The sequence below is a fragment of the Streptomyces chattanoogensis genome, from assembly GCF_001294335.1.
GTDB classification, from domain to species: Bacteria; Actinomycetota; Actinomycetes; order Streptomycetales; family Streptomycetaceae; genus Streptomyces; species Streptomyces chattanoogensis.
On record NZ_LGKG01000158.1, the window covers coordinates 1 to 57,671 of the forward strand.

Genomic DNA, 57,671 nt, shown 5'->3' on the forward strand with positions numbered 1-57,671 from the left:
AACTCCCCCTCACCCCCAACGGCAAACTCGACCCCCACCAACTCCCCCCACCACAAACAACACCGGAGCGAGGGGAAGCACCACATGGAGGTACCGAGTCGACGCCCGGGACGGAGCGGGCGGACGGCGGCGGGGAGGCCGAGGGTGATCACGCGGTGATGCGGATGAGCCGTATATGGCAGCAGGCGATCGGGCTGCCGGTCGGCCCCGACGACAACTTCTTCGAGGTCGGCGGCAACTCCCTGCTGGCCGTGCGGCTCAATGCCGCCCTCCGGCAGGACGGATTCGTCGGCGTACAACTGCGGGACATCTTCCGTCACCCGACGCCACGGCGCCTGGTCGCGGTCGCCGAGTCCCGTACTCCCACCACATCAGGCTGACCAGCGCCCTTCCACCGGCGTTCGGTCACACGTAAGAGACACAAACGAGGAGAAGACATGGGGGAGTTCGACAACGCGGTAGCAGTGGTGGGCCTCGCCGTCCGGGTACCGGGAGCCGCCGACGCGGAAGCGTTCTGGCAGATGATCAACGACGGTACGGTGGGTCTGCCGGCGGCGCGGACGGACGGCGAAAGCGCGGAACACCGCTTGCGCGCCGGGCAGATCGACCGCTTCGCCGAGTTCGACGCGGAGCTGTTCGGCGTGCTGCCGGCCCACGCCGCCGCCACCGACCCGCAGCACCGCGTCCTGACCGAGCTGGCCTGGCAGGCCCTGGAGGACGCCGGGCTCGACACCCAGCGGTCCGACAGCCGCGTCGGTGTCTTCGCCGGCTGCGGCCCGGACACCTATCTCCACACGAACGTACTCAGCGACGAGCAGGTCACTCGGTCGCTGGGGCCGGAGCAGATCCAGCTCGGCAACTCCCGGGACTTCCTGGCGACCGCGCTCTCCTACCGGATGGGCTTCACCGGCCCGAGCATCACCGTCCAGACGGCCTGCTCGACCTCACTCGTCGCGGTCCACCAGGCGGTGCGCAGCCTGCTCACCTACGAGTGCGACATCGCCATCGCCGGTGGTGTGACGATTCACCCCACTGCGGACCCCGAGTACGTGTACACCGAGGGCGGCATCACCTCGCCGGACGGGCGGTGCCGCGCCTTCACCGAGGGCAGCCGGGGCACGGTTCCCTCGAGCGGGGCCGGCGTCGTGGTCCTGCGGCGTGCCGCCGACCTGGATGACGCCGGCCACAGCACCCGTGCCCTCATCGTCGGCAGCGCCGTCAACAACGACGGCGCCGAACGGATGAGCCTGGTCGCCCCGAGCCCGCGCGGGCAGGCCGAGGTCATCGAGGAAGCCCTCGCTACGGCCGGCCTCTCGGCCGCGGACATCGCCCTCGTCGAGACGCACGGCACCGGAACCGGCCTCGGCGATCAGGTGGAGCTCGCCGCTCTCGCCGAGGTCTACGGATCCGCGGTGGAAGCCGAACCCTGTGCTCTCACCGCGGTCAAAGCGAACATCGGGCACTGCGACACCGCGGCCGGGGTGATCGGCCTGATCAAGACCGTGCTCGCGCTGGACGAGGGGGTCATCGCGCCGACGCCGTCCCAGCCCGGTGACGGCCCCGACGTGGACCTCGGCTCCCGCCGCTTCTTCCTCCCTCGCCGGGCGGCCCCGTGGGCGCCCGGCAGGCCGCGACGGGCAGCCGTCAGCTCCTTCGGCCTGGGCGGCACCAACGCGCATGTGGTGCTGGCCGCGGCGGAGCGTGCGCCGGCGATTCCCGCGCCGGCCGGAAGCGGGGTCGCGGTGCTCTCCGCCGCCGATGGGCGGGCGCTGTCCGAACAGGCGCGACGGCTGGCCGACTGGCTCGACGGCCCGGGCGCCCGGGTCCCGGTCGCCGACGTCCTGGGGACGTTGTGGCACGGCCGGCGGCAGCTTCGTCACCGCTGGGCCACCGCTCTCCCGGCGCAGGAGAGCGCGGCGCGCGCCCTGTTGCGGGCGAAGCTCAAGGAGGCGAGCGGGCCCGGAGCCGGTACGGCAGGCTCCGAGCAGCCGGTCACTGCCGTGCTGCTGCCGGGGCAGGGTGTGGCGTTGGCCGGTGTCGGCGAAAAACTCCGTACCGTGGACGCGGAGTTCGCGGCCGATCTGGCCATGCTGCGCGAGGCGGTGCGCCGGGCCGGCGGGCCCGACCTGCGATCTTCCGGAGCGTGGACCGCAGACGACCCCCGCCTGCTCGACACCTCGGTCGTGCAACCGCTGCTCTTCACGCTCGGCCTCGCGGCACTGCGTCTGCTGGAGCGGCGCGGCGTACGGCCTGGGGTTCTGTTGGGACACAGCGTCGGTGAGCTGACCGCGGCCGCCCATGCGGGGGTGTTCGCCGTCGAGGACGCGGCGGCCGCCGTGGTCCGCCGCGGCCGGCTGATGGCCGACGCTCCCGCCGGGGCGATGCTGGCGGTGCAGGCCGGGGAGAGCGTGGCCCTCGAGATCGCCGACGGACTGCCGCTCGACGTGTGCGGTCTCAACGCGCCGGACAACACGGTGCTCGGCGGCGAACCCCACGCGGTGGCCACGCTGGAGGCGCGCTGCCGCGAGAAGGGCATCACCGCGACGCGGCTGGCCACTTCGCGCGCATTCCACTCCCGGGCGATGGTGCAGGCCGCCGAATCCTTCACGGAGTTCCTGCGGAACGTTCCGCTGGCGAAGCCGGAGCTGTCCGTGATCTCCAACCTCACCGGCCACGAGCTGGCTCCCGGTCAGGCCACTGATCCGGCCTACTGGGGTGAGCAGTTGCGGAGCACGGTCCGGCTGGACGATGCGATGCGCACCCTGACCGATGCCGCGCCGTCGGTGGTCCTCGGACTGCACCGGGGCCGGACGATGACGAACCTGTTGCGGCAGACAGCGCGCCGGGCCGGCCGGTCACCACTGGTGACGGACCTGTTCGGCACCCAGGAGTCGGGCGAGGCCCTCGCCTGTGAAGACGCGATGGCCCAGCTTTGGACCGCCGGCTGCACAGTCCGGTTCGGCATGGCACGCCCCGCCCGCCCCGCGGCCCTTCCCACCTATCCGTTCGCGCCGGACCGGCACTGGATCGACGCCGTCGAGCGCATCCCACCCACCGACGCGGTACCCCGCCGGAACACCGACAGAAACCCCCGCCCGGGCGCACCGGCAGAGGCCACGGCGGGGGAGCCCGGTGCGGCCCCCGGCGCGGGGGTGGGGGAGACGGTCGCCGAGGTGTGGCAGCACACCTTCGGCGGCGCCCCGCTCCGCCCCGACGACAACTTCTTCACGCTCGGCGGCACCTCGTTGCAGGCGGCGCACCTCGTCACCGTGATCAACGACAAACTCCTCCTGGACACCCGCCTGCAGGACCTCTATCAGTTCTCCTCGCTGGGCGAATTCACCGGACGCATCGAGCAGCTCACCTCCGACCGTGACGACGAGGAGCTGCTGCGACTGCTCGACGAGCTCGAAGCAGAGAACGGAACCCCGGACCATGAGTGACCTCGCAGGACGCCTGTCCGCGCTCAGCCCGGAGCAGCGCCGCCGACTGGCACAGGGCATGCGCCGGCGCGGTGCACACGCCGCTTCGGCGGACTCCGCACCGGGTCCGGCGGGGGCCCCGGCCCGGCAGAGCCTCTACTTCTTCGCCAGCGCCGACGCGATGCCGGCCCGGGAGTACTACTCCCTCGTGCTGGACGCCGCCGCAATGGCCGACGCCGCAGGCCTGCACGCCATCTGGCTGCCCGAACGCCATTTCGTGGACTTCGGCGGATTTTCACCCAATCCCGCTGTGCTGGGTGCCGCCGTGGCCGCGCGCACCGATCAGTTGCGCATCCGAGCCGGAAGTGTCGCCGCGCCGCTCCAGCACCCGGCACGTATCGCGGAGGACTGGGCCCTGGTCGACAACCTGTCCGGTGGCCGGGCGGGCATCTCGTTCGCCAGCGGCTGGCACCCGGACGACTTCGTGCTCGCCCGGGAGGACTACGAGGACCGGCGGGCGGTCACCGCCCGCACGATCGAGCAGGTCAGGAGCCACTGGCGCGGGGACACCCTCGGGTACCCCACGACGGCCGGCGGCGAGGCGCAGGTCCGCACCCAGCCGCGCCCGGTGCAGCCCGACCTTCCGGTGTGGCTCACCGCGGCCGGCAACCCGGCCACCTTCACCCAGGCGGCCCGGGCGGGATACGGCGTCATGACCGCGCTCCTCGGCCAGACGATGCCGGCGCTGCGCGAGAACATCGCCCGATACCGGCAGGCCTGGCAGGGGGCGGGACACCGCGGCAACGGCGATGTGGTGGTCATGGTCCACGCGCATGTCAGCGACCGCCCGGACTGCGAGGACTTCCTGCGTCCGGCCATGCACGGCTACCTGCGGGCCTTCCGCAGCCAGACGGCCGCCTCCACCGCGGACGAAGAAGTCCTGCTGGAGAGCGCCTACCTGGATTTTCTGCACGGCCCGTCCCTTCTGGGCTCCCCGGCCAAGGCCTCCTCCGTCCTTGCCGAGCTGGCCGACGCGGGAGCCGACGAGGTCGGCTTCCTCGTCGACTTCGGCCTGCCGGCCGCCGCCATCCTCGCCGCCTTGCCGGCGCTGCTGGCACTGTCCCCGGCCGACCCTCCGCGCGGCCCGGACGGCGCCCCGGAATCCACTCGCCACGTCGACGAGGAAGAAGCCCCGGCATGACCTTGGACAGGAAAGCCGTCGCGGCCCGGCTGGCGCGGCTCGACCCTGCGCAACGCGCGGCCTTGGCGGCCAAGATGGCGTCCGCGCGTACCGGCCCGCCGCTGCGTGCGCGGTCCGGCCCGCGCGAGCGCTTCCCACTGGGCATGGACCAGGAACGGCTGTGGATCCTGGACCAGCTGGATCCCGGCAGCATCACGTACACCCTCGGCTTCGGCCTGCGTTTCCATGGCGAATTCGACCTGGCGGCGTTCACCGAGGCCGCCCACGCGGTGGTGCGTCGGCATGAACTGCTGCGCTGCGGGGTCGAGACAGAGGACGGCACCCCGTATCTGCGCGTGCACCCGGACCGGACGGCGGACATCACCTTCGCCGATCTCGCGGACGGTCCCAGCGCCGAGAGGGAGGACCGCCGCGCCGCCTTCATCGAACGGCAGGTACAGCGCCCGTTCGACCTCTCGGCCGACCCCGTGCTCCGGCTGGGCATCGCCGATCTGGGCGGCGGCGACTACCAGGTCGTCGAGACGATGCCGCACTCGTTCACCGACCAGTGGTCCTACGTCCGGCTGAACCGCGAACTCCTGGAGCACTACCGGGCGATCAAGGAGAACACCACACCTCACGTACCGGACCTGCCTGTACAGTTCGGGGACTTCGCCCAATGGCAGAGGGAGTACTTCGCCGGGCCCCGAGGCGCCGAGCACCGCACCTTCTGGCGGGAGTATCTGGCGGACGTGCCCGGCAGGCTGCCGCTCCCGTACGACGGCACGCCCAACAGCTCCGACCACGCGGGCCGACAGTACAATTTCATCCTCGACCAAGACGTCGCTGCAGCGTTCCTCGCCAAGGCCCGTGAGGCGAGGACCACTTCCGCCACGGCCATGGTCGCAGCCTATGTCGCGCTGCTGCACGAGGAGACCGGCGAGCGTGACATCGTCGTCGGGGTCCCCAGCGTGACACGGGGGCAGGCGGTCACCGAGGACCTCGTGGGGTTCTTGCTCACCAACGTGCCCATCAGGGTCCGGCTGCCCCGGAACCCGACGCCCGATCAGGTGCTTGCGGCCACCATCGAGGCTTCCACCGCCGTTGCCGAGCACCGCGAAGTGCCCTTCAGCGAAATCGTCGAGGCGGCCGCTCCCGACCGCACCTCCACGCGCTATCCGCTGCTGCAGACCATGCTGGTGCAGCTGACCCTCGACGACACGGTGTTCTTCACCGTGCCCGGTGCCGACATCTACGCCAACGCGGTCCCCGAAGGCATCTCTTCCATGGACCTGACCGTGGCCTGGTGGCAGGTGGGCGAGGTGGTGTACGGACGCATCGAGTACCGCACCGCCGTCTTCCGGGACGCCACCATCGAGCGCATGGCCGGCCGGCTCCTGCAGTTGGTGGCCCGCTTCGTCGACGCGCCCGGAACCCCACTGCGGGTACGCCGGGTCCGAGGCGGCGACGCCCCGCAGTCGGTGTTCGCCCCGGCCGTGCACACCTCCTCTTCGGCCCCAGGCGACCTGGGGAAGGTCGCCGAGGTGTGGCGCGCGGTGCTGGGGCTGCCGCGGGCGGACGCCGGCGACGTCTTTTTCGAAGTGGGCGGCACCTCCCTGCTCGCTGTGCGCCTGGCACACCAGCTCAGGGCGGCCGGCTTCACCGTCACGCTCAAGGACGTCTTCACACACCCCACCCTCGGGCAGCTGGCCGAGGCATTGCTCAGCCGGACGGGTACGGTGCCGGCGGCCCGGACACCGGAGCCCGTCGGGCCTCTCGGCCCCGAGCAGGAACTGCTCTTCGAGGCGGGGCTGGAGAAGGTGGAGCTATGGGCGCACAGCTATGTGCTGGACGCCACCGAGCCGCTGGAGGCCGAACGGCTGCGCGCCGCTGTGGACGCCGTGCTCGCTGCCCACCCGACACTGTCCACGATCTTCACCACCACGGGCACCGCCCGCACGGCACACCCCGGCAACCGATACCGCTGGCGGTTGGAAGAGCCCGACGCGGCGCCTCACGAGGTGGCCGCCGCGCAGCGCGCCGAGCTCGACGCCGCAACGGGCCTGCAGTTCGCGGTGAGCCTGATCCCGGACGGCCCCGGACGGCTGGTGCTCAGCGCCTCCCATCTGGTCATCGACGGCCTCTCGTGGGGCGTGGTGATATCCGATCTGGCGCGTGCGTACCGGGGTCTGCCCCTGGAGGCCGAGCGAACCGGCTACCTGGAGTACGCGGCGGCACTCCGCCGGATCGACCCGGCACCACAAGCCGCTTACTGGCGTGCGCAGCTCGCCGCCGTACGGCCGCTGAGCTGGACATCCGGTCGGCCGAACCTGCATGGCAGCGAGGTGCACTTCGAGGTGACGGTGCCGTGCGGCACCCGTCGCCGCTCCCTGGAGGCGGAGTCCGTCACCGCCGTGGCGCGGGCGCTGCGGCCGTACTCCCCGGACGTGGTGCTGTCGGTGATGGGGCTGGGGCGTGAGCCGCTGCCCGCGCTGCCGGACTTCGACCCCGGCCGTGCGGTGGGCTACTACTCCTCCGCATACCCCCTGCATGTGCCGCTGACCGGTGGCGGGCCACTGGACGATCTCGCGGCGGTCGACGAGGCGCTGCGCGCGGTACCCGACGGCGGCAAGCCGTTCGCCCTGCTGCTGTGCTCGGCGGACGCCGAGCTGCGCGCGGAGTTCGCCGCCCTGGCACTGCCACGGGTCGTGGTGAACTACGTCGGCACCCTCACGGATCCGGGCGAGGGCTCCGCCGGCCTCTTCGCCGTCTCGGGCGAAATCGCGGCCCAGGGAAATGAACTGACGGAGAGTCAGGTGGATGTGGATGTCGCTGTCGGGATCCGCGGCGACCAGGTGGTGATGCGCTGGCTCTACAGCCCGGACACGGTCCCTGAGCACGCTGTCCGGGAGGCCGCAGCGCAGGCTGCGCGCGACCTCGACGCCCTGCTGCGGCCGGCTCCGGCGGAGACGGTTCCCGGTCGGCTGGGCGTGACGGAGCAGGGCATGGACGAGCTCTTCGCCCGGCTCGGACAGACCCGAGGGGGAAGCAAGTGACCGGTACGGCCGATCCGGCAGCCGCGCGGCCGGCACTCCGACGGGCTCCGCTGACGGTCCTGCTCGTCGCCCAGTACCTCTCGTCGTTCGGCAACGCCGTCACCATTGTGACGATTCCGCTCTACGTCCTGGGCAAGACCGGCAGCGCCGTCGAGACCGGCCTCGCCGGCTTCGCCAACTCGCTGCCGCTGATCTTCGCGGGGGCCTTTGGCGGGGTCCTGATCGACCGGGTCGGCGGACGCCGTATGAGTGTGCTCTCCGACCTGCTGGCGGGCCTGATCATAGGCCTGATCCCGCTCCTGGACGAGACCACCGGCCTGCCGACGCCTGCCCTGCTGTGCATGCTGTTCGGGCGGACGGTCGTCGCGACGCCGGCCACCGCCGCGCGGCTGAGCATGATCAAGCCGCTGGCCGAGGCCGCCGGCGTACGACTGGAGAACGCCAACTCCTGGTACCAGGCGGCACCACGGCTCGGTCTGGTGGCCGGCGCCCCCCTCGCCGGTCTCCTCGTCGCCGTCAGCGGGTCGGTGACCGGTATGTACGTCGATGCCGCGAGCTTCCTCATCGCCTCGGCCCTGATCGCCTTCGCGGTGCCCCGCGCGCCCGCCCGCCCGGCCGGTCCGTCTGTCGGCTTCGGGCGGCAGTTGACGGAGGGCCTGGCCCTCGTCAAGACGATGCCCGTCATCGGAGCGATGACCGCATTCGTCTTCGTCACCAACTTCCTCGACGACGCGTTCACCCCTCTGATGCTGCCGGTCTACACCCGCGAGGTGCTCGGCAACGGCGAATCGCTGGGCTGGCTGCTCGCCGCGTCGGGCTGCGGAGCCATCGCCGGCACCTTCCTCTACGGGCCGGCCAGCCGGCGGTTCCTCAGCAACCGCAGACTCACCCTGCTGGGGTGCTTCGCGGTCATTGCGGCGCTGCGTCTGCTGTTCGTGGCCCAGCCGGGCCTGCCGGTGATGCTCGCCCTCACCTTCCTGTCCGGGCTCGCGGCAGGACCGCTCAATCCGGTGCTGAGCACCGTCATGCTGGAGCGGGTGCCGGAGGACCTGCGCGGCCGGGTCTTCGGACTGACCGGAGCCGTGGGGATGGGTGCCGCGCCCCTGGGGATCCTGGCTGCCGGATGGGCTGTCGAATACGGCGGTCTACGGATCGCGATGGCCTGCTTCGGCCTGGCCTACGTCGTGCTGATCCTCCTCTCGCTGCGCAGCCGCGCGCTCAAGGAGATGGATGCTCCCGTCGTGCCCGGCCCCGACCAGGAAAAGGTTCCTTCCCATGACTGACACCGCAGAGCCGACGGCTGCAGCACCGGGGCGCTTGGACGGCAAGGTCACGGTCATCACCGGTGCGGCCCGTGGCGTCGGCCGGAGCTGTGCGCTGGCCTTCGCCGCCGAGGGATCCGACCTCATGCTCGTCGACGTCGACGGTGAGGTGCCCGGCGTCCCCTACCCGTTGAGCACGGTGAGCCAGCTCGATCACACCGCCGAGATGTGCCGCAGGGAAGGCGTCGAAGTGCTCACCGCCACCGCTGATGTGCGGGACCTGTCCGCGCTGGAAGAGGTCCGGGATGTGGTCCTCAGCCGGTACGGAAAGGTGGATGCGCTGATCAACAGCGCCGGCATCGTCGCGCCGTCGGGGAGTCCCGTGCACGAGACCACCGAGGCGGAGTGGGAACTGCTGCTGAACGTCGATCTGAGCGGAGCGTGGCGGACGACGAAGCTCTTCGCACCGCTCATGGCGGAGCGCCGGTCCGGCAGCATCGTGAACATCGCCTCCACCGCGGGACTGGTCGGCTACCGCTACTTCGCCGGCTACGTCGCGGCGAAACACGGGCTGATCGGGCTGACGAAGGCCAGCGCGCTCGACTACGCGCCGATGCGGGTACGGGTGAACGCCGTCTGCCCCGGAAACATCCGTGACGACCCCGAGATGGAAGGGCGCATGCTGTCCGAGGTCGCCCGTGCCCTGGACCTGCTGGCCGACGGCCATCAGGAGCTCTTCACCGAGCAGCAGCCCATGAACACCCTGACCGATCCCGCGGACGTGGCCGCCGCCGCGCTCTGGCTGGCGTGCGACGCGTCGCGGCATGTCACAGGCACGGCGATACCCGTCGACGCCGGATACACGGTGCGTTGATGACCGACCCACAGCATTCCTGGCAGCAGGCCTCATCTCCTGAGCGGCAATTCTGGTTCGCCGAACAGATCGCCCCCGGTTCTCGCGCGAACTGCGCGGTCGGACACATCCGCATGGACGGGCCGCTGAACCTGCCGGCCCTGACAGCCGCGACGCATACCGTGGTGCTGCGGCACGAGGCCCTGCGCACCGCGTTCGTGCAGAACGGACGGGAGCTGCGTCGGCACGTCCTGGCCGCTCCGCCCGTCCGGCCGCCGGTGGTGCTGCCGGCCGGCACCGGCTTCGCCCAAGCCGCCGAGCTGCTGCTGGCGAACCGGTTCGACATCGGTGCCGGGGATGTCCACCGCACCGCAGTCGCCCCGGACGAGGACGGCGCCGCGTTCTTTCTGGCGGTACATCATGTCGCCTTCGACGGCCTGTCACACGAGATCTACACCCAGGACCTGGCCCGTGCCTACGCGTGCGAAACCGGCGCGGCCGACCGCGCCGCGCCGCCCGTACGCCGCTCGGCACCTGTGTCACCGGACGCGGCACGGCACGCGGAACTGCGCGCACACTGGCTCCAGGCACTGGCCGACGTCCCCGACCTCCCCGCCGGCGGCCGGGACATGAGCCAGCGCGACCTCGCCAGGGCGACGGTGGCCGAGCGCCGTACGGTGCTGTCGGCCGCGACCGTGGCGGCCCTGCGTGAACGGGCACGGCAGCACGCGGTCTCCGCCTTCGGCCTGGTGCTCGCCGCGTACGGTCAGGCCCTGTCGGAACTGACGGGCGCGGACGACTTCTGCGTCGGCACACCGGTCTCCGTCCGGTCGGCGGGCGATGAGGACGAAGTGGGCTGTGTGCTCAACACGGTGCCCGTTCGCCTCCGGGGCCTGGCGGGGCCTGACGTCATCGAACGGGTCTGGGCGGCCGTGGTCGACGGGCTGGTCAACCTGGACCTGCCGTGCGACGAGATCATCCGGGTGTGCCGGCCGCACCGTACCCGCAGGATGCCGCTCTTCCAGGCGCTCTTCGCCTTCCAGAGCTGGCCACGCACCGTCCACTCGGCGGGCGCTGCCCGCTTCCGGACCGTTCCCGTCCAGCCGGTGGGCAGCCAGGCCGAGATCCAGATGCAGGTGCACGAGACCGGCGAGGACACCTTCGAAGGAGTGCTGCAGGCCCCGGAGTCCGGCAGTTGGGCGGACCGGCTCGACGCTTTCCTGCGCTCCTTCCACCACCATCTCGACCTGCTGCTGACCGAACCGCCCAAGGAGAGCCCACGATGACGAAGATGATGTGCCTGCCCTATGCCGGGGCGGGCGCTGGGGTCTACCGGCCTTGGCAGCGCCTGAGCTCGCCCCGCCTCGAAGCGGTCCCGATCCAGCTCCCGGGACGCGAGGAGGAGTTCACCGAACCCTTCTACACCTCGGTATCCGAGGCCGTCGAGCGGACCACCGCACGGATCCGCACGGCGGCCGGCAGCGACCGGTTCGTGCTCTTCGGCCACAGCTTCGGGGCGGTGCTCGCTTTCGAGGTCACACAGCATCTGCTGGCCATCGGCGGCCCCCTCCCGGAGCACGTGATCGTCAGCGGCGCGGTCAGCCCTCGCCGACGCCGGCAGCTCAAGGTGTCGGACGTCGACGACGAGCAGGCGGTCAACGACGTGCAAGCCATGACCGGGCGGTCGGTCGAAGCTCTGCACCACCCCGAACTCAGGTCGTTGTTGCTGCCCGTCATGCGTGCCGACGTCCGCCTGCTGAGCAATTACGTCCCCACGACGTCGGAACCGCTGCCTATGCCGCTCACCGCGATGCGCGGCCGCGAGGACCACAGCGTGCCGGTGCCGGACTGGCTGGACTGGGCAGCCTTCGCCGCCGGCCCCTTCGAGGCGGTCGAGATGGCCGGCGGCCACATGTACCTCACCGACGACTGGCCACTGATCTGGAAGACCGTCGAGGAACTGCTGTGAACACGTACCTGAGCGCATCACCCCTCGAGGGGCGGCAGGGGGACCAGCGTCGACTGCTGGACCACGGGTCGGCACTGCTCAGCCGCACCGACCCGGTACTCGCCGAGCTCCTCGACGACGAAGTGGCCCGGCAGCGCACGACGCTGGCGATGGTCGCCTCGGCGAGCGTCGCCCACCCCTCCGTACTGGCGGCAGCGGGCTCGGCCCTGTCGAACGTGACGGCCGAGGGCTACCCGGGCGCCCGCTACCACCCCGGTGCGGTGTGGTTCGACGAGATCGAGCGCCTGGCTGTCGAGCGAGCCAAGTCCGCCTTCGGCGCGCGCTACGCGAACGTCCAGCCGCACTCCTGCTCGTCGGCCAACATCAGCGTACTGACGAGCCTGCTCGCCCCCGGCGGTGTGCTGCTCGGACTGGATCTCGACTCCGGGGGACACCTCACCCATGGATCTGCCGCGTCCATGACGGGGCATCACTTCACCGCCGTGCACTACGGACTGGACGAAGCCGGGCTGATCGACTACGACGCGGCGGCCGAACTCGCCCGTGCCCACCGGCCCACCGTGATCATCGCGGGAGCCAGTGCCTATCCGCGCACCATCGACTTCCAGCGCTTCCGTGCGATCGCGGACTCGGTCGGCGCCTACCTGGTGGCGGACATCTCCCATATCGCCGGCCTCGTCGTCACGGGTGAGCACCCCAGCCCGATCGATCTGGCCCACATCACGACCACCAGCACGTACAAGCAGCTCGGCGGTCCGCGCGGCGGTCTGATCCTGATGGGACGCGAGCACGACACGCCCGGCCCGGACGGCCGCAGCACGCTGGCCCAGCTCATGCAGCGCGGCGTTTTCCCCCGCTCGCAAGGCACCCCCGATCCCGCCGCGATCGCCGCCAAGGCCCGCGCCCTGGGCCTCGTCGTCCAGCCGGAGTTCAAGCAGGCCGCCCGGCGCATCGTGGACAACGCACAGGCGCTTGCTGCGGCGCTCTCGGCCGCCGGCCACCAGGTGCTCACCGACGGCACTGACAACCACATGGTGCTGCTGGACCTTCTGGGCCGTGGCATGAGCGGAGTGGTCGCGGAGCGCGCTCTGGAGGAGTGCGGCATCCTCGCCAACCGCAACCGCATCCCCGGCGACACCAGGCCGCCCCTGGTGACCAGCGGCCTCCGACTCGGCACCAACATCCTCGCGCAGCGCGGCATGGGGGCATCAGAGATGGCGCACTGCGCCCGCTTGCTCGACAAGGTGCTGACCGCCACCTCGCCGGTCAGCGACACGCGATACCGGCTGCCGCGCGAAGTACGCGACCAGGTGCGCGCCGCAGTGGCGCAGCTGTGTGCCGCCTTTCCCCTGCCCTGTCACGACCCGAGTGCAGTCCCCGCCGAGACGAGGAGAGTGCTGTGAGCAAGAGCCCGATCGAGAGCAGCACACCGGCCGTACCGGTGCTGATGCCGGCCGACCGGCCCCGGGGCCGGACCGCGCCACGCTGCGACGCGGTCGAAGCGGTGACGTTCTCCGCTCTGGTGTCGGAGGCGCTGGAGGGGCTGGCGAAGGCAGCGGAGAGCGATCCGGCCACCGTGCTCCACGCGGGGTTGGTCGCACTGCTGCACCGCTACACGGGGCGGGAACTGCTCCCCGTCGCGCATCTCGCCGACGCCGCGCCGAAGGGGGCCGCCGTCGAAGCCGCCGTTCCGGACGGAGCCACCCTGCGGGACCTCCTGCGGTACGGCGCTCCGGCCCCTGGCCTCGCCGGCCACGACGTCCCCGCAGTGGCGTTCGCGGTCGGGCCGGGGGGCGCCGGGGAGAATGCACCGTACGAACTCCTGCTGCGCGTCCGGAACTGGGACGGGCCGATGAGCGTCGAACTGCACTACGACTCCGGCCTGTTCGATCCGGAGACGGCCCGGCGCTTCCTGAGCCACTACCGCACCCTCCTCGAAGCGGGACTGGAGCGTTCCGACGCCCCCGTGGCCTCGCTCCGGCTCCTTCCACCCGAGGAAGAGACGCGCCTGCTGGTCGAGTGGAACGACACCGCGGCCGGCCTGCCGTACGAGGTATGTCTGCACCGCGCGTTCGAGGACAGGGCTGCCGAAACCCCCGACACCCCGGCTGTGATCCACAGCACCGGCAGCTTGTCCTTCCACGAGACCAACAGCGCCGCCAACCGTCTCGCCCACCACCTGCGCGCACTGGGGGTCGGCCCGGAAAGCCGTGTCGGACTGTGTATGGAGCGTTCGCCGGAACTGCTCGTGGCGGTCCTGGCGGTCCTCAAGGCGGGTGGCGCCTATGTGCCCCTGGACCCCGAGTACCCGGCACAGCGGCTGGCCACCATGGTGCAGAGCGCACGGTGTTCGGTGATGATCAGCCGGAGCGGACTGAGCGGCGCCCTGCCGGCCTCCGGTATCGAAACCGTTCTCGTGGACAGGGACGCGGAGCTGATCGCCGACCGTCCGGAGGGTAACCCGGAGGGCGGCGCGCAGCCCGACGACCTCTGCTACGTGATCTTCACCTCGGGCTCCACCGGTACGCCCAAACCCATCGCGCTGCGCCACCGGGGTGTGGCCAACAACCTGGCCGACCTGAATTCACGCTACGGCATCGGCGCCGGCGACCGCGTGCTGGGCCTGTCCTCCCCGAGCTTCGACATGTCCGTCTACGAGATGCTGGGCATGACGACCGCCGGCGGCACCCTCGTCCTGCCCCACGGCGACCGCGCCAAGGACCCCGCCCACTGGGCCGAGCTCGTTGCCGCGCACCACATCACCGTGTGGAACTCCGCACCGGCACTGCTCGAACTGCTGGTCTCCCGTCTCGAGGAGGGCGGGGCGCAGCCGGTCGGGAGTCTGCGCCTGGCCATGCTCGGCGGAGACTGGATACCGGTCCCCCTGCCCGACCGGATCCGCCGGCTTGCTCCGCGCCTGCGGTTCATCGCCCTCGGCGGGGCCACCGAGGCATCCATCCACTCGACCCTCTTCGAGGTCACCGAGACCCAGCCGGACTGGACGAGCATCCCGTACGGCGTGCCGATGGCCAACCAGCGGACCTACATCCTCGACGAGGAGCGCCGTCCCGTTCCCATCGGTGTGCCCGGCGAGCTGTACCTGGCCGGGATCGGTCTGGCCCGCGAGTACCTCGGCGAGCCGGAGCGCACCAGCGAGCGGTTCACCGAGTGGTCCCACGGCCCGGTGACCGGCGAGCGCGTCTACCGCACCGGCGACCTCGCCCGCTACCGGCCCGACGGAGTGATCGAACTGCTCGGGCGGCTGGACTTCCAGGTCAAGATCCGGGGCCTGCGCGTCGAACTCGGGGAGATCGAGGCCGTCCTGCGGACACATCCTGCCGTACGGCAGTCGGTGGTCACCGCACGCACCGACGCCACGACGGGCGACCGGCACCTGGCCGGCTACGTGACCCTGAAGGACGGAGTCGTCCTGGCGGACGGCGAACTCCGCTCCTACGCCGGGGAGTTCCTCGCCTCCTACATGCTGCCCAGCACCATCGTCGTGCTTGAGGAGCTGCCACTCAGCGCCAACGGGAAGCTCGACCGCAGGGCGCTGCCCGACCCCGCTCCCACTGCCGACGCCACCGATGACGACGCTCCGCGCGACGTCTGGGAGGAACACGTCGCACGGGTGTGGCAGGAGGTCCTGGGCCTCGATTCGGTCGGGCGTGACGCTGACTTCTTCGCCCTGGGCGGCGACTCGATGAAGGCCATCCGGAGCATGCCGAAAATCTCGCCGGCGCTGAAGTGGGCGGAGCTCTACCGCAACCCGACGGTCAAGGCTCTCGCCGCCCACCTGCGCGTCATCACCAAGGACACCCCGCCGACAAGCGCGCCCTCGGACGAGGCGACGGCCCGGACGACATGAGGAGTAATCAACCAATGGCATCGCCCACGCTGTACGGCCGGTTCCGTTCCACCGTGAGCCGCCACCCCGACGAAGTGGCCCTGGACGTTCAGGACCATGTGCTGACGTACGCCCAGCTCGACCGGGTGGTCTGCCGGCTCGCCGACATGATGGCAACAGAGCACCGCGCCCGGCCCGCCCGGGTGGGGCTGCTGGCCTCGCGCAGTCTGCCTGCCTATGCGGGATACCTGGCGGCGCTGCGCCTCGGCGCCGCCGTGGTGCCGATGAATCCCAAGGCACCGCTGTCCCGCAACGTAGGCATCGCCGAGGCAACCGGTCTCGATTTCATCGTCGCCGATGAGGCGGCGGCGCAGCAGGCCAAGGAGCTGTCCGCGGCGGCGGAGCCGACCGCAATGGCCCTCACCGAGGCGGTGCTCGCCGGCCTGTGCGACCCCCATGAGGGACCGGAGCCCCGGGAGCCGGCCGCGGCGGCCGGCGCGGATGACATCGCGTACATCATGTTCACCTCCGGTTCCACCGGGCGGCCGCGCGGTGTACCGGTCAAGCACCGGAACATCCTGGCCATGGCGGACTGGAAGATCCAGCGGTTTGGATTCGGTCCTGGCAGTCGGTTCTCCCAGACGAGCGAGCTGACTTTCGACTGCTCCGTCGACGAGATATTCGTCGCCTGGGTCTCCGGCGGAGCCCTGGTCGTACCGCAGCGCGGCGATATCGTCCGGCCGGTCGACTACGTCAACAGGAAGCAGCTCACACACTGGTTCTCGGTGCCGTCGGTTACCGGGATAGCAGGCCGGACCGGAGCTCTGACACCCGGGTCCACACCCTCGCTGACCTGCATCCTCTTCGGTGGCGAGCGGCTGATGCCGGAACACGTCGAGCTGTGGGCCAAGGCTGCGCCGCACAGCGAGGTGCACAACACCTATGGCCCGACCGAGCTGTCGGTCATGTGTTCCTCGGCCCCTGTGGCGAAGAACGGTCAGCTGCGCGAACCGGCGTCGGACGGGGCCATGCCCATCGGCCGGATCCTTCCGCATCTCGACCATGTCGTCCTGGAGGACGGCCGGACGGCAGAGGTCGGTGAACTGTGTGTCCGCGGGCCCCAGCGCTTCGACGGCTATCTCGACCCGGCGGACAATGCCGGCCGCTTTCTGGAGTGGGAGCCCGGCAAGCCCGCCGTGCCGTACGACGGCAGCACCCCTCTGACCGACCTGCACTGGTACCGCACCGGCGACCGGGTGCGGATCGAGGACGGCGAGCTGGTCTTCGTCGGCCGTCTGGACGACCAGATCAAGATCCGTGGGCATCGCGTGGAACTCGGCGAGATCGAGGCCGCACTGCGCAGCCACCCGGACATCGACGAGGCGGCGGTCGTCACCTACCAAACCGAGCTGGGAACGGGCCTCGCCGCCTACTACACGGGGCGTGAGCTGCCCTCCCGCGATCTGACGGCCTTCATGCGTGACCGGCTGCCGCTCTACATGCTCCCCAATCGCTTCGTCCACCAGCGTGCGCTGCCGCTCAACGCGAACGGCAAGATCGACCGGAAGAGCCTGGCCGCCGGTTCCTGACGACTACAACGAAGGATGTACCCATGCTTATCTGTGGTCTCAAGCTCACGCACGACGGAGCAGTGGCGCTGCTCGACGGCAACCGGTTGGTCTTCAGTGTCGAGGTGGAGAAGCTGGACAACGGCCTGCGCTACAGCGAGGTCGCCGATCTCTCGGTCGTGCCGCGCCTGTTGGCCGACTTCGGCTACCAGGTCTCCGATGTCGACGAGTGGGTGATCGACGGCTGGGACGGGGCGGTCAAGGGCCACACCGCCCTCGCCGACCACGGGACGCCCGTCGCGCTCGACCTCGCCCCCTATCGGGAGAACGACGAGATCACCGACCTTCTGCAGGTTGGTCACCGAGCCCAGTTCCCCCTCAACGGGGAGAGGCTGGACTATACGAGCTATGTGCATGCGACCGGTCATCTGGCGAGCGCCTATGCGTCCAGTCCCTTCGCAGGGCAAGGCCGTTCGGCCTTCGTCCTGGTCTGGGACGGCGGAATGTTCCCCCGGCTGTACTTCGTGGATCCGGAACGCGGCATAGAGAACGGGGGACCGGTCTTCCCCCTCATCGGACACGCCTACGCGACCGCCGCTCACCACTTCGGCCCCTTCCGGCGCACCGACGACTCCCGGACCGTGGACGATCTGTCGGTCGCCGGCAAGCTCATGGCGTACATCGCCCTGGGCAAGGTTCTCCCGGACATCGTCCAGACCTTCAAGGAATCGTTCGAGGAGTGCTTCGAGGGGCCCGGCCCGCGGGCGGCGGAGTACCGTGCGCAGATCGGCGGCTGGGGCAGCAACGCCGAGCCGTCACTGTCCCATGTCCACGACTTCTACCGCGACGTCAGCGTCCGGCTGGACGGAAAGGGGTACTCCGACGAGGACGTGCTGGCCTCCCTGCACCAGTTCCTGGAAGACCTGCTGGTCGACCGGGTGGCCGCCAAGGTCCGGGAGTGGAAGGGAGAAGGGCCCTGGAACCTGTGCTTCGTCGGCGGCTGTGCGCTGAACATCAAGTGGAACAGTGCCCTGCGCGCCCACCCGTCGTTCGCCTCCGTATGGGTGCCCCCCTTCCCCAATGACTCCGGTTCCGCTATCGGCGCCGCCACCGCCCGCCTCATGGCCACCGCAGGGATCCAGGGCATCGACTGGCACCCCCGTCGCGGCCCGGCGGTCGTCGCCTCGGAACCCCTGCCCGGGTGGACGGCGGCGCCATGCGGCCCCGAGGAGTTGGCCCGGCTTCTGCACGAGACCGGCCGGCCGGTCGTCGTGGTCAACGGACGAGCCGAGCTCGGCCCCCGCGCGCTCGGCGGCCGCAGCATCCTGGCGGCGGCGGTGGACCCGGCGATGAAAGACCTGCTCAACGAGGTCAAGGGACGGGAGAGCTACCGGCCGGTGGCGCCGATCTGCCTCACGGAAGAGGCCCCGGAGATCTTCGACCCCGGCACCCCCGATCCCCACATGCTCTTCGACCACATGGTGCGCGCGTCGTGGACGGACCGGATTCCTGCCGTACTGCACCTCGACGGCACTGCGCGGCTCCAGACGGTTTCCCGCGAGGACGACCCGGCGCTGGAGACCGTGCTGCGGGAGTACCACCGCCTGAGCGGCATTCCTGTGTTGTGCAACACCAGCGCCAACCACAACGGGCGCGGGTTCTTCCCCGATGTCGCCTCGGTCATGGCCTGGGGCCGGATCGGTCAGGTGTGGAGCGAGAACGTCCTCTACACCCAGCAGGATTCCGCCCCGCGAAACTGAGCCGTGCCACCCGGAGCGCGGGTGGGACGTATGCTCACCCGCCCGCGCTCCGGGCGCTCAACCGTTCGCCGAGGTGGTCCACTCCGGCAATTCCTGGATTTCCAGCACGGCACAATTCCAGCTGAATCCGATGCCGCTACCGGCCAGCATCACTTTGTCACCCGCGCTCAGTGCGCCGGTCTCCACGAGGTGGTTGAGACCGCCGAACTGATCACCGGCACCGATGTGCCCGACATCCATCCCCCAGTCCCAAGTGGTCTGTGACTCCTCGAGTCCGAAAGCGTCCAGGTAGTCCCACTGCAGCAGGGACCGGCCGATGTTCGGGAACACGAATCGAGAGATGTCGCCGATTTCCAACTCGGCATCGCCGAGAGCGGTCTTTACGACATTAACCAAACCGGCATTCCCGCGCATGGCCACCTCGGCGATGCCGACCCGTTCCATGTACACGTCTTTCCGGGCCCTCAGGTCGAGCGGTAGATCCGTCAGCGAATTCGCCTCGGTGAACTTTCCCCGGTACAGCTCCTCCAGCGTGGAATCCGAGTCCATCGCAGTCGAGAGCACCCGGGCAAACCCCGCGCCGCGGCTGACGACCGCCGCGGAGGCTCCGTCCGCGAGGATCAGCCACTTTTCGGTGCGGTAGCGGTCGTAGGTCGGCGGGCCGAACTTGTCAGCGGTCGTCACCAATGCGGCGCGGCCCTCACAGGTAGCGAGATATGACATGGCGAGAACGAGTCCGGCCAGGCCGCCGTTGGACGCCTGCCTCAGTTCGATAGCCGGGGCCCGACCGCCCACCGCCTCGTTCTGGATGTAGTAGGCGGGTGTCCAGTGGTCGATGCCCTGGTGATGGAAACTCGCATGCAGGAGCAGCGAGATGTCCTCACCGTCACTGCCCGACCGCTGCATTGCGGACCGGGCCGCCTGCACCGCCATTTCGGCCGCCGACTCGTCGGCGGCCACACAAACGGACCGATAGCCGCTCTTCTCCTGTTCCTCAGCGTCATAGCGGCCATCAGCCACCGCGAGTGCGGTGCTGTCTCTTCCGGGCAGGCACACTCCGGTCGAGGCTATGTACATATCGTTCCAGCGCATGGCTACGAGTACTTACCTTTCGCTCTTCGGTTGTGCCGAGAAAGAGATCCCGACTCTGAAGATCATCGGGTATGGAGTCTGCGCATTCAAGAGCTGTGTATCCCGGAAGGTCCGGCAACGTGAATTTGACAAGTCACACCGGCATTGCAACTGACGGCCGCACTGCCGGTCCCATGAGCGCGCCTCCCGAGCCCGGCGTGCAGGCGGCCGGCTGGTGTGCCCAAAAGGCGGTTCGCTGATTCAGCTGCAGACCCGTCGGCCGCGAGGTGGAAATCCGGCAACGGCCCGTTCCGCGCCGGCTCTCCGCCCCCTCCGAGGGTGAGGGCGATGAGGAGGAAGAGGAGAAGGTCACGCTGGGTGCGGAGCGCATCGAGTTCAAGGGGCGCGGGCGACGGCCCCGGCGGCTTCATCGCCGGGCGATGAGGTGGTCCGGGCATCAACCGGTAGCGGCCTTCGGCGCGTTGGCATGGGCAGCAGTCGGCGGAAGTGCCGACCATCACCCACCTCAGCCGGCCGCTGGCGGTGTGTTTGGCGAGGAGCTCGTCCAGGTCACGCTCGAAGAACGGCGCCTTGCCCGAGCTCAGGGTGTGGACCTTGTCGATGCCCAAGTCCATGCCCAGGACCTCATGGCTGAGCACCTGTTGGGTGTGGACTCCAGGGTGATCCCGCACCCGAACGTGCCATCCCCGGCGGACCCGAGCAGCAGAATGTCGGCGTCTTCTACCAGGTTCGTGTCACCGGAGGCCAGTTGCGGCCGGGGCCGAACGGCGAAGTCGCTGAGTCCGTTCGGACTCCGGCCTTGCCCTGGCTCAGACGCTTCCGGCGACCGGCCACGTCGTCGCCGTCCGGTCGGCGGCCTGATCCAGCACTGAGGCGCTGTCAAGGCCCTGCTCTGCCGAAGCTACGGCGACCGCTTCGCGTCCCGGACGTGGCCGGGCCGGACGACGATGGCGACGGTGGCACTGACGCTTGAGTGTCTACCTGGATTCGACCTGCCCGAGCGGGTCGGGGCCGGAGGCCAGCGCGTCACGCGCGGTCTGCCAGGCGGAGTCCTCGGGGTAGAGCTCGCTGCGCAGGTAGGCCCAGGTGAGCCGCGCGACCGCGGCGACCCGCTCGGGGTTCTCGTCCGTGGTCTCGGCGACGTCGTATCCGGAGACCCCGCCGAGCCCGTGCTCCGCGTCGAACAGGGTGAGCAGCGACTTGGGGCCTGGAGAGAGGGTGTACGGATCGGCGTGCCAGTCCGCGCCGGCGACCGTGAGGAAGGCGGAGTCGTCCTTGTCGCCGGCGACCACGAGCGTGGGGGTCGTCATGGTGGAGAAGTCCGTGGTCAGGAAGAACGAGTAGTTCTCGATGGTGAAGGCGGTGAGGGCGTCACCGCCCCGGCCGGGCGCGGCGAGCAGCACACCTGCCTTGATGCGGGGCTCGGCCAGGTCCACCTCGGTTCCGTCGTGCGGATCGGTGAGGCGGGCGCCCAGCAGCAGGCTCGCGGTGTGCCCGCCCATCGAGTGTCCGGCCACCGCGACCCGGCTGTGGTCGAGGCGCCCGAGGAGCTGCGGGACGGCGGCCTCGATCACGTCGAGCTGGTCGATGATGCGCGTCATGTCCTCGGCCCGGGTGCGCCAGTGCGGTACAGCCTCGGGCTGGTCGGGGTCCAGGCTGAGCGTCCTGGAGTCCAGATGGGTCGGCTGGATCACGACGAAGCCGTGTGCCGCCCAGAAGTTCGCCAGCGGGGCGTAGCCGTTCAGCGAGGAGAGGTTGTTGGAGAAGCCGAGGCCGTGCGAGAGGAGGATGACCGGCAGCTCGCTCCCCGTCACCGGGGCGGAGACACGCACCTGCAGGTCCACGGCTCGGCCGGGAGCCGGCAGCACCACCGGGCTGACCGAGAGGACGGGTGTGGGCGAGCTGAGGGTGTCGGCTGCGTAAGCGGGATTACTCATGAGGGGTGTGCCTTTCGATGGCCCCTGCCGGCGGTCGTGTAGGGCCTGCCGCAGGTAAGGCGAAGCGCCCGCCGTCAGCTACCCTGAAAGCGGATCGTTGTTCCATTTAAGATACGGAACACTGATCCGTTTCGTCAACGGCCACTGGAAGGAGTGCGTGGTGCCCACTGCAGGCCAGCCCAAAGGGGCGTCTGCTCGCAGCAAGCGGGCGGACGCGGTGCGCAACCAGCGGACGCTGCTCGACGCCGCCGCGGAGGTGTTCGTGTCCTCGGGGGTCGATGCGCCGATCCGGGAGATCGCGGCGCGGGCGGGCGTCGGACTGGGGACGCTCTACCGCCACTTCCCGACCCGGGCGGACCTCGTCACCGCCGTCTACCGCCACCAGATCGAGGCGTGCGCCGAGGCCGGCCCGAACCTCCTGGCCGACGCGCCCTCCCCGTTCGACGCACTGCGCCAGTGGATCGACCTCTTCGTCGACTTCCTGATCACCAAGCACGGGCTCGCGGACGCCCTGCAGTCCGACAGCGACCGCTTCGCCGCCCTGCACACCCACTTCCTCGACCGCCTCATGCCTGTCTGCGCCCAACTCCTCGACGCCGCAGCCGACGCCGGTGACATCGCGCCCGGCATCCAGCCCTACGAACTCATGCGCGGCATCGGCAACCTCTGCATCGGACGGGACACCGACCCCCGCTACGACCCCCGCCGACTGATTGAACTGCTACTCCAAGGACTGCGCCGACAGCACTCACCCGGCGCCGACGACACGCACTGACCCGCTCCCCGGCAGGCGATCTCTCTCGCAAACGTCCTACTGCTACCGCTGAGGGGTGCCCAGGCTGTCGTATTGTCCCGCCGAGTCGCGTGGCGGCCGGCCTCAGTCGTCCGTCTCACCTGGTGGGTGAGGGGACCGTCGGGCGTGTCGTGCCCGAGCGATTCGCGGCCGATGTAGGGAGGTCCCCAGGGCTCGGGATCGATCGCGTAGCGGCCCCGCGGAACGGTGGAAGGTGCCTGGCGTGTCTCCTTGTCCCGGTCGCGCTGGTCGTCGGAGACGGCAGGGATGGCGGCAAGTTCGGCCAGCTCCGGCGTGATCGCAGTGCCGCACTTGGAACAGAGGAAGACGGTCATCCCCTCGTTGTAGTCCTCAGGGCGGCGGCTTCGCATCCTCGTTTCGCTGCTCGGAGTCGATGCGCGCGACGACACCGCGGAAGTCGGGCATGCCAAGGTGGACGGTGGGGCGCCGGGCCGCGAAGTCGCGCATGGTGCCGAGCTTCTGCTCTGCGGCGGTGAGGCTGGCCTCGATCGCGGCGACCTCGCCGATCGAGTCCGATCTCCTGGCTCGCCGGACTCGTGCCGAGCAGGAGGGCTGGCTCGGAGAGATCGGGGACATCGGCCTCACCCTCACCTTCCTCCGTCAGAAAGGCGCAGAGAGCCAGCGGCTCGCTCGCATCGCGCCGGTCAGCCTCGGCATGCCGCGTCTCCGGTCTGCGGAGAGCGACCGGTGATCAGAACTCGTCGATCACACGTCGGCAAGGATCGCGGCTCTCAGCCGGGCGTACTCGTCGACAGCAGCGGGCACATCGTCGAAGTAGTCGTCCCAGAAGCCGGCGCGCTGCCATTCACGCGGCGCCAAGGTCAGTCTGCCGTCCTCCAGTGCTGCGACCCAGCAGCTCGGCATTCGACTGCTCACGACCGTGAACATCGCTGCGTCCCACAGCCCTGGGCTGTCCCGGTACTCCGTGGTGTCGAGCAGCTCAGGAATGCGGAGCAGCACTCGGTTCGCGGTGGTGAGGACTTCCAGCACCGGGTACTCCGCTCCGACACGGATGGAAGGGTGGTCGGTCACGACCTCTCCGGTCGCCGGGCTGGTGATGTGAGTGCAGCGGACGATCATGCGGGCAGCCTATGCAGGCACGAGGCCTGCTCGGCTCGTCGAGTTGCAAAGTGCAGAGAAGGAAGCGGAACCAGGCCAGCAGCTCGTACGCGTACGAGCGGAGCGAGGCTGGACTGTCGTCGTCGGCGAGCATCGAGCAGGAACTCGCCGACCGCCGCCACCTCGATCCCGTCCCGGTCGAGCAGTCGGAGCAGGCACACGCTCGACGCGTGACGTGTGCTCGGTGGTCAACGCAGGGCGCTCTCCATATCGACCCGGTGATCAGAGGCCCACTGATACGCCTCCTGCACCTCTGTCACTGCCCCCGCATCGCGGAGACGGACCATTGAGGGGTTTCCAGAGTCCGCAGCAGCTTCGATGCCACGCCAGCACCTGTCCTGCCACCACAAGATCACGGAAACGAGATCACTCCGTTCGACCAGCCCATAGCTGTCAGCGATCAGCCTCAACCGTCGCGCAGTGTGGGCCGTATCTCCGACGCCTGGCCCAAGTCCGAGATATTGCCAACATACGTGGGCGACGTCATGAATGCGCCCACCCGGCGCAGCCAAGTCCCAGTCGATAAAGGCCACTGGGCGCAAGGCGCCGCTCACGGGCCGATAGACGGTGTTCTTGGGCGAGAGGTCGTTGTGACATACGACCTCGTGTGATCCGGCCAGTTCCGTGCCTGCCGTCAGGTCGTGAAACTCCCGCACGAGCTGAGCAACCCGCACCAGACTTTCGTCGGAGCACACGGCCGGCGGCTGTTGCGGCTCCCAGGCCACGTGCCCTTCGAGGTAGGTGAGCACTTCGCGCCCCTCCTCGTCGATGCCGCGGTAGCGCGGTGCACCGGTCCATCCGCTGGTCTCGAATGTCTTCAGCAAGTGGCCGATGAACCCGGTCCTGGCCGACGCGGGGCGGCGCACGGTGGACCCGACACGCACAACGTGGTTGTCCAACCCACCAGGCAAGGACGACTCAGTCATCCCTCCATCGTGCGGTGTTGGTGATCACCGCGTCGTGACTGAGTGGTCCATCTGGCGGGACTCGTCGACTGATGCGTTCATGAAGCCCGCTTCGGGTCAGGTCGTCTCGGTCAGTCCGGTGGGGACTTGCCACTCGTAGCGGCGGCCCCTGTTGGTCAGCCGTAGGCCGTTCTTGAATACGGCCAGCCCCAGTTCGCTTGCTGCCTTTGCGACGAGGGGAACGGTGTCACCGGTCTTCCCGTAGCCGAAGTTCATCACGGAACCGGCCTGGAGTGCGGTCTTGGTGAAGTCCGCCGCCGGGACCTTGACCAGGTCGGCGGCCGGGTCTCCGATCAGGTGCCGGATCAGGGTCGGCCCGGCACCGGCGAAGGCCGGGCCGGGCAGCACCTCACGGATGAAGTCGAGGATCGCCTTGGTCAGGGCGATGCCGGCCTCCGAGGACCTCTGCTGGCGCCGGAGGATGGTGTCGAAAAGCTCCGCGCCGTCGTCGAAGGTGGACGGGTTCAGCTGGTTGTCGACGCCCAGGACGTGCCCGACGACCCGCCAGACGTGGAAGAACGCGTCGCGGTCCTCGCGCGGGAGGTCGACGCCCAGCCGTGCCAGACCGCGGGGGATGACGACCGAGAAGCTCATCAGCGTCCCGGCCAGATCCTCCTGGTTGACCGGCAGTCCCCAGGACCCGTTCCAGTCGCCCTGGCGGCCGACGTGGTACCGCATGGTGGCGTGCAGCAGACGGATCTTCTGCGCCGAGCGCAGACCGTGTCCCTGGGGCCCCAGTCCTCCGTCGTCGAGGACGTCGACGACGAACTGCGAGGTCTCCATCAGCCGCCGGTACACCCCCGAGGTCAGCCGCTGCGAACGCGCCAGCACCTCGGCCCCGTCACCGCAGCCGTAGCACAGCGGGAGGGAGCCGCACAGCAGCGTCGAGACGACCAGCGCCTCGTAGCGGCCCAGCAGTGCGCGACCGCGCTCGATCAGCTCAGGATCGGCCCACTCGGGCAGTACCGAGCTGAGCTCGAAGTAGTGCTGGAGGCGGGGCGGCAGGCCGGTGGGCAGCGCCTGGCTGTTCTTGCCGAAGCCGTGCAGCGCCTGTCGTACCGCTTCCTGCCGGCCCAGCTCGTAGGTCTCGTTGATCGCGGCGTCGCCCGCCGCATCCCCGGTGCCCCGCATCCGGTCCAGCACCTCGTCCGTCCACACACTGGCGGGCATTCCTGCCTCCTCGAAGTAGGTCATGGGCAACGCCCACCTCTACCAGCCCACGGGGTTCTTCAGCGGGAACGTCACCCGCGTGAGGAGAGGGTGGTGGCGGACCGCGACTTCTGCTCAGATCCAGTGGCGACGCCTGGACGGAAGGGTCGGGCCGCCGTCGCCGCTCGCGCGCTGACGTCTCCGGGAAATTTCAGGAAAAGCGTCAGGCTCAGAGCGCGTGTCACTACTCTGCCCGCCAACTGAATTGCTAAGGCTCGCCTGCTCAAGCGCTATCTCGCCAAGTGCACCGTCACACGCGTATCCGCAGGGCTCAGCGGGCAAATCGAAAATCTTGAATCGAACTTAAGGGCGTATGCAAAGGGTGTGGCTGTCAAGATCGACTCTCTCGCAGGAACTGGTGGATGCGCAGCTGGAGCTGCACCGAGTCAGGTCCAACGGTGGAGCCGGGTACGGGAACTCCCCGAATGCCTGGTCGCCACCTGCGACCCCCGGTCGATGGCCGGGGTGACGTGGGAGAGGTACCGATTGCAGGCTGCAGTATCGGCGTGCCTGCCTGGTGAAACGGACGGCGTGCGCACTCTTGCCTGTGATCGCCCGGGACCGTGCCGCCGCCTCTTCCCGCCGCAATCGCCTGAGTTCACGGTGGGCGTGGCCGCCCTCGGCTCGACCGGCACCGGATGCAGGGCCCACACCAGCCAGGGCGGGGCCCGCGGTCATGCAGCCGGGATCAGCAGGAGACTTCGGGCGACCAGATGACGTGACTGTCGGAGGGGCGGATCCACCAGGCGGCGCCGTACTTGTAGCCTGCGGGGCATTTGAGGGCCTTGGCGGGGTGGTAGGACATCTTCAGCGGGGAGCTCTTGGTGAACTGGCGGATGTCCTTGACGCGCTGGTTTCCGCTGCTGTTCGTGAAGGTGATGCCGAACTCGCCGGTGCGCTTTGAGCCGAGGTCGTGCCGGTCAGTACCAGGGCGGCGGAGGCGACGGCGGCAGCGGCTATCTTGCCGATGTTCTTCAAGAAGTAGTCCTTCGCGAAATGGACTTCCCCTCCGCGGAAGCACCCGCAGAGGGGGGTGATCGCGTGCATGGCGGAGCTTACGGACCTCCCACCTGCACAATCAAGATCCATTCAACAGATTGTCAACTTCTGGATCGCTGGGTCAGTGGCAGGAGGAGTTGCGCGCCTCGATGACCGTCGCCGGCCGTGGCGCCTCAACGTTCGTGACCTGGCCGGACAATGCCCATGCCGCAAGGAGAACTGCGGCATCAGCCCCGGGCTACGCCGAACGGCGGACCGCATTCGCGTCCCGCGCCCGGACGGCGGGCAGCGGCGGGATCGGGCTGGGCAAGAAGACCTCCTGCGGTGCGGCTTGTTCTCGGGGGGTGTGATGTACGCGAGACCTGTGTCCGGCCTCGCCTGGGTGATTTGTCGCTAACGTTCCGCCGTGACCTCTCTCTCGGAAGCAGCGAAACGGGCCACGGTGCGCGCGGTGGCCGTCGCGGCGGTGGCGTTGGCGGTATCCGCCATGGCGCCGTCGGCCGTCGTCGGACATGACCGCACTGCGACCACCGCCACGTCGGCCGACCATGTGCGCCCTTGCCCTCACGAACCATTGCGGGATCTGTACGGGTCGGAGAACCGCACGATGCGCACCCAACGACGGGTGGTGGCGCTCACGTTCAACGCCGCCTGGGATGTTGGGGGCATCGCCAGGGTGCTCGGAGTGCTACGCCGATACCACGCCCCTGCCACCTTCTTCCTCACGGGCGACTTCGCCGACCGCCACTCCGCAGCCGCCCGAGCGATCGCGAAGGCCGGGTACGGCATCGGCAACCACTCCTACAGCCACCCGCACTTCGAGACCCTGAAACCCGGCCGGCGCGCGGCAGAGGTTCTCAGGGCTGACCATGCCATCCGCGCCGCCACCGGCACCGCTCCGCTGCCGTTCTTCCGCTTTCCCTATGGCGATACCACCCCACAGCAGATCGCCGAAGTGAACGCCCTGGGGTTCGCAGACATCGAATGGACCACTGACACCAAGGGCTATCTCGGCCCGGCAGGAGGTATGACCGTGCCGAAGGTCATCCAGCGGGCACTGGACGCCCTGCGGCCCGGCGAGATCATCCAGATGCACGTGGGCTTCCACGGCCAGGACACCGTCCTCGACGCCGACGCCCTCCCGCAACTCATCGACACCCTCCACGCCCACGGATACCAGATCGCCGCCCTGTACTCCCGTATGCGCGTTCGGTTAGGCTTACCTTGCCTGACATGCAGGCGTGCTGGCGTGCGGACGTGCAGGTTCGGGTTCCGGTGCCGCAGGTGGCAACCCATAGGACGGAACGGGCAGAGGCAGGGCACAGGTGAGAGACGGTGACCGGGCTTGTGCGCGTTGTGCGCCCGCTGGGGCGGCACGCCCATGCGGGTTGACGGGCGTCCCGGGTTCCGGCCCGGAGCTTGGGACGAGGCATCGTGGATGAGATCGTGCTCACGGCCGGAGCCCTGTACGTCATCGTCCTGCTGCGCGCCGGAGGGACGTTCGCCGTCGGGTGGCTCGCCGGCGCCGGTGCCCGGCGCAGCAGGTTCGCCGGGCGGATCGCCACGGCGAAGTTCGGGCGCGCCGAGCGGGCGATCCAGCGGTGGGGCGCGCCGGTGGTGGCCGTCTCCTTCCTGGCCGTCGGTTTCCAGACAGCCGCCAACTTCCTCGCGGGCAGCATGCGCATGCCGTTGCCGCGCTACCTGCCCGCCCTGTTCGTGGGCGGAGCGGCCTGGGCGCTGGTCTACGCGACCGTGGGGCTTGGCGTGCTCGACGTGCTGGGAAGGCTCTTCGCCGAGCGGACGGCCCTTGGGGTGTCCGCCGTGGCCGTCCTCCTCCTCGCGGTGTGCGGGGTGGTGGTGTACCGCAGAAAAAGGGCGGCCCTGCGCTCCGGTGACACCGTGGCCGAGGAATCGTGAGCCCGTCCCGCGAGGGCGGGTGCCGCGGCGGGCGAGAAAGTGCAGCAGCAGGCCGACTTGCTTGGCGGGCCGCGGGTGGGTGCCTGGTGACGAGGAGGAGGCCGTGCGCTGGGGCGGTCGTATGGAGGCCGGCGAGCAGGGCCCAGCGCGCTGCGGATGCCGGTGATGGTGACGCGGGTGCAGACACCGGGTCGGCGACGTGCGCGACGATCACCGGTCTGATGAGCGCTCCAGGACAAGGACGCCGTCGGAGTGATCCTGTAGGGCGAGGACGCGTCCCTGACCGAAGCCGCCGTCAGCGAGGACGGTCTCGATCTCGTGCACCAGTCCTGCGCCGACGACACGGGGAAGCCCCGAGGCGCGCCTCAGTGTCGCTAACAGCGGGTTCTGAGCATTGCCATGGAGTACGGACCGAACAAGGGACAGATCCGCGGCCTGGGAATCGTCACCAACGACCAGTCGACCGTGCCGTACGGGGACACCATGGTGGCCGCCCAAGGCGTTGAAGGCTACGCCCGCTAGGCACCCTGTGCGACCGGAGACGATTGCACGTCGTTGGGACGGGCGGCACCCTTGGTGGCGTCTCGGTCGAGTTCGTTCTCCCAGAGGTCCCGTCCGCAGGTCTCACCCGGGGGAACCACCGTGGTCGGGGTCATGGCCACGGACTCCTGGGCGGTTGCGCGCGGCGGGATCGCGAGGCTGTTCCGCCGCCGGGGGCAGATCCCCCCGACTCATCACGGCCAGAACAACGGGCTGCCTGATCGAAGAGACACGCTCAGTGGTTGGCTCCGGACGTCCTTCGGGGGTTGATCACTCCGCTGCACGGTAGAGCCGTTCATGCGCCCAGCTGGTCGACACCTCGACTATTCCGTTCTCCCGGGTTCACCCGGTCACCCGCGACGTGGTCAGGCTGGGCTTCGATCAGGCTTCCCGCCCCGATCGCGAAGTACATGCCGTGCCACCACTGCTCCATCACCAGCGCCCCGATCGCCTCGCCGTAGGGGCGGCGGAAGTCGTTCGCGTACCCGGACCGCATGATCTGTGAGAAGCGGCGGCAGTAGGTGCGGTCCATGTATGTGAGGAAGGCCGAGGGGGAGATTCTGCGCTCCCGGAGGAGCCAGGGGATGATGAACTGTTGCTCGACGGTGGCCATGGGGAGGACGCCGGTCTCCACAGCCGTGCAGACCGCGGTGTGGAGGCTGACCGTACCGGTGTGCCGGATGCTGCCGACGCCGACCGTGAAGGGCAGGCTCCGCCGTGGGACACGTACCCGGAGTGTGCCGGTAGGCGTGATCGGGGTGAGGTCCTGGGCGTAGCAGTCTGCGAGTTGGCCCACCGCGTACAGCTCTCGCTCTTGCGCGGCCTGGCACAGGTCGAAGGTGAGCGCGTAGTAGCGCCACGGGTCCTGGCGGTGGTTCCCCATCTGCCACAGGCAGGTGCCCAGCGTCTCCATGCACGCGGCGTAGCGCTCTGCACGGATGCTGCCCGTGTCCGTCCACTGGGTGTTGAGCATCCACACGGTCCGCTCGTAGCAGTCCAGCAAGTCGTCCATGACCAGCGACCCTCGGGTCAGCGCCAGGACCGACTGGCCGCATTCTTGATGGCGCAGGTCGGGGCCGATGTCGACCCAGTCGTTGGTCAGGCCGGTCAGCATCATGTCGTCTCGTCCTGCGGGGCCGGGGACGAACGACAGGTAGTGCCCGAAAATACCGCTGTCGACCGCTTTGAGGTCACGCCAGTGGTCACGGTCGTGGTAGACCCAGGCGGTGAGGCCCGTCGTGGTCAGGTCGCTGGTATCCGCTTCATCGCGGCGCTTCGTGTCGAAGTAGGCGAGGTCGGCTGCTACATGCGCGCGGCGCGCCTGCAGATCTGCGGGGAGGTCCGGCATGTCCCAGAGTGACAGGATTTCGCGCTTCAGGCGATCTTTCCGGTCCCCGTAGGCGGTGTCGACGTTGTATTCGACGTAGAAGGAGTAGTCGAGAATGGCAAGGTAATCCTGGCGCCAGTCGCCGTAGTCGTCCGACAGCAGGCCCATCCACCAGGAACCCAGCGCGAAGTTCGGGTACGCCGCCACTCCCTGGAGCCCGAACTCCTCCATCACGGCCGTCCACTCCGCAGCATCGCACTGTGACAGCTTCGATTTCGTGGAGCGGCCCGCATTCTCCCCGAGCCGGGCCCGAGCGACCAGCGCTCCCACTGGATCCGCACCCACCACGACCGGCACCAGCCCCACCTGCTCCGATCCGGCCATCCCAGCACCACTTCGACGGATCCTGCGGACCTCGGCGAGCAGAGCCCGCCCGTGCTCGACCATCTCCGCACAACCCTGCATCCATGGCGCGAACTGCTCCCCCCAGGCGGCCGGGTCCTGCGACATGGCCGCGAGTGTCACCTCCGGGTCATAGGCCCACCCACCCTGCCGCCCTGCGCTCCGGGCCGATCCGCGGCGCACCGCGGCGACATGATCTGCCAGGCGCGACCCGGCAGCACGGTGCCGTGTCCACAGCACATCCAACCGCCCGGGCGCCCCGGAACCCACTCCGCTCCGTCCGGCCAACCGGGCCGCCGAAGTACCAAGCCACGTCGGAGCAAACCTGTCCGTCTCTGCGCCCCTTCCCACCCGGCCACGTCCGGCATGGACACGTTCCGATACGGGGGCCAGGACACCGCGGTCGCGCTGCTCCTGCTCCGGGAGCGGCACCCGCATCGGGGCAAACAACAACTTATGCAGGCTTTCGGGGGATAGCTCAGTCATGCGACAAGCCCAGCAGAGCAGACGATCACCGCGGTAGTGGCGCGGACCCTCTCTATCGAGTGATTCTGGCGGATGGGGGAGAAGCGCACGACGCTGGCTCCGGAGCCAACCCCCGAACAAGCCACGCATTGCACCTGCTTCGCGGCTTTCTGAAGACCGCGGAACGCAAGGGACGCGGCGCGATTTTTAGGTGATGCGATGCTGATGGGGCATCAACTTGGCCTGGTTGCACTTAGGTTGTAAGTGAATCCCTCTTCCGCTGACAGCCCATCAGGGAGTCGGGTACGCTCGCGGCGGTGGCAGTCTCCGCCCTTGCACGGACGAAGGCTCAGCGGGGAGGCGTGTCCGTGGCACGCCACAGCAAACCAGGGGGGCGCAGGCGTGAGCCTGGAGCGCATCGCGGGCCGTTTCTGTGTCGTTGGAGCGATAGGCCGGGGCAACATGGGTGAGGTGCACCGGGCCGTGGACCGTGAGGCGGACGAGACCTCACCCGATCGCATGGTGGCGGTGAAGACGATCCTGCGCCGCCGTTCGGGTGCGTTAATCGATTCACAGGCCGACGCCAAGACCATGGCCCGGTTCGCCCGCGAGGTGCGCATCATGCGCATGCTGGACCACCCCAACCTGCCGCACATCATTGACGGTGGCGTGGACGTGGCCAACGGGAACCTGCCGTACCTCGCGATGGAACTGCTCAACGGCGCGTCTCTCGCGGACCTCATCGAGGAAGAGCCCCAGCTCCCGGTCGCCTGGGTCGCGGCCATCGGCGCCCAGATCGCCAACGCGCTCACCGCCGCCCACGCCGCCGGCGTCATCCACCGCGATCTCAAGCCCGCCAACGTGATGCTCACCGAAGGCGGTGTGGTCAAGGTCCTCGACTTCGGCATGGGCCGTCTCGTCGACGACCCCGACGGTACGCAACTCACCAGCAGTGGCGTCACCGTGGGCACCGCCCGCTACATGGCTCCCGAACAGTTCCAGGTCAGCGGGGTCGCCCCTTCCGCAGACCTGTACGCGCTCGGCTGTGTGCTGTACGAGATGCTGAACGGCGTACCGCCCTTCGTCGGCGGGAGTTCCTTCGAACTCGCCCACAAGCACATCCATGACACCCCCACGCCCATCCGACTGATCCGCAGCGACGTCGACGAAGCCCTGGCGCGGCTCGTCGAGCGGATGCTCGCCAAGAACCCGGCCGACCGCCCCACGGATGCGGTCGCCGTCCGTGAGGCCCTCCTTCCGTACGCCACCCAGGACGGCGACCGGTCGCTCGTCCTCAGCTGGGCGGCGTCCGACCCGGTACGCCACCTCGCCGCCGCCCGCGCCGAGGAGCGGCAGCCCCAACCGGCGCGCAGACAGCCTGACCCCTCCGGCGAGCGGCGCCCCGCCGCACCCGGCATGGACGTGTTCGGCCTCCATCGCCAACTGATAAGTGACTACCGCGACTTCACCGAGGGCGGCACGGTCATCCGTGACGAGCGCATCGCGGAGTTCGTCCAGGACGACCTCAACGCCAAGTCCCAGTGGCCCGACCCCTGGCTCTCCCTCAACCCCTTCTTCGCCGCCGCCGGCACGGTTGCCGAACTCGCCGGCAAGAAGGTGCTCGAGGACGCCTGTGCGCGTATTTTCCAGGCGGGCAAGACCGAGGGCGGCACTGCCTGCGATGGGCGTCCGCTCACCCTGCACCAGCACCAGCGCGAGGCGATCGACGCCGCCGAGTCCGGCGCCTCGTACGTCCTGACCACCGGCACCGGCTCCGGTAAGTCGCTGTCGTACATCGTGCCGATCGTCAACCGGGTCCTGCGGCAGCGGGCACAGGAGGCTTCCGGGGCGCCCGGCCGGGTGCGGGCGATCATCGTCTACCCGATGAACGCACTGGCCAACAGCCAGCTCAAGGAGCTGGAGAAATACCTGTGCGACGGCTTCGGCGCTGGTCGGGAGCCCGTCACCTTCGCCCGCTACACCGGCCAGGAGGACGACGCCCGCCGCAAGGAGATCCGCGACAATCCGCCGGACATCCTGCTCACCAACTACGTGATGCTGGAGCTGATGCTCACGCGGCCCGACGACCGCAGGAGCCTCGTCAAGATGGCCAGGGGCCTGGAGTTCCTGGTCTTCGACGAACTCCACACCTACCGCGGTCGCCAGGGCGCCGACGTCGCCTTCCTCATCCGGCGCGTCCGCGAGGCCTGCCAGGCCGACGGCCTCCAGTGCGTCGGCACCTCCGCCACCATGTCCACCGAAGGCTCGCTCGACGACCAGAAGCAGGTCGTCGCCGACGTTGCGTCCAAGCTCTTCGGTACCACGGTCCACCCCGAGCACGTCATCGGCGAGACCCTCGTCCGCGCCACCGACGAGGCACCCGACACCGTACCCGCCGAGCGCCTCAGGGCCCCCGCCGCCCCGCGCGCGTACGACGACCTGGTTCGCGATCCACTCGCCCGCTGGATCGAGACCCGTTTCGGCCTCGCGACCGACGAGGCCACCGGACGCCTCGTACGGCAGATGCCGGAAAAAATCGAGAACGCCGCCACGGACCTGGCCGAGCAGAGCGGGGTGTCCGAGGAGCAGTGCGCCGAGGCCATCCGCCTCGCCCTGGAGGCCGGCTCACAAGCCAAGCACCCGGTCACCGAGCGCCCCCTGTTCGCCTTCCGGCTGCACCAGTTCCTGTCCAAGGGCGACACCGTCTACGTCACCCTCGAGGACAAGCTCACCCGTCACCTCACCCGCGACTACCAGCGCGAGCAGCCCGGCTCGGGCGGCAAGATCCTCATGCCGCTGGCGTTCTGCCGCGAGTGCGGTCAGGAGTACCTGACGGTGTGGTGCACCGAGAAGGACGGTGACATCCGCTACGAGCCGCGCCGTGACACCGCCGCCACGGGCGGCCGGGCCGGGGACGGCTACCTCCACATCGACCCCGAGCGCCCCTGGCCGCACACCGAGGACGAGGCGATCGCCGACCGCCGGTTGCCCGAATCCTGGCTGGAGCTGGACGACAAGGGACAGGAGGTCGTCAAGAAGTCCTACCGTGACCGGCTGCCGCGCCCGATTACCGTCGACCCGTACGGCGTCCAGGGCAGTGGCGAACTGAAGGCCGCCTTCATCCCGTCCCCGTTCCTGTTCTGCCTGCACTGCGGGGTGTCGTACGAGCAGACTCGCGGCAAGGACTTCGCGAAGCTGGCCACGCTCGACCAGGAAGGGCGCTCGTCCGCGACCTCGCTCATCTCCGCGTCCATCGTCCGCTCCCTCAAGTCCGTGCCCGCCGACGCCCTGGACAAGGAAGCACGCAAGCTCCTCACCTTCGTCGACAACCGGCAGGACGCCTCCCTCCAGGCCGGCCACTTCAACGATTTCGTCCAGATCACCCAGCTGCGCGGAGCCCTCTACCGTGCCACGGTCCAGGCAGTGGAGGACGGCGAGGACGGCATCCCCCACGAGGAGCTCGCCTCCCGCGTCGCGGGCGCCCTCGGCCTCGAACCGGTCGACTTCACCGGCCAGTCCGACCTCCCGCCGAACATGCTGCGCAACGCCGCCAAGACCCTGCGCGACGTCATTGCCTTCCGGCTCTACCTCGACCTGGAGCGCGGCTGGCGCATCACCATGCCCAACCTGGAACAGACCGGCCTGCTGGAGATCGACTACGCCGACCTCGGCTGGCTCGCCGAACGGCAGGACCGCTGGGACACCACCCATGCCGCCCTCCGTGACGCCGACCCGGCCCTGCGCGCCGAGATCACGAAGGCGCTGCTGGACGAGATGCGCCGCGCCCTCGCCGTCGACGTCCAGTACTTCCGCGACGACTTCGACACCCTGCAGCGTGCCAGCGAGGAGCGCCTGATCGACCCCTGGGTCGTCACCAAGAGCGACAGTCCCAAGGTCGGTACCGCCTACCCCCAGCCGTCCCGGCCCGGCATGGACCGCTCGGGGCTCTTCCTGTCCGCGCGCGGAAAGTTCGGCAAGTACCTGCGCCGTACGAACACGGCCTTTCGGGAGCTGCCGAACGACGACATCCAGCTGGTCATCGAGGAGTTACTCAAGGTCCTTGCCAAGGCCGGACTGGTCACCGAGATCGGCGAAGCCCCCCAGCGCGCGGGCCGCGGCCGCCGCGCGGCATCGGGGCCCGCCGTCACCGGCTACCGGGTCTCCGCGGCCTCCCTCATCTGGCGGCCCGGCACGGGAGAGACCGGAGCACACGACCCCCTCACCCGTACGTACGCCAGCGGCGACGGCCCGCGCGTCAACACCTTCTTCCGCGACCTCTACAAGAACGCCGCCGTGGCCCTCGCCGGCTTCGCCGCCCGCGAGCACACCGCCCAGGTCGACCCGGGAGAGCGGGAGCGGCGCGAAGAGGCCTTCCGCAAGGCCGAGCTGAAGCTGCTCTACTGCTCGCCGACGATGGAGCTGGGCGTCGACATCTCCTCGCTCAACGCCGTCATGATGCGCAACGTCCCGCCGACCCCGGCCAACTACGCCCAGCGCAGCGGCCGGGCGGGCCGTTCCGGCCAGCCGGCCCTCGTCACCACCTACTGCGCCACCGGCAACAGCCACGACCAGTACTACTTCCGCCGCTCCGAGCGCATGGTCGCCGGCGCGGTCGCCCCGCCCCGCCTCGACCTCGCCAACGAGGACCTGGTCCTCTCCCACCTCCAGGGCATCTGGATCGCCGAAGCCGGACTCAAGCTGGGCAAGGCGATACCGCAGGTCATCAACATCGGTTACGTGGAGGGCTCCGGCCGCCCCCAGCCCGCCCTGGACCTGCATGACGACATCTCCGCGGCTTCACGCGACACCGACGCACAGGCCCGCACCGTCCGGGCCGCGTACCAGGTCCTCGGCGGACTGCTGCCCGACTTCGCCACGACCACCTGGTGGGACGACTCCTGGATCGAGGAGAAGGTCCGCACCGTCCCGGAGCGGTTCAACGACGCCTTCGACCGGTGGCGCGAGCTGTTCTCCGCCGCGCTCGACGACCAGTACATCCAGAACAAGCGCGTCCTCGACCACACCCTCTCCGAGCGCGACCGCAGGATCGCGGTGAGCCGGCGCAAGGAGGCCGAGACCCAGCTCAACCTCCTCAAGAACGAGACCCCGGACAGCAAGTCGGTCCTCTCCGACTTCAACCCCTACCGCTATCTCGCTTCCGAGGGCTTCCTCCCCGGCTACTCCTTCCCCCGCCTCCCGCTGGCCGCCTACATCCCCACCACCGGGCGCCGCTCCGGCGACGGCGACTTCCTGCAACGCCCGCGCTTCCTCGCCATCCGCGAGTTCGGCCCCGGCGCGCTCATCTACCACGAGGGCGCCCGCTACCAGGTCACCCGCATCCAGCTGCCACCGGACGCCTCCGGCGACGTCACCACCAGCGAGGCCCGCCGCTGCGGAAGCTGCGGATATCACCACGACCCGCGCGACCGCGCCGACCGCTGCGAGATGTGCAACGAGCCGCTCGGCCAGGCCACGTACGGCCTGCTCCAGCTGCACACCGTCTACACCCAGCGCCGTGAACGCATCTCCTCGGACGAGGAGGAGCGCCGCCGGGCCGGCTTCCGCCTGGTCACCTCGTACCGCTTCCAGGACCACGGCACCCGCCCCGGACGCCAGGATGCGCTCGTGTACGACGCGGCCGGGCAGCTCGCCACCCTCTCGTACGGCGACTCGGCGACCATACGCATCACCAACCGGGGCCGGCTGCGCGCCAAGAAGGACGAACCGGACGGCTTCTGGCTCGACCCCGGCGACGGCCGCTGGATGAACGAACGCGACGCCTCCGAGGCCTCCGGCGACTCCAGCGAAATGCCCGTCGTCGACGCCGACGGCAACGAGAAGCGCCGCAAGAAGCGGGTCATCCCGTACGTCGAGGACCGCCGCAACATCCTCGTCGCCAGGCTCGACGAACCGCTGCCGGAGCCCGTAGCGCTGTCGCTCATGTACGCCCTGGAACGTGGCATCGAGGCCGCCTTCGAGCTGGAGGACTCCGAGCTCAACAGCGAACTGCTGCCCCCGGACGACGGCCCGCGCGACCGCCTGCTCTTCACCGAGGCCGCGGAGGGCGGGGCAGGGGTGCTCCGCCGCCTCCAGGCGGAGCCCGACGCCTTGGCCAAGGCGGCCCGCCAGGCCCTGGCCATCTGCCACTTCGACGAGCACGGCGAGGACCTGGCCAGGCCTGGCACCGAGCGGCCGTGTGCCCGAGGCTGCTACGACTGCCTCCTCACGTACAGCAACCAGCTCAACCACGGCGCCATCGACCGCCACACCATCCGCGACCTGCTGCTGCGCCTCGCCGCCGCCGACACGCGGACAACCGGACGCGGGGAGACCCGCACCGACCAGCTCCAGCGGCTGTCCGCCCAGTCGGACACCAGCCTGGAACGGGACCTCGTGACCTGGCTGAAGGAGCGCGGGCTGCGGCTCCCCGACGAGGCACAGCACCTCGTCACCGAGGCCCTCGCTCGTCCCGACTACGTCTACCGCCTCCCCGGCGTCAACGTCGCCGTCTTCGTCGACGGCCCGGTCCACGGCCACGAGGCCGTCGCCGAGCGCGACGCGGACGCCGAGGACCGGCTCCTGGACGCTGGCTGGGACGTCGTCCGCTTCCCGCACGACGGCGACTGGCCCGCTATCGCCCAGCAGTTCCAGCGGTATTTCGGCCCAGGTGCCACCAGCTCCTCCGGCAGACGCTGACCGCGCGCAGCCCGCGCACACCTTTTCCCTTCTCCGAGGAACCTCAGAGGAATCCACCCTTCCATGACGACGCCCACCTACTCGGCCGGTTCTCTGGTCACTGCCCGCGGCCGCGACTGGGTCGTGCTCCCCGATAGCGCCCCCGACATGCTCGTCCTGCGGCCGCTCGGCGGCGCCGACGACGACATCGCCGCCGTCTTCCCCGCCCTCGAGCCCGTTGAGGACGCCCGGTTCGCTGCCCCGGACCCGAGCGACCTCGGCGACGCCAAAACCGCCGGCCTCCTGCGCTCCGCCCTGCGCATCGGCTTCCGCTCCGGCGCGGGCCCGTTCCGGTCGTTAGCCGGAATCGCGGTCGAGCCCCGCGCCTACCAGCTCGTCCCGCTCCTCATGGCACTCCGTCAGAAGACGGTCCGCATGCTGATATCCGACGACGTCGGCATCGGCAAGACCGTCGAGGCGGGCCTCATCGCGAGCGAACTCCTCGCTCAGGGAGAGGCGAAGGGCCTTGCCGTGCTCTGCTCCCCGGCGCTGGCCGAGCAGTGGCAGGAGGAGCTGCGCACCAAGTTCGGTATCGACGCCGAACTCGTCCTCGCCTCCACCGTCTCCCGCCTGGAGCGCGGCCTCGACCTCGGCCAGTCCCTCTTCGACAAGCACCCTCACGTCGTCGTCTCCACCGACTTCATCAAGTCCACCCGCCACCGTGACGACTTCGTACGTCACTGCCCCGACCTGGTCATCGTCGACGAGGCGCATACCTGTGTCGCCGCCGACGACAACGCATCCACCCAGAATCAGCTCCGATACGAGTTGCTGAGCCGCATTGCAGAGGACGCCGAACGCCATCTGCTGCTGGTGACCGCCACCCCGCACAGCGGCAAGGAATCCGCCTTCCGCAATCTGCTGGGCCTGGTCAAGCCGGAGCTCGCCACGGTCGACCTCGATTCCAAGGCCGGCCGGGAGCTGCTCGCCCAGCACTTCGTCCAGCGCAAGCGGGCCGACGTGCGCAAGTACCTCACCAAGGAGGACGGCCTCGCCGACGACCGGCTCGCCGAGCAGACCGCCTTCCCCTCCGACCGCCAGTTCAAGGACGAGACCTACCAGCTCTCCCCGGCCTACCGCGCGCTGCTCGACGACGCCATCGCGTACGCCAGCGAGCGGGTCGAAGCAGCCGGCAGCCAGGGCAAACGCGAGGCTCGTATCGCCTGGTGGTCCGCCATCGCCCTGCTGCGCTCCTTGGTCTCGTCCCCGCGCGCCGCCTCCCAGACTCTGCGTACGCGCTCCGCCGCAGCGTCCGCCGCCGACGCGAAGGAGGCCGACAATCTCGGCGCTCCCTTGACGCAGGACTCCAGCGACGGTGACGCGTTGGAAGGCCTCGATGTCGCGCCCGGTGCGCAGACCGAGGATGCGGGTGCCCGTCTCGCCGAACTGGCGGACCGTGCGGCGGAGTTGGAAGGATCCGGCGGGGACCTGAAGCTGAAGGCACTGATCAAGCACGTCAAGGCACTGCTCGCCGACGGCTACAACCCCATCGTGTTCTGCCGCTACATACCGACAGCTGAGTACGTGGCCGAGCAGCTGGACGGCAAGCTCGGCAAGAAGACGGACGTCGGGTACGTGACGGGCACGCTCTCCCCTCAGCAGCGCATCCAGCACATCGAGGAACTGGCCCGCAAGGCGGGCGACGACCCGGCCGCCCGGCGGGTGCTCGTCGCGACGGACTGCCTGTCGGAGGGTGTGAACCTCCAGCACCACTTCGACGCCGTGATCCACTACGACCTCGCCTGGAACCCGACCCGCCACGACCAGCGGGAGGGCCGCGTCGACCGGTACGGGCAGAAGCGCGACCAGGTGCGCATCATCACGCTCTACGGCAGCGACAACGGCATTGACGGCAAGGTCCTCGACGTGCTCATCACGAAGCACCGGCAGATCCGCAAGGACCTGGGCGTTTCCGTCTCCGTCCCTGATGAGATGTCGACAGGCGTGACGGACGCGATCGTGGAGTGGCTGCTGATGCGGGGCCAGCAGGCCCAACACGGGCAGCAGGAAGGGCTGTTCGAGGTCGACGCGCTGGGCGCGATCGACGCTCGGGCGAAGCAGCTGGAGAAGGACTGGAACTCGGCCGCGGAGCGGGAGACGACCTCCCAGGCGAAGTTCGCCCAGCGCCGTATCCACCCGGAGGAGGTGGCCCGCGAGGTCGCCGCCATCCGCGACACCCTGGGCAGCGCGGGCGAGGTCTGTGACTTCGTACGGCACTCCCTGGCCGCGCTGAGCGGTGTCCTACGCGACAGCAGGGATGGCTCTGGGGACTTCACCGCCGATGTCAGCGGTACCCCGGCCGGCCTGCGCGATGCGCTCGCACCGGTCATTGGCGGCGACATCGTCGAGACCGGAAAGCCCGTTCCGTTCCGCACGACATCGGCCGTGGCACGCGGGGAGGCCGCCCTGGTCCGTACGGATCCGGTGGTCGGCGCCGTCGCCGGGCATGTCCTCAACGCCGCGCTCGACGCCCATGCCGACGGCACCCGCCCCGCCCGCCGCTGCGGAGTGATCCGTACGACGGACGTCACCACCCGCACCACGTTGCTGCTGGTCCGCTATCGCTTCCACCTCACCCTCCCCTCACGGAACGGCGAGAAGCAGCTCGTCGCCGAGGACGCCCGGCTGCTCGCCTTCGAGGGCGCCCCGGCGAACGCGGTGTGGCTGACCCAGGGGGCCGCGGTGCGCATGCTGGACGCACAGGCCACGGAGAACACCGATCCGGCCTTCGGCGAGCGCACCATGCAGCGCGTACTCGACCAGCTGCCGTCGGTGGACACGCACCTGGAGGCGTACGGCGACGAACTGGCCGACGAACTGCGCGAATCCCACCGGCGGGTGCGCACCGCCTCCCGCGAGATCGTCCGGGGCCTGCGCGTGACCGCCCAGAAGCCTGCCGACGTCCTCGGCGTCTACGTCTACCTGCCGGTGCTCTCTGGAGGAGCCGCCTGATGTCCGCCACCACCCGCAACCAGGTCTTCTCCGCCGTCCACACCGTGGGCGGCCTGCTCCCCGCCGACATGCTCGTGCGTATCTCCGAGGGGAAGGACGTCCCCGGCTCCAAACCCGCGGACTATGGCGTCATCGGCTCCCGCTCGGTACGCGACGACGCCGAGAGGCACTGGGACTACCTCAAGTCGATCTGGCGTGAGCTGCGCGCGAAACTGCCGGTCGCACCCGAGGCCGAGACACCCGCCGACCCGACGGGACTGGCCCGCAGCCAGTGGCTGGAACCGCTCTTCGCGGAGCTGGGGTTCGGGCGTCTCACGATGCTGGGCGAGTCGGGCGCCGCGTCCGACGACGGGACCAAGATCTTCCCGATCAGCCATCGCTGGAACCATGCGCTCATCCACATGACCGCGTGGAGCACATCCCTGGACAAGCGACCGGCACCGGGAGAGGTTCCGCCGCAGTCGCTGGTTCAGGAGTGCCTGAACCGAGCTGAAGCGCATCTGTGGGGTGTCCTGACGAACGGCCGGCAGCTGCGGCTGCTCCGCGACTCCAGCGCGCTCGCGACGGCGTCGTATGTGGAATTCGACCTCGAAGCGATCTTCGACGGCGAGCTGTTCAGCGAATTCGTGCTGCTGTACCGGCTGCTGCACGTGTCCCGCTTCGAGGTGGCGGAGGGCGCGGCGCCTTCTGGGTGCCGGCTGGAGAACTGGCGCACCGAGGCCATCGACTCGGGCGTGCGCGCGCTGGAGCAGCTGCGCAAGGGAGTGCAGAGCGCCATCACCACGCTCGGCACGGGCTTCCTCCGGCACCCCCACAACCGGGAGCTGCGTGAGGAACTGGACGTCAGAACCTTCCACTACGCGCTGCTGCGCCTGGTTTACCGGCTGCTGTTCCTGTTCGTGGCCGAGGACCGCGGGGTGCTGCATGCGCCGTCTGCGGATGCTGCTGCAAAGGAGCGATACGTCGCGTACTTTTCCTCCACGCGGCTTCGCCGCCAGGCGCAGCGGCGGCGCGGTACGGCCCATGGCGACTTATACGAGACCCTGCGCTTCGTCCTGTCCGGCCTCGGCAACGACGACGGCCGGAAGGAGCTGGGGCTCCCCGCGCTTGGCGGGATCTTCGACGACACCGAGGCCGACAAGCTCCTGCACGACCTCAAGCTTTCCAATGAGCATCTGCTCGCCGCTGTACGCGCCCTGGCGACGGTCCGCGACCCCGGCGCGAAGCGGACCCGTGTCATCGACTACCGCCACCTGGACGCCGAGGAACTCGGCTCGATTTACGAGTCCCTGCTGGAGCTCGTCCCCAAGCACGAGGCCACCGAGCGCAGCTTCGAACTGGTCGAGCTCGCGGGTAACGCCCGCAAGACCACGGGCTCTTACTACACCCCGTCGTCGCTGATCGACTGCCTGCTGGATTCGGCGCTCGACCCGGTCATCGACGACGCGGTGAAGCGCGGCGAGATCCGCGCTACGAGGTCGGGGCAGCCGGACCCTGGCCCGGCGATTGTCGAGGAACTCCTCAACCTCACTGTCTGCGACCCGGCTTGCGGCTCCGGTCACTTCCTCGTCGCGGCGGCCCGGCGTATTGCCAAGAGGGTTGCGGCGGTCCGCGAACAGAACCCCGAGCCGACGATCGACGCCGTACGCCACGCCCTGCACGAGGTCGTCGCCCGCTGCATCTACGGCGTGGACCTGAACCCCATGGCCGTCGAACTCGCCAAGGTGTCGCTGTGGCTGGAGGCCATGGAACCGGGCAAGCCGCTCGGCTTCCTGGACGCTCACATCAAGCACGGCAACGCGCTGATCGGCGCGACGCCTGCGCTTCTGGCCGATGGCATACCGGACGATGCGTTCAAGCCGATCGAGGGCGATGACAAGAAGATCGCGTCAGCGGTGAGGAAGCGTAACGCCAAAGAGCAGGCCGGCCAGCTCATCTTCCACACGGAGGAGCGCATCTGGGTCTCCAACGCAGCCTTCGCGGCGACCCTCCGCGAGATCACCGACGCCCCGTCCAACACCCTCCGGGATGTGCGGCTCCAGTCCAGCCGCTTCCGCGAGCTGGAGCAGTCCGCAAAGTACGTCAGCGCGCTGCACATCGCTGACGCCTGGTGCGCGGCGTTCGTCTGGCCGAAGTGGTCCGGCGCGCCGACCCCGGTCACGGAAGGCGTGTTCCGCGACCTCCAGAGCCCCGGAGCGGGCATCCCGGTGAGCACGAATGAGGAGATCATCCGCCTCGCCGAGCAGTACAAGTTCTTCCACTGGCATCTGGAGTTCCCCGAGGTCTTCCGGGTCCCGGATGCCCCTGCCGCCGACGCGGAGGTTGACGAGTCGGTGGGCTGGACCGGGGGCTTCTCCTGCGTGCTCGGCAACCCGCCGTGGGAGCGCATCAAGCTCCAGGAACAGGAGTTCTTCGCCCAGCGCGACGAGGCAATCGCCACGGCCCCGAACGCTGCTGCCCGCAAGAAGCGCATTGCGGCCCTGCCGACGACCAACCCAGAACTCTTCGCCGAGTTCATCGCGGCCAAGCGTCGCGCGGAGGGCGAGAGTCAGTTCCTGCGCTCGTCGCTCCGCTACCCGTTCACCGGTCGAGGCGACATCAACACGTATGCCGTGTTCGCCGAGACCGACCGCGTGCTCATCCGCCCGACGGGCCGTACAGGCGTGATCGTACCCACAGGTATTGCCACCGACGCCACGACGCAGTTCTTCTTCAAGGACCTTGTCCAGCACGGTTCTCTTTCCTCGCTATACGACTTCGAGAATGAAGAGAAGGTGTTCCCTGGGGTTCACAATCAGACTAGATTTTGCCTGCTGACCATTATGGGTTCAGGGACCCCTGAAGCGGGCATTTCACTAGTCTTTAAAGTGCGCCAAGTTGAACAGATCAACGAACGGCGCTTCAGCCTTAAGCCTGCCGATATCGATCGCATCAACCCCAACACTGGAACTTGTCCAATATTCCGCACTCGTCGCGATGCCGAAATAACTCTCGACATCTATCGTAGCGTGCCCGTCCTCATCAAGGAGGGTGACCCCAACGGTAATCCCTGGAACTTGTCGTTCACGACCATGTTCCATATGTCGAACGACTCTCACCTATTCCACACCCGCGAGCAACTCGAAGCGGAAGGCTGGACCCTCACCGGTAACACCTTCGCTCGCGATGCTGACCGCATGCTCCCGCTATACGAAGCTAAAATGTTCCACCACTACGACCACCGCTTTGCCACGTATGAGGGGGCAACCCAAAAGCAGTTGAACAAAGGGACTCTTCCGCAATCCACTCCTGCAGAGCACAATGACCCGGAGTATCGCGGCATACCCCGGTATTGGATTCACAGTTCGCTAGTGGAGAAGGAGGTATCCCGCAAGCCGTCGCGCACTAAGTGGTTCCTTGGGTGGCGAGATGTCACCAACAATGTCAGCGAAAGGACGATGGTCTCGTCGTTTGCCCCGCTAGCTGGGTACGGTCACAAGTTCATGCTGACTGCGGGTGGCGTAAATGCCGTACTGCTTGGCGCCGCTTGGTCTTCTATCGCTCTGGATTATGTAGCTCGGCAAAAGATCGGCGGTTCCTCAATGAGTTTCTTTATTGTGAACCAGCTCCCGGTCCCCAGTTTGCAGCAGCTATCTCGGCATCGATCCTTTATTTTGCGAAGGGTGCTGGAACTCACGTACACGGCCTCCGACATGGACGCTTTCGCCAACGACTTGGGTGACATCGGCGCTCCCTTCCACTGGGACGATTACCGCCGGACGATTATCCGCGCCGAGCTGGACGCGCTGTTTTTCCACCTCTACGGCATCGCCCGGGACGACGTGGACTACATCCTCGAAGCCTTCCCCATCGTCAAGCGCAAGGACGAGGCGAAGTGCGGCTCCTATCGCACCAAGGATCTTATCCTCGACTTCTACGACCGCATGGCCGCCGCCGGCCTAACCCTCGATAACCCGCTCTTGGATGGCGAGAACTACACGTCCCCGCTCGCCCCGCCCCCGGGCAAGGGCCCCCGCCATCCGGCCCGACCCGAGTACGACTGAGGGCCCGTCGCAGCACGGCTGAGCATGCAGAGGGGCTCAGCCGTGCGCGACGTAGCTTACGAACCGCTCCCACTCGTCGCGCCCGATGGTGAGATGCGGCCCCGCCAGGTCCTTGGAGTACCGGCTGATCCGTGATGGCAATCTCCGCGCAGCTGTCTCCCTGGCTGCAGCTGTAGCTGGACTTGAGCCAGGCGAGTTCCGTCGTGCTCATTGCGCTCCTCGCAGTCGCTCCAGCAGACCCTGAGAGTCTTTGGGGGCAGGGCCTGTGAGCGCACTGTGTCATAGCGCTGGTGGAGGAGAGTGACCTCTTATCGGTCGGCGATCAACCGGCAGTTCTGCTGCCCCTCGGCGTACGCAAGCCGTCGGCCGTCGGGCGTCTCAAGCAGCTGCACGGGACCGTCCAGGCATGCAGGCAACCTGGCCTCAAGCGGCACGACTTGAAGCGTCACGTTACGTAGTGCGCTGAGCTCCAACACGTGGTCGATGAGCTCCCGCATCTGCTCCGTGTCACCGAACCTGCGCCGGAACACGGACTCCTCCACGATGAAGCTGAACGCAACGTGCGGACGTTCGCGGAGCATGAGTTGGTGCTCCATGCGGGCAGTTACCTGAGCCTCCGGTTGCTCGTCGGTCAGCAAGGGAATCGTCCCCTCGAAGACGGCCCGCACGTAGCCCTCCGAATGCAACAACCCCGGCACCAGCCTGCACTCATACGTACACAGGCTCACGGCCACCCGCTCCAGCCGAGCCCACCGCCGGAACCACGCCGCCAGCCCCGGCTCGCCGCGCGTCAGGTGTTTCGCCGCTCTCCGCAGGGCACCCGTGTTGCCCAAGGCAGCCTCCGCCCGCTCGACAAAGGTCTCGTCGGGCATCCGGCGCCCCAACTCCACCGTGTGCTTGGAGAACCGCACCCGCTCCCCGAAGTCGGCCCGACTGAGGCCGGCGTGCTCGCGTAACGCCTGGACGAAGGCCCCGAAGGTCCGCAGGCTGTCGGAGAGGTCCGGCTCCCGCTCCCCGTCGCAGGCCGTTGGGTCAGTGCTGTCGGTCATAGGCGGCCACCTCCGGGACGTGCGTTGGTTCCCCCGCGCTCAACTCACCGTACGTACGTTCGTGCAGCTCCTGTCGTCCACACGGCGCGGTGCCCGGCTCGCACGGCTGCTCGCCGAGCTCGCCGCGAATGCCGCGCAGCACGGGTGCGTACGCGGCCGTGACTTCCGGCTCGCGCTGGCCTACGCTCCCGGCTCCGGAGCCGGGCCCGGCATGCTCCGTATCGAGGTCACCGACGCCCGGGGCGAGCGATGGCCCGCGCCGGTCTCCGGCACGATCACCGCCACCGACAGCGAATCCGGCCGCGGCCTGCTGCTGTAGTCGCGCTCACCGACAGCTTGGCCACGGCCCCGTACCTGCCAGGTGGCAAGGCCGTCTGGGCCGAGGCCAGGGTTCCAGACGCAGGCCGTCCGCCTGACTGCCGACGCCCCGGCCGTAACGGTCTAGCGGCCTAAATCCCGCCGTCGTTCGGCCAAGCACCGGCGCCACAGCTCGTAGCACCGGCGGGCTTCGTGCAGCGCATCCCGGGCGAAGCGCTCGTCGGCGAAGCCCGTCCGGGCGACGCCCTGGACGACGTTGACCAGGTGAGCGGCGACCCGCGAGACACGTTGCCGGTGGGCGTGTTCCAGCCGCGGTGCCAGCTCCGCCTCACGGTCGGCCATGGCCATCAGGTCGTCGTACTCGCCGTCGTCGTACGAGGACGGAAGCGGCGGCAGGTCATCCTCGGCGAGACGCACCACGGCTTGCGGGGCGCCTTCATCGTCGGCATCCCGCCCCAGGATGCGGTTCATCAGCTGGAGCACCGCCATGGAACGCCGGACCTCCGAGGCCGTGGCCTCGAGCGCGTCCAGCTCGGCGCCGACGTCATCCGCAGCCTCCAGAGCGAGCAGCTCCCGCAGCCGTGCGGCGGCCTTCTCACCCCGCGCGCCGGCCTCGTCGATGACCGTGTCGCACGCATCGAGCTCGGCGAATGCCCGTTCAGCGGTGCGGATGGACGCGAGCACCATCCCGGCGGTGTCCGTCTCGAACCGGCCCACCGCTCGCCTCAGCTCCGCGACGGACATCGGCACAGCCGCAAGCATGTCCTCAATGTGGTGTGTGCGTGCGGGCAGTCTGCTCTCCACCCTTCTCCTCTCGCCCAGCGCGCCGCCCGAGGGCGTGGCCGGAAATGTGCGGGCGGTCAACATCACGCGCCGCGTACCTCAGAATACTCATCTGATCGCACGTGACGGTGGTTTCGGCCTGATGGGCGAGGCCGCCGTGTACCGATCTCGACCTCATCCACGAAGTGAGCGGGGGACCGATGACCGACGAGTACCCGGAGTTCCGTCTGCGGCTGCCGAACGGCGGGCCCGAAGCCCGAGGGCGGCTGCTGGCGGAGAAGGGGACGAACGGGAGCCAGAAGTTCGTCGTCTACGGGGGGTCCCCGGTGCGGAAGGACGTCGTTCCCTCTTTCCGCACACAGATGCCGTTCGCCTACCGGCTCCGGGAGCAGCTCGTCGCGGAGGGGACGATCCAGGATTCCCAGACCTGGCCGGGGTACCTGGAGCTTTCGGTGACCACCACGTTCAACTCGCCGTCCGCGGCGGCTGCCGTTCTGCTCGGCAGCAGCAGCAATGGATGGGTGCAGTGGAAGACCGCGGAGGGCCATCCGCTGGCCGACTACCTTGAGCAGGTCTCGTGGGGCCCGAACCGAGCCTGGCTGGTGCGGGGGTCCAACGTCTCCGGCCTTGATCTCGTCCAGCGTTTGTGGCTGCCCGAAGGGCTGGTGACCCTCGCCGCCCGGCATCTGCGGCAGAGCGTCGAGCAGGGTACGAGCAAGGACCGGCTGCGGACGGCCGTCGAGGAGGACTACGCGTCCACAGCGACGTACAACCAGAAGCTGGAACTCGTCGAGGAACTGCATTCCTTCTTTTCCCGGATGAGGCCGGGCGACACCGTGTGCACCATCTCCGGAGGTCGTCTCTACGTCGGAGAGATCACCGGATCCGCCGAGCAGGTCGCCTCCGAGGACGGGCGTTCCAATGTGCGACGGCCGGTGGACTGGGCGGACAACGGGCACGCATATGAGGACCTTCCCGGGGAGCTCCAGCAGAAGCTTTCGGTGCAGCACGATGTCGTCGACCTGACCGCGGTGAAGGACCTCATCGACGGCCTCGGGATAAGCGACGAGGAGCTCATCGAGGAGGCCGAGGCGGCCGACCGGGGCCAGAGCCTGGAGATTCCTGCGATCACCGCTCGCAGGAAACTGGAACTCCCCGTTCCTGGTGAGGAGTTGAGAAAGAAGCTGCTGGTCCACTCGGGGGACTGGCTCCGCGAGGTCCGCGACCTGCTGTGGGACGAGAAGCAGATCGTCCTGTATGGGCCGCCGGGAACCGGCAAGACGCATCTCGCGCTCGAACTCGCCGAATTCCTGGGTGGCGGGCGAGAGCAGGTGAAGCTGGTGCAGTTCCATCCCTCGTACGCGTACGAGGACTTCTTCGAAGGCTTCCGTCCCCAAGAGGATCCTGAGACGCGCGAGGTCGCCTTCCGGCTGGCAGCCGGACCGCTTCGCGAACTCGCCGACCTGGCCTCGCGCGCGGGCAACCGGCACGTCCCGCACTTTCTGATCATCGACGAGATCAACCGCGCCAATCTGGCGAAGGTATTCGGTGAGCTGTACTTCCTGCTGGAGTACCGGGATCAGAGCCTGCGGCTGACCTACTCGGGCGACGACTTCTCCCTGCCGCCCAACCTCTTCGTGATCGGCACGATGAACACAGCCGACCGGTCCATCGCCCTCGTCGACGCGGCCATGCGGCGCCGCTTCGCGTTCGTCGAGCTGTCGCCGCGGACCGAGCCGACGAGCGGGCTGCTGCGGCGTTGGCTCACGCAGGAGGGCAGGGACAGCGAGCCCGCCGACCTGCTGGACGAGCTCAACTCCCGTATCGACGACGCCGACTTCCGCATAGGTCCCTCGTACCTGATGAAGGAGGGGGTCCAGCGGGATGGAGGGCTGGAGCGCACCTGGCGTACGAAGATCCTGCCGCTGCTCGAAGAGCACCACTACGGTGAGGGCGTCGACATCGAGAAGCGGTACGGGCTGACGGCGCTCCGCGCCGCCCTCGCCGCGGGTACCGACGAGCCCGCGCCGTGACTGCCGTGACCGCCGGCGCCCCTGCCGTCATCGAGGTCACCGAGCACGCCCCGCCGCTGCCCCGCCGCCTCCCGGATTCGGTGGGCCGGGCCCTTGCCGCCTCGCGAATCGTCGACGCCGCCCCGGACCCGTACGGGCCCGGTCAGTGGGTGCTGAAGGCCGGCAGCAAGGTCGGCGCCGTACGCGTCGACGTGCCCGGCGGCGATCCGGTCACCGTACGCATCAGGCCCAAGGTGCCCATCGCCCGGCTGTTCTTTCTGCTCGGCTACAGCCTCGACCCCAAGGGCTGGCGGGACGGCGACGTGGACGTCGCCGAGCACGGCGACCTCCTTCCCGCCCTCGCGCACGCGTTTGAGCGGCAGGTGGATCGGGCCCTCGCGCGGGGGCTGCTCCAGGGCTACCGGACCGTGGAGGACAGCGCCCTCGTCGTACGCGGCCGGATCAGGGAGGCCGAGCAGATACGGCGGCGTTTCGGGGCGGCGATACCGGTCGAGATCGCGTACGACGACTTCACCACAGACATAGCGGAGAATCAGCTGCTGCGCGCCGCCATCGAGCGGCTGCTGCGCCTGCCCGGCGTCCCCGGCGACGTCCGGCGCAGACTGCTGCACCAGCAGGCGCGGCTGGCGGACAGCACCCCGCTCGTCCTGGGGAAGGCCCTGCCCACCTGGTATCCGACACGGCTCAACTCCCGATATCGGCACGCGCTCCACCTCGCCCAGGTCATCCTCCGCGGAGCGTCCGCGGAGCACCTGGCCGGAGCCCTCCGCGTCGGCGGGTTCCTGTTCGACATGAACAAGCTCTTCGAGGACTTCGTGACCGTCGCCCTGCGCGAGGCACTGGCAACCGGCGGCGGACGCTGCCGGTTGCAGGACCCCCACCACCTCGACGAGGCGCAGCAGATCCGCATGAAGCCGGACTTCGTCCTCTACGGCGCGAGGGGTGGCCCGCAGGCTGTCGTCGATGCCAAGTACAAGGCAGAGAAGCGCGCTGGATTCCCGGACGCCGATCTGTATCAGATGCTGGCGTACTGCACGGCGCTCGGACTTCCGGAGGGACACCTCGTGTACGCCAAGGGCAACGCCCCGCACACGGCGCATCGGATCCGGCATGCGGGCATCGTCATCCACCAGCACGCGCTTGACCTGGACCAGTCGCCCGCCAGGCTGCTCGCTCAGGTGCGGAGGCTGGCCGGTGCCCTGGGCCCACAGCGCGACTCGTAAGATCATTCAACAGTCTGTCAGTGACCGCGAATCCCCGAGCCCCCGAACCCGCACTCCGAGGAGCCTCCGCGTGCCGCGACTCGCCTTCGCCCACTCCTTCTGGGAGAGCTACGACGCACTGGAGAAGCCGCTCAGGACGGGCGTCAAAAAAGCGATGGAGAAGTTCGAGCGGCTCTCGGTAGCGGAACTGCACGCCGACAAGGGACTGCACCTGGAGTCCGTCGAGAACTCGCGCGACCCGCGCATGCGGACCATCCGCATCAACGACAACTTCCGGGGTGTCGTCCTCGCCCCGGACGACGGCAGCGATGTGTTCCTGCTGCTGAACGTCGTCAAGCACGATGCGGCGTACAGCTGGGCGGCCAAGCGGCTCTACACCGTCAATACGGCGACCCGGGGCCTGGAGGTCCGCAATGTCGTCGCCATCGAGCAGCTGACGCCCGCGCTGGAGAAGGCGGCCGCCGAGGCGCCCTCGCTGGTCTTGGCGAAGCACTCCGACACGGTGCTGCGGGAACTCGGCATCGATGACCAGGTGCTGAGGGCTGCGCGGACCATCGTGGACAAGCCGCAGCTGGAGGCGTTCGGGAGTCTGCTGCCCGAGGACCAGTTCGAGGTGCTGCAGTTCTTGGCGGAGGGATTCTCGCCGGAGGAGGTCTACCGGGATGTGGTCGCCGCCCGCAGGCCCGCCGACGCTGCCCCCGAGCCCGATGAGGATCTGGCGTCCGCGATCTCCAACACCGTCAGCCGCATCACCCTCGTGACGGGGCCGCAGGAGCTGGCCGGCATCCTGGAGAAGCCGTTCGCGGCCTGGCGGGTCTTCCTGCATCCCTCGCAGCGCCGCATGGCCTACCGCGTGTCGTACGGCGGTCCGGTGCAGGTAACCGGCGGACCGGGCACCGGTAAGACGGTTGTGGCACTGCACCGCGTCAAGCACCTGCTGTCGCGTGCGCCGGACACCCGGATCCTGCTCACGACCTACACCAACGCGCTCGCCGCAGCGCTCCGGGAGAACCTGGCGCTGCTCCTCGACGACGACGAGCAGCTTGCCCGTGTCGACGTCACCACCGTCAACGCCTACGCGAATCGCATCATCCGGGAACTCGGCAGGCGGACGGTGTCGCCGATCGGGGACCAGGACGAGCGGCGTATCTGGCAGAAGGTGGTCAAGCGGCTCGGGCTGCCGTGGACCGAGCAGTTCCTGGCGCAGGAGTACCGGCATGTCGTCCTCGCCCAGGGCATACGGTCCGCCGAGCACTATCTGCAGGCTGCCCGGCGGGGACGGGGGACGGCGCTCGGGCCGCTGAAGCGAGCCCAGCTGTGGTGGGGCATCGAGGCGTTCCTGTCCGCGCTGTCTGCACAGGGCGCCAGCACGCATCTTCAGGTGTGCGACGAGGCTGCCCGGCTGCTCGGCGGGGAGGACAGCGCGGACCGGTCCGTGCACGGATACGACCATGTCGTCGTGGACGAGGCACAGGATCTCCACCCGGCGCAGTGGCGTGTTCTGCGCGCGGCGGTCGCGCCGGGTCCTGATGACTTGTTCATCACCGGTGACCCGCACCAGAGGATCTACGACTCCCATGTGTCGCTCGGCTCGCTCGGCATCTCGGTGAAGGGGCGGTCCAGCAGGCTGCGTATCAACTACCGCAGCACCGAGGAGATCCTGGTCTGGTCCACGGGCATCCTCGACACGGTGCCGGTCGGGGACCTCGGGGGCGAGGGCGCCGACACTCTGGCCGGCTACCGCTCGCTGCTGCACGGCAGAAAGCCACACGTCGGCGGGTACGGCTCGGAGCATGCCGAGGTCACCGCACTGGTGGAGCGGATCGCGGAGTGGATGGAGCAGGGAATCCGGCCTGCCGAGATCGCCGTGTGCGCGCGCTTCAACCTGCTGCTGGACAAGGTCCGGGACCGTCTGGAGGCGGCGGGCATCCCCGCCGTACGGGTCAAGGACAATCCGGACGCGGGCACCAAGGGCGTGCGCCTGGCCACGATGCACGCGATGAAGGGGCTGGAGTTCCGCTGCGTCGCCGTGTTGGGCGCCACGGCGAGCGCCGTGCCCTTCGGCAGGGAGATCACTCCTCCCGAGGTCGACCGGCTTCAGCACGATGCGGACATGCTGCGTGAGCGGTGCGTCCTCTTCGTGGCGTGCACGCGGGCGCGGGAGGCGCTGCACGTGTCGTGGAGCGGGTCGCCGAGTCCCTTCCTCCCCACCGCGCTGGTCTAGGAGTCCGAGGCGTCAGCGGGCTGCGGGGCGAGGGCTCCGGTGATGAGGTCATCCCGTGCCAGCGCCACCGCCTGCTCGCTCAGCTAGGCAAGTCGCCTGATGCTCCGTTCGAACTCGCCGAGGGATCGGTGGCCCGGCCCCTGGGCGAATTCCAGAGGGCGGGCCACCGGATGTCCGGCAGGTCGTCAAGCGCGGCAGCGCAGCATCTCCAGCGGGGGGTTGGCGTGGAAGTCAGCCCAGTGGTCCGCGCCGAACTCGCGCACGCCGGCCTCCGACACGGTCAGCGGGACCCAGGTCAGCTCGCTGAATCCGGCTGCCTGCAGGCACTTCTCGTAGACCTCGCGGCGCGGGCGGTTGGCGACGAACGAGACCGGCGGGTCGAGGAGCGCCGTGGTCCGGACCTGCGGTCCGGTCTCGACCTCCTCGCCGGTGAGCACGCTGCGGAAGCCGTACTTCTCCGGGGTCGGCCCGTCGAAGCGGAAGTCGGGCGACTGGTTGAGCACGAAGAGCTCGGCGCCGGGCTTCAGGCTCCGGTGGATGTTGCGGCACATCCGCTCGGTGGTGGAGGTGTCCGGCGCGTAGTTGAGCAGTTGGACCGCCAGGGCGATGTCGAAGCGCTGCTCGAAGGGCCGCAGCTCGGACACGTCGCCCACCTCGTAGCTGATGCCCTGCGGGTCGGCCTTCTCCAACGCCTCCGACACGGCGACCATTTCGCCGGAGATGTCGATTCCGAGCACCTTCGTGGCGCCGCGCCGCTTGAACTCCCGGCTGTAGAAGCCGGTGCCGGAGGCCAGGTCGAGGACCGACTTGCCGCGCACGTCCCCGACCATCGCCAGGAAGCTGGGCACCACTGCGTACTGCTCCAATGGCAGGGCTTTGAAGCCCTCGTACGCCTCACCGATCTCGTCGTACTGCTGCGTGCTCACAGCGCTGTCCTCCCCGTGTTTCGTCATGTCCTTGGCCACGGCACGGTCCCCCGTCCCCGGGGCACGCCGCGGCCTCCGACTGGCAGTCTCTACGGACCGCGGAAGGCCGGCGTACTGGCAGAACCCACAAAGATCCGGGCATCGTCCCGGTCGTGTGTACGGGTGGGCGTACGGGATCGAGCGGATGATGGACAACGTCGGTGCGCTCTACGGCGCGCGGCGGGGTGGTGGCGCTGCGGGCGGTGGTCGGGCTGTTGGAGGAGGACCTGGATATGAAGCTGCGCACCTGGGCAGGGCACCCTCGCCCTCCTGGTCGCAGCCGACGACCGAGGAATCCGCTCCCCCCAGCATTCCGACGGAGCCAACCGCGACGCTCAACTGGCCGGCTCAAGTGCTCAGTCACACCGCCATCGACCGCGAAAAGAGCCGGTTGCTCTATGCCGACCACGACGCCGTCCGCATCGCCGACGTGCTGCGCGACAGTCCGCACATCCTCGCAGCCAACGCCCAACCCGGCGAGGACCGCGTCACGTTCACCACGCTGGCCGGCACCCGCCTCGACGTCACGCTGCAGGACGCCGAACCGACTACGGACGACCGCAGCCGACCAGCGGGGCTTCCGCGAGTGGGGCGCCGGAGACCCCGAGGGCGAGGATGTCCGTATCGCGTCCGCCGGCCGGCTGTCCGTCATCTGGTCCGCCGGCGCGGAGCACGATGGGGACAGGGGCGAGCACGACCAGGACCAGGACGTCGTCGCCGAACCGGCGCGGCCGTCGCCGGCCGCTGAGCAGGCCCGCCTGATGACGGCTGTGTTGCGGCCACGGCCGGTCGCATTCGGGGCGGCGAGCGGAATATCCAGGAAGGGGGCGGGCCCTGCTTACGCGGAGACCTCGGTCTTGGCCTCTGTGACCGGCGCGGTCCTGCGAGCCGATACCGGCCGCGGCCGCTTGCGGCCCCAGCGGACCAGTGTCAGGTGCAGCACCAGGGCGACGAGCGCGACCCCCGCCGTGCAGTACGGCAGGCCGGCCGGGGCCACACCCGAGACCAGGACGAGACCGCCGAGCGCCGAACCGGTGGCGCTGCCCAGGTAGACGGCGGAGCTGTTGAGTGAGACGGCGACGGCGCTGTGCTCCGGCTCGGCCGCGATCAGTTCGTGCTGCTGGGGGACCTGCAGGGCCCAGCCGGAGGCGCCCCAGACGATCAACGGCAGGATCAGGCCCCAGTGAGTGGCGGCGACGCCGGGCAGTACCGCTTCGGAGGCGATCAGCAGGACGAAGATGACGGTGGCGATGCCGTACGCCACGATCGCCAGTCCCCGGCCACGGCGCTCGGCAGGCGAGAGGGAGGCGGCGGTGGCCGCGGCGAGCGGGGAGTAGACGCCCGCGCCGATGCCCGCCACGGCGCGCGCGATGAGCAGCATGGTCAGTGAAGTCGACACCGCGGAGAGCGCGTTGGCGAGCGTGAAGACGGTGAGCGCCAGCGAGAGGATCACGCGGGCGGGCCGCCCGGCGAGCACGGTGGCGAACACGGGGGCCGCGAGGGCGTAGCAGAGCGTGAAGACGGTGACCATCTGGCCCGCGGCCGAGGCGGAGACATGAAGGTCACCGGCGACGACCGGCAGCAGACCGGCCATGACGTAGGCGTCCAGCCCGAGGGCGAACGACCCCAGGGCCAGCAGCAGGATGCGACGCATGCGCCGTGACTCCTCTCGATATTCGAAGTTCGAGAACATTGAACATAGCAGGTGGGAGGTGTGTCGGCGACCGAGTGTGCGATCCTGGTGAGGTGCGCAGCTACCGACACCCCGAGACGGGGGACATCAGGCTCACCGACGTGCTGTACGCGCTCAGCGACGACACACGGCTCGGCATGGTCGCCCGGCTGATGGACGGGCGGGAGTACACATCTGGGGAACTCAGCGGCGAGACCCCCAAGTCGACGGCATCGCACCACACCAAGATCCTTCGGGAGGCCGGGGTGACCCGTACCCGCTCGGAGAGCACCCGCTGCTGGATCTCGCTGCGCAGAGACGACCTGGACGGCCGTTATCCGGGCCTGCTGGAGACCCTTGTCGGCAGTTTCCATGCCGAGCACGCGGCTGAGCACTGAGCCGGGCGCGCAACCCTTTCGACGCCGCCGTACGGACCTGCTGGCAGCCCCAGGTGCGCAAGCGCCGCCGCGCGCAGGCTGCCACCGGCACCGGCACCGGCATCACGGTGGAGACCAGGGCCCGATTCGGTTACACCGCGCCGATCGGCACGACCGACGACGACCGCTTCCGCCGGCTGACCGTCCACCTTCCCGCGTCGTACGCGCAGCGCCTGTTCGACGCCCGCGCTACTGGGGCAAGCGACCAGCGGATGCGCGAAATCCTCGCCCAGGGATTCACCGAATCCCTGGCCATTGAGCCGAAGCGCGCTAGTTGTCACATTGGCAGGCTTGTTGTCACTCCGGAGCTGAGCCGAGCTGCGGGGTGTCGGTGCGGACGTGAGCCGTGACACGTCAGTTGGAACCTTGCCGAGATCGCTGGATCCGTGACCTGTCAGCACGGGAATCGATAACCGAGCCGAAGCGCCCGGTGCGACGACAGCGGAGCGGGCGTCGTCGGGCCGCGGTACGGCCTGTCCCGCGCAGGCCACCGCCCCCAAGTCCCATCTTCCGATTTGTGCTGTCTGCGACACTTGTTCCATGTCTGGCGACCGACAACACGATTCCAAGCCATCGCGGTCCATGCGGCTTGCCGCCTGGATCTTCCCAGTGGACGTTGACGGTCATCAACGACAGTCTTGGTCCCAGTGGACGAACTGGCGGATCTTCCTGCTGCTCCTCTTCGGGCCGTTGATGCTGATCGGGGCGTTCACTGCCCGAGGTCCCGGAGTGACTTGGTGGGAACGAGGCGCCCTCGCTGTGGCCGGTGCCGCCCTATCGGCGATCTTGGTTCGCGTGGTGATCGGGTACCGGCAGCTCACGCATTCAACCCGGCAGAGATCGAAGGCCCAAGACACAAACGCGGGCCGGTGACACGTCCAGTCCGTGCCACAGCTGTGCCGGATCGAGCGGGGAACCACGCGGCGACGACCTGCTCCAGGGCCGCCCGGTAGGCATCGCGCTCGTCCTCAAGGCGGAAATCCTCGCTGGTGATGTCCATCAGCGTGCGGGCCATCTGCAGCTCCTGGTGCCACGGCGGCTCTGTGCGCGGCTGCCCGTGCGGCGGGGACTTTCCGCCCGCGCCGTTCACGCTGGTCTGGCACGACGCCGAGGTGGCCCGGCGCGCGCTCGCCGCGGTGACCGTGGACACGGCGGGCGAAACGCCGTACGTCGATGACGTCCTCCGGCTCCTCGCACGTGTCGGCATCACCGTCGAACTCCGCTGATCGTCCATGGACGAGCTCACCGAGAGCGCGGACGAGTCCGGGGCCGGCGAGACCTCCAACTGGGCCGGTCAGCCCTGGTCGGCCGGGGCGGTCAGGGAAGACGCTGACGGGTAGCGCTCCAGGCAACGAGTTGGTCGCGGGTGGGGCCAGGTGCCAGGTAGCCGACCAGGCTGTCCAAATGGGCCGTCAGGTTCTTGTGCCACCGCAGCTCGCGGATCTGCTCGATGGCCAGGTCACGCCAGCTGCCCGCGAGAGCGGCGGCCTGTGCGGGCGTGAATGCCAGTGCCGCGAGGGTGTCGGACGCCAGC

39 protein-coding genes and 2 pseudogenes (1 of these 41 running past the window's edge) are annotated in these 57,671 nt (G+C 69.0%); 26 read left to right on the forward strand and 15 right to left on the reverse strand.

What is annotated here, in order from left to right:
- From ADL29_RS44655 to ADL29_RS28350, 12 genes are all read left to right on the forward strand, one after another.
- Positions 1-380, forward strand: a 380-nt coding sequence (locus tag ADL29_RS44655) for a phosphopantetheine-binding protein (RefSeq protein WP_245689669.1), incomplete at its 5' end; no start/stop codon positions are given.
- A gap of 57 nt (positions 381-437) precedes the next feature.
- Complete coding sequence (locus tag ADL29_RS28300) at positions 438-3,443, forward strand: type I polyketide synthase (RefSeq protein ID WP_053926415.1); 3,006 nt, start codon at positions 438-440, stop codon at positions 3,441-3,443.
- Positions 3,436-4,623, forward strand: a complete 1,188-nt coding sequence (locus ADL29_RS28305; RefSeq protein WP_053926416.1) for a MupA/Atu3671 family FMN-dependent luciferase-like monooxygenase — start codon at positions 3,436-3,438, stop codon at positions 4,621-4,623. The genes ADL29_RS28300 and ADL29_RS28305 overlap by 8 nt, the downstream gene beginning before the upstream one ends.
- Complete coding sequence (locus ADL29_RS28310) at positions 4,620-7,658, forward strand: condensation domain-containing protein (protein WP_053926417.1); 3,039 nt, start codon at positions 4,620-4,622, stop codon at positions 7,656-7,658. The genes ADL29_RS28305 and ADL29_RS28310 overlap by 4 nt, the downstream gene beginning before the upstream one ends.
- On the forward strand, positions 7,655-8,941 hold the full coding sequence (locus tag ADL29_RS28315) for an MFS transporter (RefSeq protein WP_053926418.1): 1,287 nt from the start codon (positions 7,655-7,657) through the stop codon (positions 8,939-8,941). The genes ADL29_RS28310 and ADL29_RS28315 overlap by 4 nt, the downstream gene beginning before the upstream one ends.
- Complete coding sequence (locus ADL29_RS28320) at positions 8,934-9,794, forward strand: SDR family oxidoreductase (protein WP_053926419.1); 861 nt, start codon at positions 8,934-8,936, stop codon at positions 9,792-9,794. The genes ADL29_RS28315 and ADL29_RS28320 overlap by 8 nt, the downstream gene beginning before the upstream one ends.
- Entirely contained in the window at positions 9,794-11,059 is a 1,266-nt protein-coding gene (locus tag ADL29_RS28325) for a condensation domain-containing protein (protein WP_053926420.1), read from the forward strand. Before ADL29_RS28320 ends, ADL29_RS28325 begins: the two co-directional genes overlap by 1 nt.
- Positions 11,056-11,742 (forward strand): thioesterase II family protein, encoded by a 687-nt coding sequence (locus tag ADL29_RS28330; protein ID WP_053926421.1) that lies wholly within the window; start codon positions 11,056-11,058, stop codon positions 11,740-11,742. Before ADL29_RS28325 ends, ADL29_RS28330 begins: the two co-directional genes overlap by 4 nt.
- Positions 11,739-13,145 carry a serine hydroxymethyltransferase gene (locus ADL29_RS28335; protein ID WP_245689670.1) on the forward strand — a complete coding sequence of 469 codons (1,407 nt, stop codon included), beginning with the start codon at positions 11,739-11,741 and terminating at the stop codon, positions 13,143-13,145. Before ADL29_RS28330 ends, ADL29_RS28335 begins: the two co-directional genes overlap by 4 nt.
- Positions 13,142-15,610 (forward strand): non-ribosomal peptide synthetase, encoded by a 2,469-nt coding sequence (locus ADL29_RS28340; protein WP_053926422.1) that lies wholly within the window; start codon positions 13,142-13,144, stop codon positions 15,608-15,610. The genes ADL29_RS28335 and ADL29_RS28340 overlap by 4 nt, the downstream gene beginning before the upstream one ends.
- Before the next feature lie 14 nt (positions 15,611-15,624).
- Entirely contained in the window at positions 15,625-17,178 is a 1,554-nt protein-coding gene (locus ADL29_RS28345; protein ID WP_053926423.1) for an amino acid adenylation domain-containing protein, read from the forward strand.
- A 23-nt stretch (positions 17,179-17,201) separates the two neighbouring features.
- Positions 17,202-18,917, forward strand: coding sequence for a carbamoyltransferase N-terminal domain-containing protein (locus tag ADL29_RS28350; protein ID WP_053926424.1), 1,716 nt, complete (start codon positions 17,202-17,204; stop codon positions 18,915-18,917).
- A gap of 57 nt (positions 18,918-18,974) precedes the next feature.
- Here the strand turns inward: ADL29_RS28350 and ADL29_RS28355 are convergent, their stop codons facing one another.
- Both ADL29_RS28355 and ADL29_RS28365 read right to left on the reverse strand, forming a co-directional pair.
- On the reverse strand, positions 18,975-20,009 hold the full coding sequence (locus ADL29_RS28355) for a ketoacyl-ACP synthase III family protein (RefSeq protein ID WP_063788555.1): 1,035 nt from the start codon (positions 20,007-20,009) through the stop codon (positions 18,975-18,977).
- 977 nt (positions 20,010-20,986) lie between these two features.
- Entirely contained in the window at positions 20,987-21,946 is a 960-nt protein-coding gene (locus ADL29_RS28365; RefSeq protein ID WP_053926427.1) for an alpha/beta hydrolase family protein, read from the reverse strand.
- Between the two features lie 160 nt (positions 21,947-22,106).
- Between ADL29_RS28365 and ADL29_RS28370 the strand changes: the two genes are divergently transcribed.
- Positions 22,107-22,721 (forward strand): TetR/AcrR family transcriptional regulator, encoded by a 615-nt coding sequence (locus tag ADL29_RS28370; RefSeq protein WP_053926428.1) that lies wholly within the window; start codon positions 22,107-22,109, stop codon positions 22,719-22,721.
- A 369-nt stretch (positions 22,722-23,090) separates the two neighbouring features.
- Here ADL29_RS28370 and ADL29_RS28375 read toward each other — a convergent pair whose 3' ends face one another.
- The 4 genes from ADL29_RS28375 to ADL29_RS28395 all read right to left on the reverse strand — a co-directional run bounded on the left by ADL29_RS28375 (position 23,091) and on the right by ADL29_RS28395 (position 26,014).
- Positions 23,091-23,336 carry a hypothetical protein gene (locus ADL29_RS28375; RefSeq protein WP_211274404.1) on the reverse strand — a complete coding sequence of 82 codons (246 nt, stop codon included), beginning with the start codon at positions 23,334-23,336 and terminating at the stop codon, positions 23,091-23,093.
- Between the two features lie 129 nt (positions 23,337-23,465).
- The gene (locus ADL29_RS28385; RefSeq protein ID WP_053926429.1) at positions 23,466-23,840 is read right to left on the reverse strand and encodes a hypothetical protein; all 375 of its coding nucleotides are present in this window, start codon (positions 23,838-23,840) and stop codon (positions 23,466-23,468) included.
- A 227-nt stretch (positions 23,841-24,067) separates the two neighbouring features.
- Entirely contained in the window at positions 24,068-24,805 is a 738-nt protein-coding gene (locus ADL29_RS28390) for a phosphotransferase (protein WP_053926430.1), read from the reverse strand.
- A gap of 96 nt (positions 24,806-24,901) precedes the next feature.
- The gene (locus ADL29_RS28395) at positions 24,902-26,014 is read right to left on the reverse strand and encodes an oxygenase MpaB family protein (protein WP_078971355.1); all 1,113 of its coding nucleotides are present in this window, start codon (positions 26,012-26,014) and stop codon (positions 24,902-24,904) included.
- 1,489 nt (positions 26,015-27,503) lie between these two features.
- Between ADL29_RS28395 and ADL29_RS28400 the strand changes: the two genes are divergently transcribed.
- The 3 genes from ADL29_RS28400 to ADL29_RS46125 all read left to right on the forward strand — a co-directional run bounded on the left by ADL29_RS28400 (position 27,504) and on the right by ADL29_RS46125 (position 29,491).
- Positions 27,504-28,391 carry a polysaccharide deacetylase family protein gene (locus ADL29_RS28400; RefSeq protein ID WP_063788556.1) on the forward strand — a complete coding sequence of 296 codons (888 nt, stop codon included), beginning with the start codon at positions 27,504-27,506 and terminating at the stop codon, positions 28,389-28,391.
- Positions 28,392-28,486: 95 nt separating this feature from the next.
- The gene (locus ADL29_RS28405; protein ID WP_053926432.1) at positions 28,487-28,969 is read left to right on the forward strand and encodes a DedA family protein; all 483 of its coding nucleotides are present in this window, start codon (positions 28,487-28,489) and stop codon (positions 28,967-28,969) included.
- A 399-nt stretch (positions 28,970-29,368) separates the two neighbouring features.
- A complete protein-coding gene (locus ADL29_RS46125) occupies positions 29,369-29,491 on the forward strand; it encodes a hypothetical protein (RefSeq protein WP_281181974.1) in 123 nt (40 codons plus the stop codon).
- Here the strand turns inward: ADL29_RS46125 and ADL29_RS43720 are convergent.
- Both ADL29_RS43720 and ADL29_RS28410 read right to left on the reverse strand, forming a co-directional pair.
- Positions 29,488-29,625, reverse strand: a complete 138-nt coding sequence (locus ADL29_RS43720) for a hypothetical protein (RefSeq protein ID WP_157878593.1) — start codon at positions 29,623-29,625, stop codon at positions 29,488-29,490. The two genes, ADL29_RS46125 and ADL29_RS43720, sit on opposite strands and share 4 nt — an antisense overlap.
- A gap of 179 nt (positions 29,626-29,804) precedes the next feature.
- Entirely contained in the window at positions 29,805-31,346 is a 1,542-nt protein-coding gene (locus tag ADL29_RS28410; protein WP_245689671.1) for a hypothetical protein, read from the reverse strand.
- Between the two features lie 819 nt (positions 31,347-32,165).
- Here ADL29_RS28410 and ADL29_RS28415 point away from each other — a divergent pair.
- The 3 genes from ADL29_RS28415 (at position 32,166) to ADL29_RS28425 (ending at position 45,433) form a co-directional block, all read left to right on the forward strand.
- Complete coding sequence (locus ADL29_RS28415) at positions 32,166-38,399, forward strand: protein kinase domain-containing protein (protein ID WP_425424290.1); 6,234 nt, start codon at positions 32,166-32,168, stop codon at positions 38,397-38,399.
- Between the two features lie 63 nt (positions 38,400-38,462).
- Positions 38,463-41,390 (forward strand): DEAD/DEAH box helicase, encoded by a 2,928-nt coding sequence (locus tag ADL29_RS28420; RefSeq protein WP_053926434.1) that lies wholly within the window; start codon positions 38,463-38,465, stop codon positions 41,388-41,390.
- Entirely contained in the window at positions 41,390-45,433 is a 4,044-nt protein-coding gene (locus ADL29_RS28425) for an Eco57I restriction-modification methylase domain-containing protein (RefSeq protein ID WP_053926435.1), read from the forward strand. Before ADL29_RS28420 ends, ADL29_RS28425 begins: the two co-directional genes overlap by 1 nt.
- A gap of 36 nt (positions 45,434-45,469) precedes the next feature.
- Here ADL29_RS28425 and ADL29_RS46705 read toward each other — a convergent pair whose 3' ends face one another.
- On the reverse strand, positions 45,470-45,574 hold the full coding sequence (locus tag ADL29_RS46705) for a DUF397 domain-containing protein (protein ID WP_425424289.1): 105 nt from the start codon (positions 45,572-45,574) through the stop codon (positions 45,470-45,472).
- A gap of 66 nt (positions 45,575-45,640) precedes the next feature.
- Positions 45,641-46,482: pseudogene (locus ADL29_RS28430) on the reverse strand (helix-turn-helix domain-containing protein).
- Positions 46,483-46,543: 61 nt separating this feature from the next.
- Between ADL29_RS28430 and ADL29_RS28435 the strand changes: the two are divergent.
- Positions 46,544-46,801, forward strand: a complete 258-nt coding sequence (locus ADL29_RS28435; protein ID WP_245689672.1) for a hypothetical protein — start codon at positions 46,544-46,546, stop codon at positions 46,799-46,801.
- Positions 46,802-46,923: 122 nt separating this feature from the next.
- Here the strand turns inward: ADL29_RS28435 and ADL29_RS28440 are convergent, their stop codons facing one another.
- The gene (locus ADL29_RS28440) at positions 46,924-47,562 is read right to left on the reverse strand and encodes a hypothetical protein (RefSeq protein WP_157878594.1); all 639 of its coding nucleotides are present in this window, start codon (positions 47,560-47,562) and stop codon (positions 46,924-46,926) included.
- Positions 47,563-47,783: 221 nt separating this feature from the next.
- Here ADL29_RS28440 and ADL29_RS28445 point away from each other — a divergent pair, with 221 nt between their 5' ends.
- The 3 genes from ADL29_RS28445 (at position 47,784) to ADL29_RS28455 (ending at position 53,063) form a co-directional block, all read left to right on the forward strand.
- Positions 47,784-49,616 (forward strand): DUF4357 domain-containing protein, encoded by a 1,833-nt coding sequence (locus tag ADL29_RS28445; protein WP_053926437.1) that lies wholly within the window; start codon positions 47,784-47,786, stop codon positions 49,614-49,616.
- A gap of 5 nt (positions 49,617-49,621) precedes the next feature.
- On the forward strand, positions 49,622-50,839 hold the full coding sequence (locus ADL29_RS28450) for an McrC family protein (protein WP_053926446.1): 1,218 nt from the start codon (positions 49,622-49,624) through the stop codon (positions 50,837-50,839).
- A 70-nt stretch (positions 50,840-50,909) separates the two neighbouring features.
- The gene (locus ADL29_RS28455; RefSeq protein ID WP_053926438.1) at positions 50,910-53,063 is read left to right on the forward strand and encodes a UvrD-helicase domain-containing protein; all 2,154 of its coding nucleotides are present in this window, start codon (positions 50,910-50,912) and stop codon (positions 53,061-53,063) included.
- A 185-nt stretch (positions 53,064-53,248) separates the two neighbouring features.
- Here ADL29_RS28455 and ADL29_RS28460 read toward each other — a convergent pair whose 3' ends face one another.
- Positions 53,249-53,989, reverse strand: coding sequence for a class I SAM-dependent methyltransferase (locus ADL29_RS28460; protein WP_053926447.1), 741 nt, complete (start codon positions 53,987-53,989; stop codon positions 53,249-53,251).
- Between the two features lie 877 nt (positions 53,990-54,866).
- Positions 54,867-55,682, reverse strand: a complete 816-nt coding sequence (locus ADL29_RS28465) for an MFS transporter (protein WP_053926439.1) — start codon at positions 55,680-55,682, stop codon at positions 54,867-54,869.
- Between the two features lie 92 nt (positions 55,683-55,774).
- Between ADL29_RS28465 and ADL29_RS28470 the strand changes: the two genes are divergently transcribed.
- Both ADL29_RS28470 and tpg read left to right on the forward strand, forming a co-directional pair.
- The gene (locus tag ADL29_RS28470) at positions 55,775-56,098 is read left to right on the forward strand and encodes an ArsR/SmtB family transcription factor (protein ID WP_053926440.1); all 324 of its coding nucleotides are present in this window, start codon (positions 55,775-55,777) and stop codon (positions 56,096-56,098) included.
- Between the two features lie 20 nt (positions 56,099-56,118).
- Positions 56,119-56,382 (forward strand): annotated as a pseudogene (gene tpg, locus ADL29_RS28475) (telomere-protecting terminal protein Tpg); the annotation flags it as partial.
- Positions 56,383-56,954: 572 nt separating this feature from the next.
- Here the strand turns inward: tpg and ADL29_RS43725 are convergent.
- Positions 56,955-57,152, reverse strand: coding sequence for a hypothetical protein (locus ADL29_RS43725; protein WP_157878595.1), 198 nt, complete (start codon positions 57,150-57,152; stop codon positions 56,955-56,957).
- A 28-nt stretch (positions 57,153-57,180) separates the two neighbouring features.
- Between ADL29_RS43725 and ADL29_RS28480 the strand changes: the two genes are divergently transcribed.
- Positions 57,181-57,363 carry a hypothetical protein gene (locus tag ADL29_RS28480; protein WP_157878596.1) on the forward strand — a complete coding sequence of 61 codons (183 nt, stop codon included), beginning with the start codon at positions 57,181-57,183 and terminating at the stop codon, positions 57,361-57,363.
- A 91-nt stretch (positions 57,364-57,454) separates the two neighbouring features.
- Here the strand turns inward: ADL29_RS28480 and ADL29_RS45565 are convergent, their stop codons facing one another.
- Positions 57,455-57,671, reverse strand: partial view of a hypothetical protein gene (locus tag ADL29_RS45565; protein ID WP_245689673.1) — the end only. The gene runs 872 nt beyond the window's last position; 217 of the gene's 1,089 nt are visible here — the last part of the coding sequence; the start codon falls outside the window, past its right edge; its stop codon occupies positions 57,455-57,457.

What these genes read in the sequence shown, in the direction of transcription:
- ADL29_RS28350 (WP_053926424.1), top strand. Translation starts at nt 17,202, where the DNA reads ATGCTTATCTGTGGTCTCAAGCTCACGCACGACGGAGCAGTGGCGCTG.
- ADL29_RS28355 (WP_063788555.1), bottom strand. Translation starts at nt 20,009, where the DNA reads ATGCGCTGGAACGATATGTACATAGCCTCGACCGGAGTGTGCCTGCCC.
- ADL29_RS28300 (WP_053926415.1), top strand. Translation starts at nt 438, where the DNA reads ATGGGGGAGTTCGACAACGCGGTAGCAGTGGTGGGCCTCGCCGTCCGG.
- ADL29_RS28445 (WP_053926437.1), top strand. Translation starts at nt 47,784, where the DNA reads ATGACCGACGAGTACCCGGAGTTCCGTCTGCGGCTGCCGAACGGCGGG.
- ADL29_RS28420 (WP_053926434.1), top strand. Translation starts at nt 38,463, where the DNA reads ATGACGACGCCCACCTACTCGGCCGGTTCTCTGGTCACTGCCCGCGGC.
- ADL29_RS43720 (WP_157878593.1), bottom strand. Translation starts at nt 29,625, where the DNA reads ATGACCCCGACCACGGTGGTTCCCCCGGGTGAGACCTGCGGACGGGAC.
- ADL29_RS46125 (WP_281181974.1), top strand. Translation starts at nt 29,369, where the DNA reads ATGGAGTACGGACCGAACAAGGGACAGATCCGCGGCCTGGGAATCGTC.
- ADL29_RS28390 (WP_053926430.1), bottom strand. Translation starts at nt 24,805, where the DNA reads ATGACTGAGTCGTCCTTGCCTGGTGGGTTGGACAACCACGTTGTGCGT.
- ADL29_RS28365 (WP_053926427.1), bottom strand. Translation starts at nt 21,946, where the DNA reads ATGAGTAATCCCGCTTACGCAGCCGACACCCTCAGCTCGCCCACACCC.
- ADL29_RS28305 (WP_053926416.1), top strand. Translation starts at nt 3,436, where the DNA reads ATGAGTGACCTCGCAGGACGCCTGTCCGCGCTCAGCCCGGAGCAGCGC.
- ADL29_RS28320 (WP_053926419.1), top strand. Translation starts at nt 8,934, where the DNA reads ATGACTGACACCGCAGAGCCGACGGCTGCAGCACCGGGGCGCTTGGAC.
- ADL29_RS28345 (WP_053926423.1), top strand. Translation starts at nt 15,625, where the DNA reads ATGGCATCGCCCACGCTGTACGGCCGGTTCCGTTCCACCGTGAGCCGC.
- ADL29_RS28325 (WP_053926420.1), top strand. Translation starts at nt 9,794, where the DNA reads ATGACCGACCCACAGCATTCCTGGCAGCAGGCCTCATCTCCTGAGCGG.
- ADL29_RS43725 (WP_157878595.1), bottom strand. Translation starts at nt 57,152, where the DNA reads ATGGCCCGCACGCTGATGGACATCACCAGCGAGGATTTCCGCCTTGAG.
- ADL29_RS28440 (WP_157878594.1), bottom strand. Translation starts at nt 47,562, where the DNA reads ATGCTTGCGGCTGTGCCGATGTCCGTCGCGGAGCTGAGGCGAGCGGTG.
- ADL29_RS28465 (WP_053926439.1), bottom strand. Translation starts at nt 55,682, where the DNA reads ATGCGTCGCATCCTGCTGCTGGCCCTGGGGTCGTTCGCCCTCGGGCTG.
- ADL29_RS28415 (WP_425424290.1), top strand. Translation starts at nt 32,166, where the DNA reads ATGGGTGAGGTGCACCGGGCCGTGGACCGTGAGGCGGACGAGACCTCA.
- ADL29_RS28410 (WP_245689671.1), bottom strand. Translation starts at nt 31,346, where the DNA reads ATGTCGCAGGACCCGGCCGCCTGGGGGGAGCAGTTCGCGCCATGGATG.
- ADL29_RS28375 (WP_211274404.1), bottom strand. Translation starts at nt 23,336, where the DNA reads ATGTCCCCGATCTCTCCGAGCCAGCCCTCCTGCTCGGCACGAGTCCGG.
- ADL29_RS28310 (WP_053926417.1), top strand. Translation starts at nt 4,620, where the DNA reads ATGACCTTGGACAGGAAAGCCGTCGCGGCCCGGCTGGCGCGGCTCGAC.
- ADL29_RS28330 (WP_053926421.1), top strand. Translation starts at nt 11,056, where the DNA reads ATGACGAAGATGATGTGCCTGCCCTATGCCGGGGCGGGCGCTGGGGTC.
- ADL29_RS28395 (WP_078971355.1), bottom strand. Translation starts at nt 26,014, where the DNA reads ATGCCCGCCAGTGTGTGGACGGACGAGGTGCTGGACCGGATGCGGGGC.
- ADL29_RS28385 (WP_053926429.1), bottom strand. Translation starts at nt 23,840, where the DNA reads ATGATCGTCCGCTGCACTCACATCACCAGCCCGGCGACCGGAGAGGTC.
- ADL29_RS28425 (WP_053926435.1), top strand. Translation starts at nt 41,390, where the DNA reads ATGTCCGCCACCACCCGCAACCAGGTCTTCTCCGCCGTCCACACCGTG.